Origin of the sequence: Streptomyces sp. NPDC102451 (assembly GCF_044765485.1) — a bacterium.
Classification (GTDB): domain Bacteria; phylum Actinomycetota; class Actinomycetes; order Streptomycetales; family Streptomycetaceae; genus Streptomyces.
Genome location: NZ_JBIWKD010000005.1, coordinates 439,545 through 493,443, shown reverse-complemented (window position 1 = coordinate 493,443; position 53,899 = coordinate 439,545). Strand labels below are relative to the sequence as shown.

Annotated in this window: 44 protein-coding genes, 1 tRNA gene and 1 pseudogene (1 of these 46 running past the window's edge); 24 read left to right on the top strand and 22 right to left on the bottom strand. The window is 70.6% G+C overall.

Annotation, left to right across the window (positions count from 1 at the left end):
* Positions 1-96: 96 nt before the first annotated feature.
* The 4 genes from ACIRD8_RS15160 to ACIRD8_RS15145 all read left to right on the top strand — a co-directional run bounded on the left by ACIRD8_RS15160 (position 97) and on the right by ACIRD8_RS15145 (position 7,706).
* Entirely contained in the window at positions 97-501 is a 405-nt protein-coding gene (locus tag ACIRD8_RS15160; protein ID WP_403990510.1) for a globin, read from the top strand.
* Positions 502-650: 149 nt separating this feature from the next.
* Positions 651-3,980 (top strand): FtsX-like permease family protein, encoded by a 3,330-nt coding sequence (locus ACIRD8_RS15155; RefSeq protein ID WP_403990507.1) that lies wholly within the window; start codon positions 651-653, stop codon positions 3,978-3,980.
* A 1-nt stretch (position 3,981) separates the two neighbouring features.
* Entirely contained in the window at positions 3,982-6,753 is a 2,772-nt protein-coding gene (locus tag ACIRD8_RS15150) for an FtsX-like permease family protein (protein WP_403990504.1), read from the top strand.
* Positions 6,750-7,706: an ATP-binding cassette domain-containing protein gene (locus ACIRD8_RS15145; RefSeq protein WP_403990501.1), complete on the top strand. Its 957-nt coding sequence runs from the start codon at positions 6,750-6,752 to the stop codon at positions 7,704-7,706. The genes ACIRD8_RS15150 and ACIRD8_RS15145 overlap by 4 nt, the downstream gene beginning before the upstream one ends.
* A gap of 32 nt (positions 7,707-7,738) precedes the next feature.
* Here ACIRD8_RS15145 and ACIRD8_RS15140 read toward each other — a convergent pair whose 3' ends face one another.
* From ACIRD8_RS15140 to ACIRD8_RS15110, 7 genes are all read right to left on the bottom strand, one after another.
* Positions 7,739-8,461: a hypothetical protein gene (locus ACIRD8_RS15140; protein WP_403990498.1), complete on the bottom strand. Its 723-nt coding sequence runs from the start codon at positions 8,459-8,461 to the stop codon at positions 7,739-7,741.
* Complete coding sequence (locus ACIRD8_RS15135; RefSeq protein ID WP_403990495.1) at positions 8,458-8,880, bottom strand: acyl-CoA thioesterase; 423 nt, start codon at positions 8,878-8,880, stop codon at positions 8,458-8,460. Before ACIRD8_RS15135 ends, ACIRD8_RS15140 begins: the two co-directional genes overlap by 4 nt.
* Before the next feature lie 5 nt (positions 8,881-8,885).
* Positions 8,886-10,550: an energy-dependent translational throttle protein EttA gene (gene ettA / locus ACIRD8_RS15130; protein ID WP_403990493.1), complete on the bottom strand. Its 1,665-nt coding sequence runs from the start codon at positions 10,548-10,550 to the stop codon at positions 8,886-8,888.
* Between the two features lie 223 nt (positions 10,551-10,773).
* The gene (locus tag ACIRD8_RS15125) at positions 10,774-12,237 is read right to left on the bottom strand and encodes an LAETG motif-containing sortase-dependent surface protein (RefSeq protein ID WP_403990490.1); all 1,464 of its coding nucleotides are present in this window, start codon (positions 12,235-12,237) and stop codon (positions 10,774-10,776) included.
* Between the two features lie 197 nt (positions 12,238-12,434).
* On the bottom strand, positions 12,435-12,860 hold the full coding sequence (locus ACIRD8_RS15120; protein WP_403990487.1) for a single-stranded DNA-binding protein: 426 nt from the start codon (positions 12,858-12,860) through the stop codon (positions 12,435-12,437).
* Between the two features lie 109 nt (positions 12,861-12,969).
* Positions 12,970-14,946, bottom strand: coding sequence for a GTP-binding protein (locus tag ACIRD8_RS15115; protein ID WP_403990484.1), 1,977 nt, complete (start codon positions 14,944-14,946; stop codon positions 12,970-12,972).
* Positions 14,943-16,580: an ATP-binding protein gene (locus tag ACIRD8_RS15110; protein ID WP_403990481.1), complete on the bottom strand. Its 1,638-nt coding sequence runs from the start codon at positions 16,578-16,580 to the stop codon at positions 14,943-14,945. Before ACIRD8_RS15110 ends, ACIRD8_RS15115 begins: the two co-directional genes overlap by 4 nt.
* A gap of 318 nt (positions 16,581-16,898) precedes the next feature.
* On the opposite strand from ACIRD8_RS15110, the gene ACIRD8_RS15105 reads away from it, so the two are divergent.
* The 8 genes from ACIRD8_RS15105 to ACIRD8_RS15070 all read left to right on the top strand — a co-directional run bounded on the left by ACIRD8_RS15105 (position 16,899) and on the right by ACIRD8_RS15070 (position 22,544).
* Positions 16,899-16,971: transfer RNA gene (locus tag ACIRD8_RS15105), tRNA-Arg, on the top strand.
* 246 nt (positions 16,972-17,217) lie between these two features.
* A complete protein-coding gene (locus tag ACIRD8_RS15100; protein ID WP_403990478.1) occupies positions 17,218-18,141 on the top strand; it encodes a tyrosine-type recombinase/integrase in 924 nt (307 codons plus the stop codon).
* Between the two features lie 10 nt (positions 18,142-18,151).
* Positions 18,152-18,559: a hypothetical protein gene (locus tag ACIRD8_RS15095; protein WP_403990475.1), complete on the top strand. Its 408-nt coding sequence runs from the start codon at positions 18,152-18,154 to the stop codon at positions 18,557-18,559.
* A 192-nt stretch (positions 18,560-18,751) separates the two neighbouring features.
* Positions 18,752-19,342 (top strand): hypothetical protein, encoded by a 591-nt coding sequence (locus ACIRD8_RS15090; RefSeq protein WP_403990472.1) that lies wholly within the window; start codon positions 18,752-18,754, stop codon positions 19,340-19,342.
* Positions 19,343-19,813: 471 nt separating this feature from the next.
* Positions 19,814-20,143: a GIY-YIG nuclease family protein gene (locus ACIRD8_RS15085; RefSeq protein ID WP_403990469.1), complete on the top strand. Its 330-nt coding sequence runs from the start codon at positions 19,814-19,816 to the stop codon at positions 20,141-20,143.
* 532 nt (positions 20,144-20,675) lie between these two features.
* Positions 20,676-20,927 (top strand): helix-turn-helix domain-containing protein, encoded by a 252-nt coding sequence (locus ACIRD8_RS15080; RefSeq protein WP_403990466.1) that lies wholly within the window; start codon positions 20,676-20,678, stop codon positions 20,925-20,927.
* Positions 20,928-20,942: 15 nt separating this feature from the next.
* The gene (locus ACIRD8_RS15075) at positions 20,943-21,674 is read left to right on the top strand and encodes a hypothetical protein (RefSeq protein WP_403990463.1); all 732 of its coding nucleotides are present in this window, start codon (positions 20,943-20,945) and stop codon (positions 21,672-21,674) included.
* Between the two features lie 93 nt (positions 21,675-21,767).
* Positions 21,768-22,544 carry a hypothetical protein gene (locus ACIRD8_RS15070; protein ID WP_403990460.1) on the top strand — a complete coding sequence of 259 codons (777 nt, stop codon included), beginning with the start codon at positions 21,768-21,770 and terminating at the stop codon, positions 22,542-22,544.
* Between the two features lie 463 nt (positions 22,545-23,007).
* Here ACIRD8_RS15070 and ACIRD8_RS15065 read toward each other — a convergent pair whose 3' ends face one another.
* From ACIRD8_RS15065 to ACIRD8_RS15055, 3 genes are all read right to left on the bottom strand, one after another.
* Complete coding sequence (locus ACIRD8_RS15065) at positions 23,008-23,232, bottom strand: GntR family transcriptional regulator (RefSeq protein WP_403990457.1); 225 nt, start codon at positions 23,230-23,232, stop codon at positions 23,008-23,010.
* Positions 23,233-24,179: 947 nt separating this feature from the next.
* Complete coding sequence (locus ACIRD8_RS15060; RefSeq protein WP_403990454.1) at positions 24,180-24,749, bottom strand: hypothetical protein; 570 nt, start codon at positions 24,747-24,749, stop codon at positions 24,180-24,182.
* A gap of 356 nt (positions 24,750-25,105) precedes the next feature.
* On the bottom strand, positions 25,106-25,702 hold the full coding sequence (locus tag ACIRD8_RS15055) for an NADPH-dependent FMN reductase (RefSeq protein WP_403990451.1): 597 nt from the start codon (positions 25,700-25,702) through the stop codon (positions 25,106-25,108).
* A 112-nt stretch (positions 25,703-25,814) separates the two neighbouring features.
* Between ACIRD8_RS15055 and ACIRD8_RS15050 the strand changes: the two genes are divergently transcribed.
* The gene (locus tag ACIRD8_RS15050) at positions 25,815-26,654 is read left to right on the top strand and encodes a helix-turn-helix domain-containing protein (RefSeq protein WP_403990449.1); all 840 of its coding nucleotides are present in this window, start codon (positions 25,815-25,817) and stop codon (positions 26,652-26,654) included.
* 135 nt (positions 26,655-26,789) lie between these two features.
* Positions 26,790-28,634, top strand: coding sequence for a TerD family protein (locus ACIRD8_RS15045; protein ID WP_403990446.1), 1,845 nt, complete (start codon positions 26,790-26,792; stop codon positions 28,632-28,634).
* Positions 28,635-28,676: 42 nt separating this feature from the next.
* Here the strand turns inward: ACIRD8_RS15045 and ACIRD8_RS15040 are convergent, their stop codons facing one another.
* Positions 28,677-29,477 carry an HAD-IIA family hydrolase gene (locus ACIRD8_RS15040; protein WP_403990443.1) on the bottom strand — a complete coding sequence of 267 codons (801 nt, stop codon included), beginning with the start codon at positions 29,475-29,477 and terminating at the stop codon, positions 28,677-28,679.
* A 108-nt stretch (positions 29,478-29,585) separates the two neighbouring features.
* Between ACIRD8_RS15040 and ACIRD8_RS15035 the strand changes: the two genes are divergently transcribed.
* The 7 genes from ACIRD8_RS15035 to ACIRD8_RS15005 all read left to right on the top strand — a co-directional run bounded on the left by ACIRD8_RS15035 (position 29,586) and on the right by ACIRD8_RS15005 (position 36,873).
* A complete protein-coding gene (locus ACIRD8_RS15035) occupies positions 29,586-30,860 on the top strand; it encodes a phosphoribosyltransferase family protein (RefSeq protein ID WP_403990440.1) in 1,275 nt (424 codons plus the stop codon).
* A 119-nt stretch (positions 30,861-30,979) separates the two neighbouring features.
* Positions 30,980-31,531, top strand: a complete 552-nt coding sequence (locus tag ACIRD8_RS15030; RefSeq protein ID WP_403990437.1) for a GNAT family N-acetyltransferase — start codon at positions 30,980-30,982, stop codon at positions 31,529-31,531.
* 263 nt (positions 31,532-31,794) lie between these two features.
* Positions 31,795-33,318: a sugar ABC transporter ATP-binding protein gene (locus ACIRD8_RS15025; protein ID WP_403990434.1), complete on the top strand. Its 1,524-nt coding sequence runs from the start codon at positions 31,795-31,797 to the stop codon at positions 33,316-33,318.
* Positions 33,315-34,367, top strand: a complete 1,053-nt coding sequence (locus ACIRD8_RS15020) for an ABC transporter permease (RefSeq protein ID WP_403990431.1) — start codon at positions 33,315-33,317, stop codon at positions 34,365-34,367. Before ACIRD8_RS15025 ends, ACIRD8_RS15020 begins: the two co-directional genes overlap by 4 nt.
* Complete coding sequence (locus ACIRD8_RS15015) at positions 34,351-35,406, top strand: ABC transporter permease (RefSeq protein WP_403990428.1); 1,056 nt, start codon at positions 34,351-34,353, stop codon at positions 35,404-35,406. Before ACIRD8_RS15020 ends, ACIRD8_RS15015 begins: the two co-directional genes overlap by 17 nt.
* A gap of 34 nt (positions 35,407-35,440) precedes the next feature.
* Positions 35,441-36,526, top strand: a complete 1,086-nt coding sequence (gene rhaS / locus ACIRD8_RS15010; RefSeq protein WP_403990425.1) for a rhamnose ABC transporter substrate-binding protein — start codon at positions 35,441-35,443, stop codon at positions 36,524-36,526.
* Between the two features lie 32 nt (positions 36,527-36,558).
* Complete coding sequence (locus tag ACIRD8_RS15005; protein WP_099172653.1) at positions 36,559-36,873, top strand: L-rhamnose mutarotase; 315 nt, start codon at positions 36,559-36,561, stop codon at positions 36,871-36,873.
* A 37-nt stretch (positions 36,874-36,910) separates the two neighbouring features.
* Here the strand turns inward: ACIRD8_RS15005 and ACIRD8_RS15000 are convergent, their stop codons facing one another.
* From ACIRD8_RS15000 to ACIRD8_RS14990, 3 genes are all read right to left on the bottom strand, one after another.
* Positions 36,911-38,509, bottom strand: a complete 1,599-nt coding sequence (locus tag ACIRD8_RS15000) for a von Willebrand factor type A domain-containing protein (protein ID WP_403990422.1) — start codon at positions 38,507-38,509, stop codon at positions 36,911-36,913.
* Between the two features lie 126 nt (positions 38,510-38,635).
* Positions 38,636-39,526 carry an ABC transporter permease gene (locus tag ACIRD8_RS14995; RefSeq protein WP_403990419.1) on the bottom strand — a complete coding sequence of 297 codons (891 nt, stop codon included), beginning with the start codon at positions 39,524-39,526 and terminating at the stop codon, positions 38,636-38,638.
* Entirely contained in the window at positions 39,523-42,252 is a 2,730-nt protein-coding gene (locus ACIRD8_RS14990) for an alpha/beta fold hydrolase (RefSeq protein ID WP_403990416.1), read from the bottom strand. Before ACIRD8_RS14990 ends, ACIRD8_RS14995 begins: the two co-directional genes overlap by 4 nt.
* A 344-nt stretch (positions 42,253-42,596) precedes the next feature.
* Between ACIRD8_RS14990 and ACIRD8_RS14985 the strand changes: the two are divergent.
* Positions 42,597-43,229: pseudogene (locus tag ACIRD8_RS14985) on the top strand (phosphatase PAP2 family protein); the annotation flags it as partial.
* Between the two features lie 33 nt (positions 43,230-43,262).
* Here the strand turns inward: ACIRD8_RS14985 and ACIRD8_RS14980 are convergent.
* Together ACIRD8_RS14980 and ACIRD8_RS14975 are read right to left on the bottom strand one after the other, a co-directional pair.
* Complete coding sequence (locus ACIRD8_RS14980; protein ID WP_403990413.1) at positions 43,263-43,946, bottom strand: response regulator; 684 nt, start codon at positions 43,944-43,946, stop codon at positions 43,263-43,265.
* A gap of 7 nt (positions 43,947-43,953) precedes the next feature.
* On the bottom strand, positions 43,954-45,393 hold the full coding sequence (locus tag ACIRD8_RS14975; protein ID WP_403990411.1) for a sensor histidine kinase: 1,440 nt from the start codon (positions 45,391-45,393) through the stop codon (positions 43,954-43,956).
* Between the two features lie 111 nt (positions 45,394-45,504).
* On the opposite strand from ACIRD8_RS14975, the gene ACIRD8_RS14970 reads away from it, so the two are divergent.
* Positions 45,505-46,059, top strand: a complete 555-nt coding sequence (locus ACIRD8_RS14970; RefSeq protein ID WP_403990408.1) for a hypothetical protein — start codon at positions 45,505-45,507, stop codon at positions 46,057-46,059.
* Here the strand turns inward: ACIRD8_RS14970 and ACIRD8_RS14965 are convergent.
* Positions 46,025-46,630, bottom strand: coding sequence for a DUF4291 domain-containing protein (locus ACIRD8_RS14965; RefSeq protein WP_403990405.1), 606 nt, complete (start codon positions 46,628-46,630; stop codon positions 46,025-46,027). The genes ACIRD8_RS14970 and ACIRD8_RS14965 overlap by 35 nt on opposite strands.
* A 121-nt stretch (positions 46,631-46,751) precedes the next feature.
* On the bottom strand, positions 46,752-47,849 hold the full coding sequence (locus tag ACIRD8_RS14960; protein ID WP_403990403.1) for a peptidoglycan-binding protein: 1,098 nt from the start codon (positions 47,847-47,849) through the stop codon (positions 46,752-46,754).
* Positions 47,850-48,109: 260 nt separating this feature from the next.
* Here ACIRD8_RS14960 and ACIRD8_RS14955 point away from each other — a divergent pair, with 260 nt between their 5' ends.
* Positions 48,110-49,198 carry a hypothetical protein gene (locus ACIRD8_RS14955; protein WP_403990400.1) on the top strand — a complete coding sequence of 363 codons (1,089 nt, stop codon included), beginning with the start codon at positions 48,110-48,112 and terminating at the stop codon, positions 49,196-49,198.
* 26 nt (positions 49,199-49,224) lie between these two features.
* Here the strand turns inward: ACIRD8_RS14955 and ACIRD8_RS14950 are convergent, their stop codons facing one another.
* The 4 genes in view from ACIRD8_RS14950 to iolB are tightly spaced (at most 40 nt apart) and all read right to left on the bottom strand, a layout consistent with a single transcriptional unit that may run on beyond the window.
* Positions 49,225-50,268: an aminoglycoside phosphotransferase family protein gene (locus ACIRD8_RS14950; protein ID WP_403990397.1), complete on the bottom strand. Its 1,044-nt coding sequence runs from the start codon at positions 50,266-50,268 to the stop codon at positions 49,225-49,227.
* 40 nt (positions 50,269-50,308) lie between these two features.
* Positions 50,309-51,808 carry a CoA-acylating methylmalonate-semialdehyde dehydrogenase gene (locus tag ACIRD8_RS14945; protein ID WP_403990394.1) on the bottom strand — a complete coding sequence of 500 codons (1,500 nt, stop codon included), beginning with the start codon at positions 51,806-51,808 and terminating at the stop codon, positions 50,309-50,311.
* Positions 51,809-51,821: 13 nt separating this feature from the next.
* Complete coding sequence (gene iolD / locus ACIRD8_RS14940) at positions 51,822-53,738, bottom strand: 3D-(3,5/4)-trihydroxycyclohexane-1,2-dione acylhydrolase (decyclizing) (RefSeq protein WP_403990392.1); 1,917 nt, start codon at positions 53,736-53,738, stop codon at positions 51,822-51,824.
* On the bottom strand, positions 53,735-53,899 hold the final stretch of the coding sequence (gene iolB / locus ACIRD8_RS14935; protein WP_403990390.1) for a 5-deoxy-glucuronate isomerase. 720 nt of this gene lie beyond the right edge of the window; 165 of the gene's 885 nt are visible here — the last part of the coding sequence; the start codon falls outside the window, past its right edge; it ends in the stop codon at positions 53,735-53,737. The genes iolD and iolB overlap by 4 nt, the downstream gene beginning before the upstream one ends.

The window sequence follows — 53,899 nt, the reverse complement described above, 5'->3', positions numbered from 1 at the left end:
GCTCGCCGGCCCCCCGCCCCTCACCCCCCGCCGGGGGGGGGGGCGGGGGCCCCGCCCCCCCCCCCCCCCGGCCGGTGTGTCTGCGACCATGGACGGGTGACAGAGATTCCGCGCGACACGCTTCAGGAGCAGACCTTCTACGAGCAGGTCGGCGGCGAGGAGACCTTCCGGCGCCTGGTCCACCGCTTCTACCAGGGCGTCGCGGACGACCCGCTGCTGCGGCCGATGTACCCGGAGGCGGATCTGGGTCCCGCCGAGGAACGGTTCGCGCTGTTCCTCATGCAGTACTGGGGCGGGCCCCGCACCTACAGCGACCAGCGGGGGCACCCCCGGCTGCGGATGCGGCACGCCCCGTTCCAGGTGGACCGGGCGGCGCACGACGCCTGGCTCGGACACATGCGGGTGGCCCTCGACGAGCTCGGCCTTCCGACCGAGCAGGAGCGGCAGTTGTGGGACTACCTCACCTACGCGGCCGCCTCGATGGTCAACACGGAGGGATGAGCCGGTGTGCGGAATGCGGTGCTCCGCTGCCGCATAACGGTCACGATCCCATCAAGGTGCGCCCACAAGCGGTTTCCAGGAGCCTGTGCACTCTGAAAGCATCCGGTACACGCCGGGGGGCGTGCGGCTGCTGAGGCTCGGGGGATCAGGTGACGGGGTTCGTCCTTCTGCGGGTGCGCGCGCACCGGCTCCTCCTAGCCGCCGCCGTCCTGGCCGTGCTGCTCACCACCTGTGTGCTGGCCGCGCTCACCGCGTTCTCGGGTTCCATGGGCGACGCCGCTCTGCGGCACACCCTCACCCACCGCTCCGCCGCGCAGGCCTCCCTCCTCGTCTCCGCCGATGTGGACCGCGAGCAGCGCGCCGAGGCGGACGCCGCCGTACGCCGGGCGGCCCGCGACACGTTCGACGGGCTGCCGGTGACCGTACGGAAGCTGGAGAGCTCGGGATCGTACGCACTCCCGCCCGGCTCCCGGGCGCCGGCCGCGGGGCGTGACGAGCCGGATCTGACGCATCTCGCCTCGCTCGACCGCAGCCGGATCCGTCTCACCGCGGGGCGCCTGCCGGACGCCGGGGCGGGGGCTGCGGGGGGACGGGTGCAGGTGGCTCTGCCGCGCGCCGCCGCCGAGGCGCTGAAGCTGAAGCCGGGCTCCCGCCTCACCCTCACCGACCGGCTGGCGGAGACACCGCTGCCGGTCGAGATCACCGGTCTGTACGAGGCCTCCGACCTGGAGGACCCGTACTGGCAGCTGGATCCGCTGGGCGGGCGCGGTGTCCGCAAGGTCGCCTTCACCACGTACGGCCCGCTGCTGGCCGACCCGGCCGTGCTCGCCTCCTCCCGGGTCAGCGCCGGGCCGGTGTCCTGGCTGGCGGCCGCCGATTTCCGAGCCGTGACGACCGGCAGGACCGAGGCGCTGCACCGGGCGTCGACGGACGGGCCGAAGGCGCTGTCCGCGTCCCCGCTCTTCGGGGACGGGGCGACGGTGCGGACCTCGCTGCCGACCGTCATCGACCAGGTCGAGCGGGCGCTGCTGGTGTCCCGCTCCACGATCATGATCGTCGCAGTGCAGCTGGTCCTGCTCGCCGGGTACGCTCTGCTGCTGGTGGCCAGGCTGCTGAGCAGCGAGCGCGGCGGCGAGACCGAACTGCTGCGGGCCCGTGGCGGTTCACGGGGCCGGATCGCCTCGCTGGCCGCGGTCGAGGCGCTGCTGCTCGCGGTGCCCGCCGCCGTCGTCGCGCCGCTGCTCGCCGGTCCGCTGACCCGGCTGCTCGCCGCCCGGAGCGAGCTGGGCCGGATCGGGCTGCGGCTCGACGGCGGTGCGGACGGCACGGTCTGGCTGGTGGCGGGCGCCGTCGCGCTGGTGTGCGCCCTCGCCGTGGTCGCACCGGCCCTCGCAGAGGGCGCGGGAGGCCGCCGGGGCGCCCGGTCCGCGGCGCTGCCCACGCCGGTGCGCGCGGGTGCCGACATCGGGCTGCTGCTGATCGCCGGGGTGGCGTACTGGCAGCTGGACCGGCAGACCGGTGCATCCGGCAGCGGTGCGCTCAGCGGTGACCGGTCGGGTGAGCTGGGCATCGATCCGCTGCTGGTCGCCGCCCCCGCGCTGGCGCTGCTGGCGGGCACCGTCCTGACCCTGCGTCTGCTGCCGCCGGCCGCCCGGCTCGCGGAGCGCCGTGCGGCGGGCGGCCGGGGGCTGTCCGCGGCCCTGGCGGGCTGGCAGTTCAGCCGTCGGCCGCTGCGGGGCGCGGGGCCGGTGCTGCTGCTGGTCCTGTCGGTGGCGATGGGCATGCTGGCCATCGGCCAGAGCGCGTCCTGGGACCGTTCGCAGAGCGACCAGGCGGACTTCAGGTCGGGCGCGTCGGTGCGGATGGTGGGCACGCTGTCGGGCGACCCGGCGAAGGCAGCCCCGTACACGGATCTTCCGGGCGTACGGGAGGCGGCCCCGGCCTTCCGTACGACCGCCGACCTCTCCGGCGGCCGGACGGCCGAGGTGCTCGCCCTGGACACCGCGCACGCGGACGAGGGGATGCTGATGCGGGAGGACCTCTCCGGGGCGTCCTCGCGGGAGCTCTTCGACGCGATCGCCCCGCCGAGCACGGCACGGGCCGGGGTGGTCCTGCCGAAGGGCGGCGAGCGAGTGCTGTTCGACGTGCGGATCCGTGACACCTCGGCATCCGGCGGGAAGTCACCGTCCGGTTCGACAGTGCTGGTCAGCGTGTTGCTGGAGGACCGTTACGGCATCGGGTACCGGATCGGGGCGGGCAGGGTGCCGGTCGACGGCGGTACGCACCGCCTGTCCTTCCCCGTGTCCGCCGCCGGCGAGCTGGCGGTGACCGGCTTCGAGCTGGACGGTGAGGTGCCCGCCGTAGGCGCCGAGAAGCGTCTGGTCTCCGTGACGGGGCTCCGGTCCCTCGCCGGGGACGGGAGCGAGCAGCGGGCACCGGCCGCCGACGGCGTCCGCTGGCAGGCCGCGGCGACCCTGTCCGACGGGGGCGAGAGCCGCCCCGGCGGGAAGGTTCAGGAGGTGACCGGCTCGGGCGCCTCCCCGTCCTTCCGGTACGACAGCGACGCACTCCCGCCGGACGACTCGTTCTGGGGCAGCGGCGCCTCGGTCGGCACCCTCCGGATCACCGCCGCCCGGCCCGCCGCCCCCGCGCTGAAGGCGGTGGCCACCGACGCGTATCTGGCGTACGCCGGGGCGGAGCCGGGGCAGGAGATCGACCTCACGCTGGCGGGCAACACGGTCCGGGTGAAGCTGGTGAAGTCGGTGCGGCAGCTCCCGACGACCGGTCCCGGAGCGGCCGCCGGTTCCGAGGGGGTCACGGAGGAGTCGTCCACGAAGCCGGGCGGCAGTCTGTTGCTGGATCTGAGGGCGGTGTCGGAGGTGCTCGCCCACCGGACGGGCGCCACCCTCGCGCCCACCGAGTGGTGGCTGAGCGCCGCGCCCGGCGACGGCCCGGAGGTGGCGGCGGAGCTGCGCCGGCTGCCCGGCACCGACCCGGCGCAGGTGCGGGTGCGGGACGAGGTGGCGCGGGAGCTGGCGGACGACCCGCTGGGTGCGGGGCCGCAGTCCGCGCTGCTGGCCGTCGCCGTGGTGGCCGCCGCCCTTGCGGCGGTCGGGTTCGCCGTCGGCCTGGTGGGCTCGCAGCGCGAGCGGGCCGCCGAGTTCGCCGTGCTGCGTGCGCTGGGGGCTCCCCGCCGCAGGCTGGCCCGGACGGCGGCCGCCGAGCAGGGCGTCCTGATCACCCTGGCCCTGCTGATCGGGCTCGCCCTCGGGGCGGTGCTCACCAGGGCCGTCGTGCCGCTCGTCGTGCTGACCGGACAGGCCACCAGGCCGGTGCCGGACGTGCTGGTCCTGCTGCCGGGCGGACAGGTCGCGGTCCTGCTCGCCTCGGTCGCCGCACTGCCGCTCCTGTTCGTCGCCGCGGTCACACTGCGCCGCGCCGATCCTGCGGTGTCGCTGCGCCACCAGGGGGACAACTGACATGAACGCCGCCAAGATCCCGGCCGCCTGCGCCCCCTGGGTGCGTACGCGGCTGCGCAACGCCCCCGGAATCTCGGCCGCCCTCGCGGTCCTGGTGTTCCTGACCGCCTTCCTCGCCGCCGCGTTCCCGCGTTCCGTGGACGCGTACGAGACGAGGGCGCTGCGCCATGACGTGACCACCGCTGCCCCGGGACAGAGCGTGCTCGAAGTGGCCACGCCCCCGCCCTCGCTCGCGGTGCCGCGTCCGAAGCGTGAGCAGGTCCTGCGGGAGGAGTCGCTGGCCGGGATCGACCGCGCGCTGGTGAAGGCGCTCCCCGAGCCCGTACGGGCCGATCTGCCGCGCTCCTCCTACGGGGTGCACACCACGAAGCCGATCGTCGCGGAGGAGGCCTGGCTGCCCCGCCCCAACGCGATGCCGCCCCAGCTGCACTACGCCGTCCCGTCCGCGCTCGACGAGCACAGCAGGCTGGCCGCCGGCCGCTGGCCCGCGGCGCACGGCGAGGTGACGGCTTCGACCGCCGAGGTGGAGGCGGCCGTCACCGAGGAGACCGCGGCGGAGCTGAAGATGAAGCCGGGCTCCACGATCACGGTGCCCACCCAGGGCGGGAAGCCGCTGACCGTGCGCATCACGGGCCTGGTGACCCCGCTGCACCCGAAGAGCGGCTACTGGTCGGTGGATCCCCTCTACCGCGCCCCGTCCCTGATGCAGGACCCGGGTTCGCCGACGCCGGTCCTCTACTGGACGGCGACGCTGCTCCTGGCCTCCGGCACCGGACCGGCGCTGCTGGACACGACGGGCGAGCCCGAGCTGTACTGGCGCCTCGCCCCGGACCCGTCCGGCCTCACCGCGTCCGACGTACCCGCCCTGCGGGACGCCGTGGCCTCGCTGGAGAACGGCCCCGAGCTCCTGAAGCTGCGCGCCGCGGTCGGCCCCAACACGGCGCTCACCACGGACCTGGACGCGATCCTCGACGCGTACACGGCGATGCGTGCCGCCATCGGCCCGGTGGTCACGGTCGCCGCCGTGGGGATCTGCGCGGTGGCCGCCGTCGTCCTGCTGATGACGGGTGGTCTGATCGGCGCCCGCCGCCACCACGAGCTGGCCCTGCTGCGCTCCCGCGGCGCTTCGCTGCGGGGTATCGGCGGGCGGCTGCTGGCCGAGACCGCGGTGGCCGTGCTGCCCGCGGCGGCACTCGGGCTGCTGCTGGCCGTCCTGCTCGTCGGCGAGGCACGGTTCCTGCCCGCTCTGATGGGCGCGGCCGCCGTCGGGGCGCTCGTCTGCCTGGTGCTGCCCCTCCGTACGGCCCTGAGCCACCGCAGGCCGCTGCTGCACGGCGCCCGCGAGGACATGGTGGACGCCAGGCCCTCCCGGCGCCGTACGGTGGCCGAACTGACCCTGCTGGTCCTGGCCGTCGGCGCGGTCGCGGCGCTGCGCCGCCGCGGTACGTCGACGGGCTCGGACGCCGATCTGCTGGTGAGTGCCGCGCCCGTCCTGGTGGGGCTGATCGCCGCGCTGGTCCTCGTACGCCTGTATCCGCTGCCGCTGCGGCTGGCGGCCCGGCCGGTGGCGCGGCTGCGCGGGGCGGTCGGCTTCCTGTCGCTGGCCCGCGCGGGACGGGCCTCGTCCAGCGGCACACTTCCCCTGTTGGCCCTGCTGATCGCGCTGACCACCGCGGCGTTCGGCGGCTCGGTGCTCGCGGGGGTCGCGGACGCCCGGGACGAGGCGGCGCTGCGGGCCGTCGGCGCGGACGCCCGGATCAGCGCGGAGGGCGGGCTCTCCCCGCTCTCCGACGTGTTCGTCCGTCAGGTGCGGTCGGTGGGCGGCGTCGAGGACGTCACGGCCGTACGCATCGAGTACGGGACCCCGCTCGCCGCCGCCACGGACGTCAGGTCGGACACGAAGCGCGCGACCCTCATGGGCGTCGACCCCGCGTCGTACGCCCGGCTGGCGCGCGGCACCGGGCTGCCGGCCTTCCCCACCGCCACGCTGGAGAAGGGTGCGGGGAAGGACGAGGCGCTTCCCGCGATCGTCTCCCCCGCGATCGCCGAGCGGCTCGGGAAGCAGCCGCACACCGTCCGGTCGCAGGCGGGCGACATCCAGGTACGGGTCGCCGGGGTGCTCGCGCGTACCTCCGCGGTGAGCGGCTCGGAGTTCCTGATCGTCGACGCGAAGCGACTCGCCCAGCCGGGTCCCACGACACTGCTGGTCACCGGTTCCTCCCTAGACGGGCGGCAGTTGACGGCCGCCGCGCGCGCGGCGGGGCCGCAGTCCGAGGTGCGGCTGCGGTCGGCGGAGCGCGAGCGGTTCGTGGACACCCCGATGCAGTCGGGCGCCGAACGGATCTACGGGGCGGCGGTCGTGGCAGGTGCCGGTTACGCGCTGCTCGCCGTGCTCCTCTCCCTGCTGCAGACGGCCCCGGAGCGCACCACGCTCCTGGCCCGGCTGCGCACCATGGGGCTCACGACGCGGCAGGGGCGGCGGCTGCTGGCGTCCGAGGCGATGCCCCAGGCACTGCTCGCCGCGTTCGGCGGGCTCCTCGTCGGCTGGGCGACCATCGCCCTGCTGGCACCGGGAGTCGATCTGGGCGCGCTGGCACTGGCCGGCGGCGACCCCTCGACTCCGTACACCGTTTCGCTGCGTGCCGACCTCCGGTCGCTGGTGCTCCCCGCGGCCGGGGTGGTCGTCCTGGCCGCCGCCGTGGCGGGAGTGCAGGCGTGGTGGGCGAGCCGTCGTGGATCGATCAAGGAACTCAGGGCAGGAGACACCCGGTGACATCGTCGACAGAGACCACCCTGGCGGAACTGGAACGGCGGGCCGCGGCCCGCCGTGACCGGCCCTCGTACGGGCATGACGCCCTGATCGCCTGCGACCGGCTGGTGCGCATCTTCTCCACCGACGGTGTGGAGGTGCAGGCGCTCCAGGGCCTCGATCTGCTGGTCACCGAGGGCGAGTTGATGGCACTGGTCGGCGCCTCGGGCAGCGGGAAGTCGACGCTGATGAACATCCTGGCGGGCCTGGACGTGCCCACGGCCGGGTCGGCGAAGGTGGCGGGCTGCGACCTGCTGGCGATGGGGCAGAAGGAGCGGCTGCGCTACCGCCGTGACGTCGTCGGCTTCGTCTGGCAGCAGACCTCCCGCAATCTGCTGTCGTACCTCACCGCCGTACAGAACATCACGCTCCCCATGCAGCTGCGCGGCGGCGGCCGCAACCGTGAACGGGCCGCGCGCGCCGAGTCGTTGCTGGAGATGCTGGAGGTCGCGGACTGCCGTGACCGGCGCCCCGCGCAGATGTCCGGCGGGCAGCAGCAGCGGGTGGCGATCGCGGTGGCCCTGGCCAACAACCCGTCGGTGCTGCTGGCCGACGAGCCGACCGGTGAGCTGGACTCGGCGACCGGCGAGCAGGTGTTCGCCGCGTTCCGCCGGGCCAACGAGGAGCTCGGCACGACGATCGTCATCGTCACCCATGACCAGGCGGTGGCGAGCGAGGTGCGCCGCACGGTCGCGATCCGCGACGGCCGTACGTCCTCCGAGGTGCTGCGCACCACCGAGGTGGACGAGGCGACGGGGCAGGAGTCCCAGGTGGCCCGGGAGTACGCGATGCTCGACCGGGCGGGCCGGCTGCAGCTGCCCGCCGACTACACGGAGGCGCTGGGGATGGAGCACCGGGTGATGCTGGAGCTGGAGCAGGACCACATCGGGGTGTGGCCGGACGCGCCGAAGGAGTAGCTTCTCCCGGCCAGTAGCTCCTCCGGCTCAGGTCAGGCGGTCCCGACCGTCACGGCGAGCGTGCCGAGCCCGCCGGAGCCCGCGCCGCGCAGGGCGATCGAGCCGAACGGGGTACGCAGCCGCAGCCAGGCACCCGCGGCGAGCAGCGCGACGGGGAAGTCGGGTGCCGGGCGCAGGAAGCCGAGGGACTGGGCGGCATGGACGGCGCGCAGGGGGAGCTCGGTGTCCCCGACCGTCCTGGACCAGATGTCACGGCCGATCAGGTCGCGCTCCGCTCGCGTACGCCGCTCCTCGGGCAACGCCGCGTCACGGGCCCGGAATTCGGCCACGGCGTCGGCGAGCCGGTGACGCAGGTCGACGGGGTCCGGCAGCCCGGGGCGCTCCTGCCAGCCGCCGCGCGGTGGCAGCATCCCGGCCCACGGCGGTCCGGTGACGGGCGCCGGCAGGGCGCTGACACCGGCCGCTTCATCGGACCCGCCCGTGTCGGGCGCCTCGGCCCCGTCCGTGTCGAGCGCTTCGAGGAGTTCACCGGCGGAGACCGTGACGTCGAAGTCGTGGACCCCGGAGAGCCGGACCGTGCGCACGGCGAGCACCTCGAACGACGGCGGCCTGCCGAAGACGGCCAGCGCGCCGCCGCCCGCCTGGAGGCGGACGGCGGCGGCCCGGTCGTAGTGCAGCAGCCGGCCGAGGAAGGCGGCGAGATCCGCCGCCTCCCTCGCGTCGGCGAACCGCAGCGACCGCACGGGCACTGTCATGCGACGGCAGGCTCCTGGTCGAAATACTCCTGGAGGAAGAGCTTCTCCTCGGCGGTGATCCGCCGGGGCCGCTCCGCCGCCAGGTCGTAGGGCACGACGACCGTCGAGGCCCGTACGTACACCTGCTCGGGGTCCTTGACCTCGTAGGCGATCGTCAGCGACGCCGCGGTGATCTTCGTGACCCAGGACTCGATGGTCACCGGCGCGTGCCGGTGGACCAGCGGGCGCACGTAGTCGATCTCGTGCCGGGCCACGACGGACCCGCCCGCGAAGGACGGCGAACCGTCCCCCGGCGCCAGCCGGAACATGAAGTCGATGCGCGCCTCCTCCAGGTAGCGGAGGAAGACCACGTTGTTCACGTGGCCGAAGGCATCCATGTCCGACCAGCGCAGCGGGCAGCTGTAGATATGACGGGCCAAGTCGATCAGCCTCGCGTGAGCTTCTTGTAGGTGGCACGGTGCGGGCGGGCCGCGTCCGCGCCGAGACGCTCGACCTTGTTCTTCTCGTACGACTCGAAGTTGCCCTCGAACCAGTACCACGTGGAGTCGCCCTCGTACGCCAGGATGTGCGTGGCGACGCGGTCCAGGAACCAGCGGTCGTGGGAGATGACCACCGCGGCACCCGGGAACTCCAGCAGCGCGTTCTCGAGCGAGGACAGGGTCTCGACGTCGAGGTCGTTGGTGGGCTCGTCGAGGAGCAGCAGGTTGCCGCCCTCCTTGAGCGTCAGCGCCAGGTTGAGGCGGTTGCGCTCACCACCGGAGAGGACACCGGCCGGCTTCTGCTGGTCCGGGCCCTTGAAGCCGAACGCGGAGACGTACGCCCGCGAGGGCATCTCGACCTGGCCGACGTTGATGTAGTCCAGCTCGTCCGACACGACGGCCCAGAGGGTCTTCTTCGGGTCGATGTTGGCGCGGGACTGGTCGACGTAGGAGATCCTGACCGTGTCGCCGACCTTGATGGCGCCCGAGTCGGGGGTCTCCAGGCCCTGGATCATCTTGAACAGCGTGGTCTTGCCCGCGCCGTTCGGACCGATGATGCCGACGATGCCGTTGCGCGGGAGCGTGAACGACAGGTCGTCGATGAGGACCTTGTCGCCGAAGGCCTTGGAGAGGTTCTCGACCTCGACGACGATGGAACCGAGTCGCGGGCCCGGCGGGATCTGGATCTCCTCGAAGTCCAGCTTCCGCATCTTGTCCGCCTCGGCCGCCATCTCCTCGTAACGGGCGAGACGTGCCTTGGACTTGGTCTGGCGGCCCTTGGCGTTGGAGCGGACCCACTCAAGCTCTTCCTTGAGCCGCTTCTGGCGCTTCTCGTCCTTGCGGCCCTCGACCTTGAGGCGGGTGGCCTTCTTCTCCAGGTACGTGGAGTAGTTGCCCTCGTAGGGCAGCGCGCGGCCGCGGTCGAGCTCGAGGATCCACTCGGCGACGTTGTTCAGGAAGTACCGGTCGTGGGTGACGGCGACAACAGCGCCCGCGTACTTCGAGAGGTGCTGCTCCAGCCAGTTCACCGACTCGGCGTCCAGGTGGTTGGTGGGCTCGTCGAGGAGGAGCAGGTCCGGGGCCTCGATGAGCAGCTTGCAGAGCGCCACACGGCGCTTCTCGCCGCCGGAGAGGTTGTTGACCGGCCAGTCGCCGGGCGGGCAGCCCAGGGCGTCCATGGCCTGCTCCAGCTGGGCGTCGAGGTCCCAGGCGTTGGCGTGGTCCAGGTCCTCCTGGAGCTTGCCCATCTCGTCCATGAGCGCGTCGGAGTAGTCGGTCGCCATGAGCTCGGCGACCTCGTTGAAGCGCTTGAGCTTGCCCATGATCTCGGCGGCGCCGTCCTGGACGTTCTCCAGGACGGTCTTCGACTCGTCGAGCTTCGGCTCCTGCATGAGGATGCCGACGCTGAATCCGGGCGACAGGAAGGCGTCACCGTTGGACGGCTGCTCCAGGCCCGCCATGATCTTCAGCACCGTGGACTTACCGGCGCCGTTGGGCCCCACGACACCGATCTTCGCGCCGGGCAGGAAGTTCAGGGTGACGTCGTCGAGAATCACCTTGTCGCCGTGCGCCTTGCGCGTCTTGCGCATGGTGTAGATGAACTCAGCCAAGAGAAACCGTCCGGCAGCAATAGAGGTGTGGGCAGATACACCCATCTTGCCTGACGTCCGCACCCGGACGGAAACCAGTCCGGTCCCCGGTACGGGCCCGGCACCCCGGGCCGGGCCGCGCGGAGCGGCCCCGGGAACGCGAACGGCCCGGTACGGGGGTCCGTACCGGGCCGCTCACCGGCGCATTCCCGCTGCGCCTGTGCTCAGTCACTCACCTGCTCGGTCACTCACCGCCGGTCTGCGGCTTCTTCCGGCGGAGCAGGAAGACCGCGCCGCCGCCGAGGACGACGAGGGCGATCGCGACACCCGCGATGATCGGGGTGGCGCTGGAGCCGCCGGTTTCGGCGAGGTCGCCCTCCGGAGCGGGGGAGCTCGCGGCGGGCGTGGGCTCGGAACCGGTCTGGGTGGTGACGTCGTCACCCGGGGCGGGGGTGCCGGCGGTCTCGCAGTCCAGGACGCCCTTGAAGTTCTTGCTGAAGCCGTCGGGGCCGGTGATCGTGAAGTCGTAGGCCTCGTCCTCGCCGACCGGGACGGTCACCGTGCGGGTCTCACCGGCCGGGACGGTGTGCTCGGTACCGGCGAGCTCGAAGGTGAACTCCTCGTCGCCCGTGTTGCTCGCGGTGATGTCCACGCCGCCCTTGGCGCAGTTCTTCTCCGCGGTCACCGCGGGAACGGCACCCTTCTCGGCCCAGGTGGCGGTGGCCGTCGCGGAGACGGTGGACTCGCTGGAGCCGGCGAGGATCATTGTCTGGCTCTTGATCAGCCCGGCGAAGACCCGGCCCACGGGCACGGAGGTCGAAGCCTGGACGGAGAACGAGGAGGAGCCGTCGGCGGCGTCCTGGGGGACGGAGAAGTACAGGTCGGTGCCGTCGGCGGCCTCGGTGACGGCCTTGCCGACCTTGTCGGTGACCTGGACCCCGCTGGCGGCGGCGTCGGCGGGCGGAGCCACCGAGACCTGACCGGCGTCGGTGTGGACGGTGACCGGACCCAGCTTCTCACCGGCCTTGCCGGAGACCGCGGCCGGAGACAGCGCCACGGACGCCTTGGGCTCCGCCACGTTCTTGGCGTTCGCCTCCAGCCAGTCGGCGAGCTTCTCGGCGTTCGCGTCCTTGGCCGTCACGTCGGCCTTGTCCGAGAAGCGCCAGATGGCGACCTGGGTGCCGGCGGCGGCGGTCTTCTCGTCGAGCTGGCCGGTGCCGGCCAGCTCGGCGAGCGCCGCGAAGTCGTTGACCTGCGGGTAGGAGTGCTGCAGGATCCAGCGCACCTTGCCGGCGTCCTGGTTGGTGCCGAGCGAAGACTGGTCCCAGGGGGTCTCCAGGTACTTCGCGCCGTCCTTGGTGGGCGTGTGGAAGTCGATGCAGTACGTCTGGATCGTGCCGCCGCCGTCGACCTTCATCTCGAACAGGCCGGCGGGCAGCTCCTGGGGCTTCTCGCCCTTACCGGTGTTGAGCTGGGCGGTACCGTAGGTCTTCAGACCGTCCAGTACGGCGACCGCCCCACCCTGGTGCTGCCCCGTCTCGTCCGCCGGCGCGGCCGTGGCCGCCGTCGCCCCGACGAGGGTGCCCGCCGCGACCAGCCCGGTGACCAGCGTCGCGGCCGCCGCCCTGATGAGGCCACAGCCCTTGCCCCGGCTCCCTATGGAGCCCTCCGCCGCCGCCGTCGACGACGAAGTGGATGCTGAAGACACAGAAAACACAGAATTCCCCTCCGGGCGAGACCTTCACGCTTGGGGCGCGTGTGGGAGGTGTCTCGCCAGCAAACTCAAGTGCCGCATGAGTACGGGGGAATCGTATGGAGCGAGCGAAGGGGAATCCCCCGTCATGCCATCAGATAAGCATTCCGACTCGTAATCGTTACAGCCCTGTTCGGCGCGCCCCCTCCTCTTCAGGACACCGATGCCATGTCCGTGGCCGGTTTCTGACGATGCGTAGGCGCGGTCAGTGCGGGGTCGGCTCTGACCACCCGCCGGAACGCCGCCGTTCCCCTGGTCAGGTCGTGTCCCACCGCCAGGGCCTCGATGTCCACGGAGGTCTTCCACACCCCGTCGCGCTCCTCCTCGCGCACCTTCAGACGGCCGTGCACGACGAGCGGCTCCCCGACCGAGACCGAACCGGACAGATTCATCGCGAGCGTCCGCCGTGCCCACACCGTGTAGAAACTGGTGCGGCCGTCCACCCAGATCTGCTGCTCCCTGTCCCACCGCCGGGGCGTCACCGCCAGACGGAATCGCGCCGTCGGTCCTGTCGGCGCCTCCCGGAAGTCCACCGCGGTCGCGGCGTTTCCCACCAGCGTCACCAAGGTCTCGTTCATTTTTTCGTCCCCCGATTCCTGCGTCTGTCCGTACGTCCGGCTGTGCGTCCTTCTGATCCGCTGCACACCATGCTGGACCGGATCCGGGAATCCCGTGGGGGCCTGTGGATTACCTGCCGGTTGTGGACAACTCCGTCACCGCCACGTACCGCTCCCGCACCTCCCGGTAGCGCGCCAGCTCCGCAGCGACGGGGTCGAGGACCCTGACCCTGCCGCACCCCGCGGCGGCCTCGCGGAGCCGCCGTTCCGCCTCCTGCCCGTACCGGCGTGCGGGTCCCCGCGCCGCGGCCGCGCAGGACCACTCGACGAGCGGACCGCCGACCACGCCGGCGAGCATGAGCAGGGCTGGGGTGAGCAGGCCGGGTTCGAGTACGCCGATGATCTGGCCGAGCAGCCACAGCCCGCCGAAGATCTGGAGCAGCGTCATCGAGGCCTGCGCGAGCACCGCCGCGGGCCACCACGCGGGGCGCGGCGGCCTGGAACCACGACCGCCCTGGACCCCGGCGACGGGCGCTGCGCTCCTGCCCGAGGACCCGGAGGAACCCGAGGAACCCGAGGAACCGGAGTTACGCCGACCCGGACCCCGTACGCCCGTGCCCTCGGCCCCCGTACCGACCGGAGCGGATCCGGTGTCCCCGCTGCCCCCGCGCCCCCGGCCACCGGCTCCCGCCTGCGCGTTCCGCGACAGCTCGTCCAGCGCCTCCGGCAGCCCCTTCGCCCCGTTCACCGCCGTCTCACGCACCGCCTGCGCCCACGGCGCGGGCAGCCCGTCCACCGCGTCGTCCGCCAGCTTCCGTACGGCCTGTTCGACCCGCTGCCGGGCGGTGAGCTCCTCCTCCGGCGGTGCGAGCACCTGCGCCATCAGGTCCAGGCCGCCCAGCTGCCGGGTGGACTCGTACCAGCGCCACAGCCGCAGCCAGGGCGTCCCGCAGGCCCGCCCGGCGTTCCTGCGCCACTCGCGCTCCGCCGCCTGTCCGGCCGCCGCCGCTCCGACGGCTTCCGCGAGCCGGTCGGTGAACTGCTCGCGGGCCCGCTCACCGAGCCCGGGCCGCCCCTCGGCGACGTACACCGGACGGAGCCGCGCGGCGGCTGCGTCCACGTCGGCGGAGAGCCTGCGCGCCGCCGCCGTACGGTCCTGCACGAACTTGCCGAGCACCTCACGCAGGTCGCCCACCCCGGCCCCGGTGAGCGCGGACAGGGGCATGACGGTGGCGCCGGGCTCGCCGTGCTCCCCCACCGCCATGCCGTCCTCGTCGAGCAGCCGGCGCAGATCGTCCAGGACCAGGTCGGCGGCCTCACCGGAGAGCCGGTCGATCTGGTTGAGCACGACGAAGGAGATCTCGGCATGCCCGGCGAGCGGCCGCAGATAGCGTTCGTGCAGGGCGGCGTCGGCGTACTTCTCCGGGTCGACGACCCAGATCACCGCGTCGACCAGCGCCAGCACCCGGTCCACCTGCGCACGGTGGCCGGTCGCCGCCGAGTCGTGGTCGGGCAGGTCCACCAGGACGAGCCCCTGCAGCGCCTCGTCGGTCGACGCGCCGCTCTGTACGGGCCGGCGGCGGAGGCGGCCCGGGATGGCCAGCCGGTCGAGCAGTCCCGCGGCGCCGTCGGTCCAGCTGCAGGCGATCGGGGCCGAGGTCGTCGGCCTGCGCAGCCCGGTCTCGGAGATCTGGATGCCCGCGAGCGCGTTGAAGAGGGTGGACTTCCCGCTTCCGGTGGCCCCCGCGATGGCGACGACCGTGTGCCGGGAGGAGAGCCGCTGGCGGGCCGAGGCCTCGTCGAGCACCCGGCCTGCCTCGGCGAGGGTGTCCCCGTCGAGCCGGGCGCGGGAGAGCCCGACCAGTTCACGCAGCGCGTCCAGCCGTGGCCGCAGGGGGCTGCCGGGCAGTCCGTACGCCTCGACCTGGGGCCCCGGTTCTTCGTCCTGGGGAGCGCGCCCGGCCTCCGCGCTCTCCTGCGCGGCCTCGGCGGCACGGCGCGCGATGAGCCCGTCGTCCCAGCGCCGTTCGCCGTCCCCCGGGGTGTCCTTCGGGTCCTCGGGCTCTTCCTGCCCGTGGTTCCGGCCCTGGTCAGTGACGGCAGTCATCGCTGCCACCTCTCCTTCTGCAGTACGGAAAGCGCGGCAATGAGTTCGGCCTGCGGCTCGGGTGCGACGTCGAGCGCGTCCAGCGGGGCGAGCCGCCGGTCCCGCTCGCCCTGCATGACCTGGTCCAGGCAGTCGGTGAGCAGTGCCCCGCCCTTGTCGCGGAGGCGCAGCGCCCCCTGGGCGCCGATGCGTTCGGCGAGCTGTTCCCCGGCGCCCCTGGCGCGGCGTCCCCCGAGGAGGGCGGCGGCCAGCAGCGCCGCGACCGTCTCGGCGTCGGGCGCGGCATTGCGTTCGAGCAGCCGGGCCTCCTCCTCGGCCAGCTCCTCCAGGACCCGCCGCCAGCGCCGTACGGCCATGCCGATGCGGCCCTGGATGTCCTCGGCGGGCCCCCAGCCGCCGGCCTCCCGGCCGGCGTCCTCGAACCGGAAGTTCCCGGCGGCGGGCTCGCGCTGCCAGGTCGTACGGATCTGCTCGTCGGAGGCCGCCACGGCGCACTGGAGCAGGGCCACCAGGCTCTCCACGAGTGCGTCCAGCAGCTCTCCGGCGGTGCTGTAGAGCGGGTAGCCGCGCCACCGGGTGCGGGCGCCTCCGGCGAGCACCGCGCCGTCCCGGAGCCGCCGCCGTACGCGCGCCAGTTCCTTCCCGTACGCCTCCTCGACCACGCCGGTCAGCCGCACGGCCGCGGCGTACTGCGCCGCGACGGCGCCGGCGAGCTCGGGCATCCGTACCTTGAGCGAGTCGATGACCCCGGACGCCGTACGCCCCACCGCCTGCTGACGGGCCGCCGGGTCCTGCGCCCGGTGGGTGAGCCAGGCGCGCAGGGGTGCGACGGCGGTGGTGGGCAGCAGCCCGCTGCCGCCGCCCGCGGACTCGGGCAGCTCCGGGATGGTGAAGCGGGGCACCTCGCCCAGGCCGGCCCGGGTGAGCAGGGCGGCGTACTGCCGGGACACCTCGGCGATCACCTGGTGGGGCACCCGGTCCAGGACGGTGACCAGGGAGGCGTCGTACTCCTTGGCGGTGCGCAGCAGATGCCACGGCACGGCGTCGGCGTACCGGGACGCGGTGGTCACCATGACCCATACGTCGGCGGCGCAGATGAGTTCGGCGGCCAGGACCCGGTTCCGTACGACGAGGGAGTCGATGTCGGGGGCGTCCAGGAGCGCGAGGCCTCTGGGCAGGGTCGCCGCGGTCTCCACTCGCAGGACGGTGTCGTCCCCCTCGGCCCCGAGGTGGTCGAGCCCGTCCGGGTCGGGGACCTGCCCCGGCGGCAGCCACACCCGGGTCAGCTGGGGCAGCACCCGCACCCCGGCGAACCAGTGGTGGTCGTCCGGGTGGCAGACGAGCACGGGGGTACGCGTCGTCGGGCGCAGCACACCGGCCTCACTGACCCGGCACCCCACCAGGGAGTTGACCAGCGTCGACTTGCCCGCACCGGTGGACCCCCCGATCACCGCGAGCAGCGGCGCCTCGGGATCCTTGAGGCGGGGTACGAGGTAGTCGTCGAGCTGGGCGAGCAGTTCGGTCCGCGTCTGCCGGGCGCGTGGAGCCCCCGGCAGCGGGAGTGGAAGACGCACGGCAGCGACACGGTCGCGCAGGGCGGAGAGTGCGTCGATGAGCTGGGGCCGTACATCCATGGTTACCACATGTGAAGAATGCCCAATTTTGACGCCTTTTTGAAGCGTATAGGCCCCTCTGCGCGGCGAATCCATCCCCGGGGACAGAGGGGACGAGTGGGGCGCAGGCATAACGAGTGCACAACACCCGGGGCGTGAGGCGTCAAAAGCGGTGCATGAATCGCACCTACCTGCGATTATCGGTTCGCTTCACCGAACCTCCACATCGTGCCACGCAGGTGAAGCAACCGGGACGAGGCGATCTGAGCCCTATCCTTGTCCCCGCAAGGTCACGGATGGCTTGAACCAGCGCCTTCCGGGGCACCAGGCCGACACCCGGCCCCCGTAGCTCAGTGGATAGAGCAGGCGCCTTCTAAGCGCTTGGCCGCAGGTTCGAGTCCTGCCGGGGGCGCACAAAAGGCACTTGACCAGCAAGAACAGGTCAGCCAAGCCACTGAACACAGCGTGACTCACCTAACAGAAGGTGTTAGGCAAGGCGCTCAGAGAACCGAGTCTTGCTTAGCACCCCTATCCAGGGGAGTCAGACATGCCGGCCAGCAAGACCAGGGGAGCGCGGTCTCCTCTGCGAGGCACCGTGAGCACCAGGGCCGTATCAGCCTCGCTCTCCACCAACCACGGACCTGATGAACGGTCCGCCATGCTCTCCGAGTACGCCACGCACCTCCGGACCGTGAACAACAAGCACGGCAGGCCGTACCAGGAGAAGACAGTCAACGCCTACACCAAGGCCGTCAGGGCCCTGGCACAGTGGATGGACAGAGAAGGGCTGTCAGGCGACTTCTCCACTCTCGACACGGACACCCTGAACCTCTTCTTCAGGGCGTACCACGACAGTCACGACCGAGGCGGCACGAACACGGTTCAGAGGAACCTGCGTCCCTTCTTCAACTGGCTGGAAGATGAGTTCGACGTAGCCAACCCCTATCGGGACAAGCGGCTACAGAAGTACGCCGCTCCTGTCGGTGCCACTCCCAAGACACTGTCATCAGAGTTCGTCATCGACCTGTTGAAGGTGACAGGGAATGGTCATCCCAGGATCCGAGAGTTCGAGAAGGTCCGCGACCACGCCATGATCCGTGTCCTGACAGAAGGTCTCAGGGCGGAAGAGCTGCTGTCACTCCGTCTCGACTACTTGCACCTCAGTCAGGGCCTGTTGCAGGTAGTGCCGTTGAAGGATGCCAGGGCAGCAGGAGAAGGCCGCATCATTCCTCTGCAACCGAAGACTGTCATCGCACTGACCCGGTACCTTCGTGCCAGAGAACACCACAAGCTGAGTGGCAGTGAATGGCTCTGGCTTGGCAGCAGGAACAGGAGCAGGCTCACCTACTCCGGTCTCTACCGCATGGTGAATCGACGCGCCAAGGATGCTGGCTACGCCTCGGTGTCTCCTCATCAGTTCCGACACACCTTTGCCAATGACCTCCTGTCAGCAGGGGTGGCAGAAGGCGACGTGATGCAGGTGGCCGGCTGGAAAGACCCATCCATGCTTCGCAGGTACGCCGCGGACATGGCCACTACCAGAGCAGTCACGGCAGTACGCCGCATGGGTGACCGGTACTAGCAGAGTGACAGTGAGCCAGACCACACCAGTAGACGAACCGTCAAGGAATAACCAGGGCGCACATGTTGTTGTGCGTAATGAGGGGGACAACATGCTGGACATGCTTACGCCGAATGGCGGGGACCACTCCAAGGCACTGGAGATGATCAACACTGGCACCATCGAGACCACTCGCACATGGGTGGAGACATCTGCCCTGATAGTGACGGAGTGCCTCGGTGCTCCATTCGGGAAGTACTACGTCGTAGTGGTCACGGACGATGCAGGAGACGACGACACTAAAGAGCTGCACCGACTGTCAGCTGAGTTGGGTAAGCCTCTTGGAGACTGCATCATCGAGAAGGAGCACCACGACAAGCCGCACCGTTGGTTCCCCGGTAGTCAGAGTTTCGACCTGCTGACTGTGTACGCCGGCTAGCCGCCTAACCGAATAACAGAAGTTCTAGAAGGACCCCTGTCACCGGCAGGGGTCTTTTTCATGTCCGAGAGAAGGAGTCCACAGAATCGATTGCAAGAGCCTCTGAGGGACCAGGGGAGACAACGATACACAGAACCAACGCTAGGCCCCCAGTAAGCCGCTGGGGGCCCTTTTTGATGCCTAGGAGTGCGCATGACTAAGTACAAGGAAGTGAAGTTGATTTGCGGTGGTCCAGGGTGCAGTGAGGGGTGGACTCACAAACGCCCGGTCGGGAAGAGGGGGCCTAACCCACGGACCAACCCCGCCCATTCCCGATGTGATGTGAAGCGTCAGAACAAGAACCGAAAAATGTCCCGGGTACGTAAGGAGACCGGGGCAGAGACGTTCTACTGGAATATCAGGAAGGTTTCCGACGTGCCCTTTGGTGACATGACTAAGGAAGAGCAGACTCTCTACATTGACGCAATGAACCGCCCTTGGTGGCCTATCGGGACCGTTCAGGATCTTCCCGAGGAAGGGTGGGAGGTTCGGCAGATTGTTCCCGAGTCAGCACAGCCGGCATGGAAGTGCTCCGACAAGGGTGACACCGAGAAGGTGCAGCGGTGGCTACACGAGAGCGGGGCCAAGGTTGCCTCTGGTTGTGAGGTGGGGCGCACCACTGAGAAGGCGAGGGTTGTAATCGGAAGTGCAGAGCCCTGGAACACCATTCACACGCACCGGGACGTGTCCATGGGCGCTATGGAGCCCATGACCACTCTGGAACCCTTCACCCTGATTCTGTAAACACCCTGGTCAGGAGATGGATGTCCGATAATTTAAATAGGTGAGGGAGGTTCTCCCTTGGAGTCAAGGTCACTTTGGTCGGTGCCCCTCTGACGTGGTGGAGACACCAGGCCCTTCTACCAGACCAGTGCCTACGGGCCGAACGGTGGCTATACGGACACCTCAGGTGATACCCGAATAGTCAAGGGGTCCTCTACCTCTGTTGAAATTAACGGGGGTAGGGGGCCCTTTGACTATTCCGTTTCCTTGGTGAGTATATTACTTCTAAGTAAGTTACTTGGTGTTGAAGGAGAACAGATTGAAGTAAGCCCCTCCCCGCAGGAAGAGGAGGGGCCTTGTTTAGGAGAATGATGATGCATGGAATGTTGTTGGACTACCAAGGAGACTGTATGCGGTAGAAAGGCAGGCATCTACTACTGCCTGCCATTGTGTGTTGAGCATTACTTTGTTCATCTGGACGGCCGAGGCCACGTGCTGAGGCAGGCTGCTGGTGTTCATGGCGCCGAGGCATTCCCCGGCCTCTGTTACATCCTGTTGTTTGATGATGAGTCAGTGAAGATTGGATACAGCAACACCGAAGTTCTCCTACAGAGAAGGTTCAAGGACCTTTCCAGGGATGCCAAGAAGGCCGGCGAGAGTTTCGAAGTGATGGCTGTGATGGCAGGTGGTTGCGCCCTGGAAGCTGTCTTACATCACCGGTTCAGAGACGACCGACGCCAAGGCAAGGGAGAGCGGTTCAGGCTGTCAGAGAACATCCTCGACTACTTGGCTACTGCACCGCGGCTAGCCTTCCCTACTTAAAGGCTCTGTACGCCCCCGTGAGGCCCTCTCCGCTACTCCCTGACCCTTTGGGCATCCTGGGCTAGCGGCGCACCGCAGGTGTGCTCAGCGCCTCTCTCAGAGCCTCTGACAGGCTCTCAGGTTTCACGGTCCGGAAGGCCGTAAAGGGTTTCGGGCCAAGGTGAACATTTACTTCAACTGCATGTCCGGCCAGGTGGCAACCTCGGCATTCTGTAGCGGATCGCTACAGTTACCCTGACCTGCATGTTTGTAGACGTTGCAAATCCGTTACCTAAATCCTGTCCGGAACCGAGGGTCTGTGACCTCTACATCATAGATAGAGAAGGAAACTGAGGGGTTCTTAGCCAGACCCCTCATCCTCTCATCCGGGTATCTGAGCAGCCTTGGTCTGGCCAGGTGCAACATGTTGTGTTGCATCGCTCCATGGTTGGGTTTCGCCCGGTGAACAGGTCCGGTCCCTTGTGTCATGCCAGGGGGCCGGGCCTTTTCTTATGCCCTCTCATCCCCCTTCTTCCTACATAGGAGTGACACCATGGCCGATTTCGATATCTGGGACGTTAAGACATGGGACGCCATTAGGCGTGCCCGTGGCGTTACCTACGGAGATATCGCCTCTGAATGTGGCATCACCTACAAGGCGGTCTCCAAGTGGTTCTACTCGGAGCGAACTCCGAGCCTGAAGCACCAAATCCTCATGGCCCGGGCCCTGAACATTCCAATCTCCCAGGCTCTCAAGAACATCACTGACCCTGAAGTCCGCTCCGCTATCCGCTCCATCCTCTGACGTTAGGAACCCAGCATGACAATGAACACTCCCCTTTACGCTAAGGCCGCTGCCGTTGCAGGGCGACCTATTGTGCTAATCGCATCTCTCATCATGGCTGCACCGGCAGAAGTGAGCCTTGCTCGTACAGCTGGATTCCATGGAGGGTATGAGCTACTGGCCCCCTTCCTGCTGTCGCTGTATGCCATCTGCGCATCCGCAATTGCCACTGCCCGACAGAAGGGGGACAGAGGTCGCCTGAGTGCCATCCTGGGTGCCGTTGCTGCCACGGGCTTTGTCCTCTCGGCTCAGGTGGTGGCGCACCTCCTGGCAGGGGGATACATGGTTTCTGGTCCCTGGCTTGTGGCTGCTGTCAGTTCCGCACCCGCTATCTGTGCGGCACACCTCCTTCACCTGGGGGCAATGCCCCGACCAAAGCACCTGTCAGAAAACCCTACAGTCGGTGTCACAAACCAGGATTCCGGACATGACACCACAGATTCCTCTGAGAATGAGGATGACAAGGGGGTGGATACCGCCCACCCCCCTACCCATGAAACGGGTACTTCGGAGAGTGAGGTTTCCCTGGAATCGCAGGAAAACCCTGCTAAGACCATTGGTCGCCCTAAGCCTTCTCTCCAGAAGATCCGTGAAGTGGCTGACACCCTCGATAAGACAGGACAGAAGGTGACGGCTGCAACCCTGGCAGCTAGCTTCGGGGTCAGTGACCGTACCGGGGCCCGTTACAAGGGAATGTTGGTGGCCTGATGGACATCATCACGGAGCTTACCGAATTGCTTACACGCATCGATAACACGATTTCTCGGATTGAGAAAATCCAGAACGAGACGGAGAACAACCATGACCACTAACTTTGTAGAACCGCCTACCGGCCTGCCCCTCTCCCCCGCCGTCAAGGGTCTCAGGAAGAAGTACGAAGAGGCCAGGGATAAGCTGGCCTCTTACCAGCGGGAAAACGCTCGCTACAGGACCCGGGATGTCTCCCGAGAGTGGGAAACTGGCCCCCGGCATTCCTGCCCTGCCTTGGAGGATGCTAAGGCAGAGCTTAAGAAGCTTGAACTCAATGCCGTCGCAGAGGGCAAGACACTTCCGAATAAGGAAGTCTTCCTCGGCACTGTACATGTGAAGATTGATGACTATAACCGGACCGTAGCCGCCCTGAATACCCTGGCTGGCCAGGCTTACCGCGCCTACACCGACGCTGTATCCGCGGACCTGGTCCCCATGGGCCGAAAGGCTGCAAAGGCTGCACAGAAGTGCCTAGACGCATGGAAGCATGCTGAGGCCGCCGCTATTGCTTCCAGAGCCGATCTGGAGCGGAATGCAGGCCTGTTCGTGTACTGCGCCACGGGCGGCGGTATCGAGGGTCTTCCCCTGGATGGAGCCTCTGCCGGCAACAATGCAGAGTACTGGGATACCACAGAGGATGGAATGCTGACCACTGAGTCTGCTATCGCCCTCGGATTCCAGGGTGTTCCACTGGTAGAGGGTTTGGTGGTAATGCCTGAACCGGTAATTGATGAGGCTGCGGTCGCTGAGGCCAAGTATTGGGAGACCTTTAGGCCTCAGATTCACAATGCCAAGGCCGAAGGATATTCGAGTAACTGGGATCACTGACAACTTCAGGGCCCCTCATCTCCGGGTGAGGGGCCATTCTTTCATTTGTTTAGACAGGATCAAGTCAGTATCCAGGGATAGCGACTTCTTTCTTTCATTGACACCGGCGCAGTAGGTGTCACTTATTGAAAACCGTCACCAAATGCACCTAGATTCATCCCGAAGTCACCAGAATGCAGGTGCTTTCAATCCTTGACAGACGTCATTTTAGGCACTTCATGGAGTGCATGAGTCCGATTTTGAACCAACTACTCAACTTTGATTACTCGTACACGATCGAAGGATGGCAACCCCGGCGGGTCTTGTAAGCATGAATGCATGCATTACCCCGGGTGCATAGAGCACGTAGATATCCCGGGGATAAAGACCTCTCGCTCCCCCGCTCGATACCTGAGAATGAATGAAAGAAGTCGGACCCGTTCTTTCTTTCATGCATGACGCCGACGATGGAGCGGACGGGGCATCAGACGACGAACGAACCAATCCCATTCTCTGTCCGGATCAAGCCCCGGTCCCGTAGGTCCGCCAGAGCCTTTCTTGCTGTCACCTGAGCCACGTTGAACTCACCGCACAGAGCGAGGATGCCGGGCAGCTTGGAGCCAGGGGCGTAGGTCCCATCGTTGATGCGGGACTCAACCACGGCCACCATCTGCACCCACTTGGCACGGGTGGGATCAAGCTCAGTCATAGCTCAACGGTGCGTGCTGCGGTGATCTACGGCGAGGGATAGCGAGCTATAGCAAGGTGGCGTAGCCTCTGAGTCCAGACGTACTGAGAGGAGACAGGTCAGTGCAGCTACAGAGGATGCCGGCGGACGGGTCAGGCAAGACAGCCTTCTACCAACCGGGGGGAGCCATGGCAGACAGGGCCATGGCCATAGAGAGCAAGATCCTTGAAGTAGCCCGAGAGGATGTGTCTCGGGCCCGGGTGGTGGCAGCAGACCCCGACGTCACCAGGGCAGAGCTGATCAGTGCTCTCCTCTTCCTCTGTCATTCCGCTTTGCGGGTGGTGGATGTCTCGGAGTGTCGTGGCGAGCGAGTGGCAGTGTGTGGAGACGACCCCGGTGTACCGGCTGAGTCATGGAGGGAAGGCCCCTGCAACCTCCCTGTGGAACATGAGAGCAGCCACATCAACGATGCCTGTCATACCTGGTCTTCGTGACTGGCCCTGCCCCTGGCGCTGCTGCCAGGGGCTTTCTCATGTCTTGCCCTGGAAGCATCTTCAGTAGGGGATCCATGGCAAGTTGCCTAGATTCATTGGCAGTTGTTGCGCTCTGTCATCGTTCCTGTATATGGTCATCTCAGTCACGCAGTAGCTCAGTGGATAGAGCAGGCGCCTTCTAAGCGCTTGGCCGCAGGTTCGAGTCCTGCCGGGGGCGCACAACTCGCGCAGCGTGAGGCCCTCCTCCGGGAGGGCCCTTTTTTGCGGGTCAGCACGTGGGGCAGCACGCGGGTCGACATGCGGGTCACCGCACCGTAACGAGGGCGGCGTAGCGAACGCGTAAGCGCCGGGCCGGCCTCGCTCGGCTGCGAGGGCGGTCCGGCACGGTCCGGTCTTCCGAGTGCCGGGGGCGCGCGGCGTGATTCCGTCCGCCGGCAGACCCCGGGACTCCTTGCTCCTGGGACGATCAGCGATTCACTTCTTCACGGGCGGGCAGGTGCCCGTGTCCTCGCCGATGGAGTTGATCTCGGCGTTGGAGCGGGAGTCCTCCGCGTAGTTGATCTGGTCCGTGCACTTGGTGTCCGGGTCCTTCGGCGTACCCGACACCTCGCCGGCCTTCTGCACCGGCGGACAGGTGCCCGTGTCCTCACCGATGGAATTGATCTCGGCGTTGGAGCGGGAGTCGCCCGCGTAGTTGACCTGGTCCGTGCACTTCGTGTCCGGGTCCTTCGGCGTACCCGACGCCTCACCGGCCTTCTGCACCGGCGGGCACGTCCCCGTGTCCTCACCGATGGAATTGATCTCGGCGTTCGACCGGGAGTCGCCCGCGTAGTCGATCTGGTCCGTGCACTTCGTGTCGGACGTGGCGGGTGTGTCGGACGACTTGCCCTCCACCGTGCCGGACTGCGGGGTGCTCGAGGTCGTCGCCGATGAGCTGCTCGCAGAGGAGGACGCGTTGTCGCCACCGTCGTTGTTGCATGCCGTGAGCGCCAGGCCGAGGACCACTGCGGTCATGGTCAGTACCGAGATCTTCCGAGTGCGCATGCTGGTCTTTCCTCTGCGTGGGGGAACGGGCGACTGGGCCGGGCGATCGTTCGCCCGTGTTGCTTTCTGCTTCCCCAGACGGCCGGTGCGGTTGCCCGAGTTGCCTCTTGATCGTCTTCAAGACACGTTCGTGACATGACAGTGGTCGCGTCGTGAAGTCCGCATCGGGCATCGACGCAGGTGAGCGCATCGCTCAGTCCGCAGGTTCGGGTCCTGCCCCCGGGCGCAGAACTCGCCCCGGGGCGAGCGGGCCACCGCACCGCGACGAGGGCGACGCAGCGCACGCGTGAGCGCCGGACCCGCCCCCGGTCGTGAAGGGGTAGGTCCGGCGCCGCCCGGCGGTCACCGGGTTCCCGTCACGCGGGGTAGGGGTTCGCCTCCCGCGCCGTCCGGAGGGCGCCGGCCCACCAGGCCAGCTGTTCCAGCAGCGTCTTGGCGTACCCGGGGGCCTCGGGGTCGGTGGGGCGCCCCTCCTCCCACGCCGTGTAGTAGTTCGGGAAGGCGAGGCCGTCGCGGATCGTCACGGCGTGCAGTTCGGTCAGTACGTTCTCCAGGTGCAGCACCGCGTGCCGGCCGCCCGCCGCCCCGCCGTAGCTCACGAACGCGACGGGCTTGGCCGTCCACTGGGTGAAGTGCCAGTCGATGGCGGCCTTCAGCGATGCGGGATAGCTGTGGTTGTACTCCGGCGAGACCACGACGAACGCGTCGGCGCCCTCCAGCGCGGACGTCAGCGCCGCCATCCCGGCCGGGCGGGGGTAGTCGTCCCCGGCGTACTTCGGCGACGACGCCGGGAGCTCCAACGGGATGTCGATATCGGCCAGATCGACGACATCCACCTCGAAGGCGCCGTGGCTGCCCGCCTGTTCGGCGACCCACTTGGCCACGACCGGGCCGAACCGGCCTTCGCGGACGCTTCCGACGAGGATCACCAGCTTGTGCCTGTTGTTGTCCATGCCCCTCACGATCGGACCACGCCGCGGCTCCAGCCAGACCGGGCTCAGGCTGGCCCCCGCAGGGCCACCCTGAGCCCTCCGCGATCCACCCGCCGCGCCATATCCTCGAAGCATGGGGACGCCGTTGGGAGATTTCATCCGGGCCAAGCGTGACAGCATCCAGCCGCAGTCGCTGGGACTGCCGGACCACGGCCGCCGCAGGGCACCCGGGCTCCGGCGCTCGGACCTCGCCGGGCGGGCCGGTATCAGCGTGGAGTACCTGACCCGCCTGGAGCAGGGCCGTGACCGCAACCCCTCGGTCGCCGTGGTGAACGCGGTCGCGGACGCGCTCAGTCTCAGCCCCTCCGAGCGCGAGCACCTGCGCTACCTCTCGAAGATCACCGGCGGCGAGTGCACCGCCCACGCCCGGCCCGGACCACCGCTCCGCGAGGTGCGTCCGCCGGTCCTGGAGACGCTCCGCCTCCTCGAACCGGGCATCGCCGTGGTGACCAACCGGCTGGGCGACGTCCTCGCCCGTACCAGTGCGTACGAGGCGCTGACCAGCGGGAGCGGGCTGCTCGACGCCGAGGCCCCGAACCTCACGCGCTACGTCTTCACCGATCCGCGCGCCCGGACGTTCTTCGCCGACTGGGACGACATCGCGGACGAGCAGGCCTTCGACCTGTGGCTCGCACCGTCCGTCGAGAACTCCGAGTGGCTCACGTCGGAACTCGCCCCCGCCGCCGGCCCCGACTTCACCCGCCGCCTGCACGGTCATGTGGTTCCGCAGCGGGGCGTCCTGCGTCTCGACCACCCCTCGGAGGGCGAACTCCGGCTGCTCCGCGAGACGCTCGACCTCGCCTCGGACGCGCAGCAGCTGGTCGTCCTCCTCCCGGCGGACGAGAGGACGACCCAGGCGGTGGCCCGCCTCCGCGGCCTGGGCCCGCACGGCGGGCTCCGGGCCATCTCGTAACGGCACTGCCCGAAGCGCTCTTTCTGCAGTCCAAGACGGCCACTGCCGCCGGTTCCCACGCACTCGGCAGGACATTTATGGATGAATGGCAATCCGGGTTGAAGGACAGGCCTATATCGGATCATCCTTACCGCCATGTCTCTCGCTTCCCCTGCACTCGATACGTCCGGTGTGCGTGAATACGCCTTCGACTGGGCCGTGGTGGATGTCGAGACCTCCGGGTTGGTGGCGCGCAGGGACAGGGTGCTCTCGGTCGCCGTGGTGACTCTCGGCCCGGACGGCGTGCAGACCGGCGAGTTCTCCACGCTGCTCAACCCCGGCTGCGACCCCGGGCCGGTGCATGTGCACGGGCTCACGGCTGACCGGCTGCAGGGCGCCCCCGCCTTCGGGCAGGTCGCCGACCGGATCGCCGCGATGCTTCAGGGCCGTGTGCTGGTCGCGCACAACGCCCAGTTCGACTACGACTTCCTCGCCCATGAGTTCGCCAGGGCAGGGCTGCGGCTGCCGGTGTCCCAGCGGCTGTGCACGCTGGCGCTGAACCGGCGTGTGGATCCGCCGACCGATGACCTGCGGCTGGGCACTCTCGCCACGCACTACGGCGTCACCCAGGTGAGGGCGCACGATGCCCTCGACGACAGCCGCGTGCTGGCCGGTGTGCTGCGCGGAACGCTGCGGGACGCCGCACAGCTCGATCTGCCGCTGCCTCTGGTCGCCTGTCCTCCCCGCCAGGACCCGAAGTTCGCACCCCGGCCGCCCAAGGCCTCGTGCGACTTCCGCAATCCGGGTCGGCTCGTCGCCGACGGACCGCTGGTCCAAGGCATGAAGGTCGCCATCACCGGCGAGACGGCGACCTCCCGCTCCGAACTGATCCACCGATCCGTCACCGCCGGACTGAACGCGATGTCCTCCGTAAGCCGTCACACCAGCGTCCTGGTCACCAACGACAGCGCGTCGGGGTCCGCGAAGGCAAGGCGCGCGCTCGCGGAAGGCATCCCCGTCATCGACGAGCAGACGTTCCTGCGCCTGCTCGTCGACGTACGCCCCGGAGCCCGGCACGAGGGGACGGCCGGCCCGGCACCGGCTCCCGTGCCCGCGCAGGCGGCGGCGCCACCCGCTCCACCCTCCCCCGCCCCGGCGAACCCACCGGCACGCGCACCGCAGGACACAGTCGCACCGGCGGGCAAGCCCCTGGCCGGGCGGCGGGTTCTCGTCCTCGGCGGCACGCACCCCGAGGCGGTGGCCGCCCGCACCCGCATCGTCGAACTCGGCGGATCCGCCGCGATCAACCTCTCCGCGAGCGTCACCGACGTCGTGCTCCTCGCCGACGGCGCGGCCGACCGGCGCATGCGCCGGATCACCTCGCTCGAATTCCCCACGCACCAGGCCGCCTGGATCGAGGCGCCGACCGCTGAGCCGCACCACGATCGGACCGGCCGGGAGCGGGCCCGGCATGTGCTGCCGCGGGGTGGCGTCGTGGATCTGCCCCAGGGCCAGGCCTCGACGGTCCCGTGGACCATCACGGCCACCTGGGCGCAGCAGACGGACTGCGAGATCGATATCGTCGCGTTCGTCGTCGACGAGGACGAACAGGTCTCCTTCGACGAGGACTTCGTGTTCTACGGCGCCCCGGAGAACCCGGCCGGCACGGTGCGCATCCTCGGTGACGGGCCCACCGAGCAGACCGTCAGCGTCCATCTCGGCGCACTCGCGCCCTCCGTCCGTCGCGTCGTCGTCGCGGCGGCCGTCGACGGTGCGCTCACCTTCGGCGATGTCGGCGCGATCCAGATCACCGCCGCTCCCGGCACCAGCGCGGCACCCCTCGCTCAGTCCACCCTCGACGCCGCGACAACGGAACGCACCATGCTGCTCGCCGAGTTGTACCGTCGCGGGCCGCTGTGGCGGCTGCGTACGGTCGGGCAGGGGTACGACCACGGCCTCGGCACCCTCGCCCGCGGTTACGGAGTCGATGTGGCGGACTGACGGCACCGCCGAGCGGTTCGGCCACCCGGCAGCAGCCCCGCCTCAGCGCCCGAGCCGCTCCAGCAGGGCGGGCACGTCCGCGAAGGAGTCCAGTACGTGGTCGGGGGTTCCGGTCGCCGACGCGTGCGTCTCCGGCCGGTACTTGCCCGTCCGCACCAGCGCCCCCGTGATGCCCTGCCGCTGGGCCGCCAGCACGTCCGTCTCGATGTCGTCGCCCACCATCAGCGTCCCGCCCGGGCCGGTGCCGAGGTGGGCCAGGGCGGCGGCGAAGAAGGCGCCGGACGGCTTGCCGGTGATGACGGCCTCGGTGCTCGTGGCGCGCTCCAGGCCGAGGAGGAAGGCCCCGGTGTCCAGGTCGAGGCCGTCGGCGGTGCGCCAGTACAGGTTCCGGTGCATGGCGACCAGGGCCGCGCCCTGCTGGACGAGGCGGAAGGCGCGGTTGAGCGCCGCGTAGGTGAAGGCGCCGCCCGCGCCGCCGAGTACGACGACGTCGGGCACGGCCCCCTCGGTGTCCTCCTCCTCGACGAGGGTCACGCCGGACAGGTCGCCCCGTACGTCACCGGTGTTGATCAGCAGGCAGCGGGCTTCGGGGTGGTGCGTGCGGAGGTGGTCGGCGGTGACGGCGGGCGCGGTGAGGACGTCGTCGGGGCCGACGGGAAAGCCGGAGTCCGCGAGCCGCTCGGCGATCCGGGCGCGCGTCCGCGATGTGGTGTTGGTGACCAGCGCCAGCGGCACGTCCGCGGCGCGCAGTCGTTCCATGGCCTCCACCGCGCCGGGCAGCGGCTCCCAGGACACCGTGAGTACGCCGTCGATGTCGATCAGGACCGCGCCGGTTCGCTCCATACGACCGACCGTCCCCGACTTGCCCGACCGGCGCAAATGCGGTTGCTTCGAAGGTGGGGGTCACGCGTGTGTGTTCCGCTCTTCCCCCTCGGTTGGAGGTGAACCACCGTGCTGTTCACCGACCGCACGGATGCCGGGCGGCAGCTCGCCGCGGCGCTGCACCACCTGGAGCAGCGCGATCCCGTCGTCCTGGGACTGCCGCGCGGCGGGGTCCCGGTGGCGTACGAGGTGGCGCGGGCCCTCGGCGCCCCGCTCGATGTGATCGTGGTCCGCAAACTGGGGGTGCCCTACCACCCGGAGCTGGGGTTCGGCGCCATCGGTGAGGGCGGGGCGCGGGTCATCAGCGACGAGATCGTCCGTCACACCGGGGTCCGGGAGAAGGACCTGGAGTCCGTGGAGCGCGCCGAGGGGGCGGAGCTCCTGCGGCGGGCTCAGACGTACCGGGAGGGCCGGCCGCGCCTGTCCCTGGAGGGGCGCACGGTGGTCGTGGTGGACGACGGGGTCGCCACCGGGGCGACCGCGAGGGCGGCCTGCCAGGTGGCGCGGGCGCAGGGTGCCGCCCATGTCGTACTGGCCGTGCCGGTCGCGTCACCGGATGTCGCGGCCAGGCTGCGCGAGGACGTCGACGAGGTCGTCTGCCTCTCCACGCCGCAGCTCTTCTCCGCCGTGGGCGAGTGGTACCGGGACTTCTCCCAGACCTCCGACGAGGAGGTCGTCTCGCTGCTGGCCCGGGCCTCCGGAGGGGGCGCCACCGCCGAGGAGGTCGAGGTGGACGCGGGCGGGGTCCCGCTCCCCGGGGACCTCACGCTGCCCGGGGACGCCGGAGGGGTCGTGGTGTTCGCCCACGGCTCGGGCAGCAGCCGTGACAGCCCGCGCAACCGCGCCGTGGCCGGGGTGCTGAACCGCGCCGGTCTGGGCACCCTCCTCTTCGACCTGCTCACGCCCGGGGAGGAGGTCTACCGCGCCAACGTCTTCGACATCGGCCTGCTGGCCGGGCGGCTGGCGGACACCACCGCCTGGCTGCGGCGCCGGGTGCCCCTCCCGGTCGGTTCCTTCGGGGCGAGCACGGGCGCGGCGGCGGCGCTGCGGGCCGCCGCCGCGACGGACTCGGGTGTCGGCGCCGTGGTCTCCCGCGGCGGGCGCCCCGATCTGGCCGGGGCCGATCTGTCCGCGGTGCGTGCGCCCACCCTGCTGATCGTGGGCGGGGCCGACACCACGGTGATCGACCTCAACCGGCAGGCGCAGGCGGCGCTGCACTGCGAGAACCGGCTGGAGATCGTCCCCGGCGCCACGCACCTGTTCGAGGAGCCGGGCGCGCTGGACCGGGTCGCGGACCTGGCCCGGGACTGGTTCATCACGCATCTGGTGCGGCCGGCCGGCTGAGCCCGCGCCAGAGCCGCTCCCGGCCGGCGGCCGGGGTGCGTCCCGGCGTCCGGCCACGCTCCCGTATCCGCGCGTCCTATCCTTTCCGGAACGGTCCAGGGGCGGGGAGTGGTGCGGTCATGCGGGTCCGGCTGGTCGAGGGCACGAGCCTTCCCGCGTACGCCGACGGGATCCGCCAGGTGTACGCCGATGTGTTCTCGGCGCCGCCGTGGAACGAGGACCCCTCGGCGGGTGCGCAGTACGTCGAGCGGCTCGCCGCCGACGCCGTACGCCCCGGGTTCACCGCCGCGCTGGCCCTCGACGAGGGCACCGTGAGCGGCTTCGCCACCGCCTGGACCACACCCGGCGCCTTCCCCACCGGCCGCAGTTACGGGCACGTCGCCGAGGCGCTCGGCCCCGACCGTGTCGAGGGCTGGCTGTGCGGGGCCCTGGAGGTCGACGAGCTGGCCGTCGCCCCGGACGCACGCGGCGCCGGGCTGGGCGCGGCCCTGCTGTCGGCGGTCACCGGGGCCGCCCCGGACGGGCGGTGCTGGCTGCTCACGTCCGTACACGCGGAGGCGACGCTGCGCTTCTACCGGCGCGCGGGGTGGCATCAGGTCCCGGTGCCGGTACCCGGCCGGGCCGGGCTCGTCGTGCTCCTCGGGCCGGGCCATCCCGCAGGGCGTGTGTGAGTGGAGCGATGCACGACCGTTACGCGGATCGACACCAACCGATGTGAATCGATTCAAGCAGCGGGAAGATAGTGGCCCACCCCGAGGACTGTCAAGGGTGCCCACCCGTTCCCCCCATTCAGCCCGTACAGCGCATCTGTTCCTGGAACTTCTCGCCATCAACCCATTGACGGCGCCCACAATCCCCGTTTAGCTTCCGAGCAACCTCATTGAAACCTTTCACGGCGGACGGAGCGGAACGGTCCCTCCGCTGAGGAGCTCCCATGAACCAGTCCGCCCCGGACCCGGTCCCGGTCCTGGCGCTGAAGGGCGTGAGCAAGTCCTTCGGTGCCGTACGGGCCCTGCGGGACGTGTCCCTGCAGTTGTTCCCCGGCGAGGCCCACGCACTCGCGGGTGAGAACGGTGCGGGCAAGTCGACGCTGATCAAGGCCCTGGCCGGGGTGCACCGCCCGGACGGCGGCGAGGTGCTCCTCGACGGCGAGCCCGTCGTCTTCCACGGCCCGGCGGACGCCCGCGACGCCGGCATCGCCGTCATCTACCAGGAGCCGACGCTCTTCCCCGACCTGTCCGTCGCCGAGAACATCTTCATGGGCCGTCAGCCCCGACGGTCCCTGGGCCGCATCGACCGCAAGGCCGTGCACGCGACCACCGCCGCGCTGATGCGGAGACTCGGGGTCGATCTGGCGCCCGACCGCCCCGCCCGCGGGCTGTCGATCGCCGACCAGCAGATCGTCGAGATCGCCAAGGCGCTCTCCTTCGACGCCCGCGTCCTGATCATGGACGAGCCGACGGCCGCCCTGACCGGCAGCGAGACCGCCAGGCTGTTCTCCGTCGTCCGTGCGCTGCGCTCCGAGGGCGCGGCGGTGCTGTTCATCTCGCACCGCCTGGACGAGATCTTCGAACTGTGCCAGCGGGTCACGACCCTGCGCGACGGCCGGTGGATCTCCTCCGAGCCGCTGGAGGGGCTCACCGAGGACGATCTGGTGCGCAGGATGGTCGGCCGTGACCTCGGCGACCTCTACCCCAAGCAGGACGCCGAGGTCGGCGAGGTCGCCCTGTCGGTACACCGGCTGACCCGCGAGGGTGTCTTCCGCGATGTGTCCTTCGACGTCCGCCGGGGCGAGATCGTCGCGCTCGCCGGGCTCGTCGGCGCCGGGCGCACCGAGGTCGCCCAGGCGGTCTTCGGGGTCGACCGCGCCGACGCGGGCGAGGTGAGGGTGGCCGGCACGGTGCTGCGCCCCGGTTCGCCGACCGCCGCGATGGACGCCGGGCTCGCGCTCGTACCGGAGGACCGGCGTCAGCGGGGGCTGGTCATGGATATGTCGATCGAGCGGAACATCGGCCTCACCGGCCTGGCCGAGGTCCGCAAGCGCGGGCTCGTCAGCCGGGCCCTGGAGCACGACCGGGCCGCCGACTGGGCGGTGCGCCTCCAGCTCAAGTACAGCCGGCTGGCCGACACCGTGGGCGTGCTGTCCGGCGGCAACCAGCAGAAGGTCGTGCTGGCCAAGTGGCTGGCGACCGGCCCGGCCGTGCTGATCGTCGACGAGCCGACCCGCGGGATCGACGTGGGCACCAAGGCGGAGGTCCACCGGCTGCTCTCCGTGCTCGCCGCCGACGGCCTCGCCGTCCTGATGATCTCCTCCGACCTCCCCGAGGTCATCGGCATGGCGGACCGGGTGCTCGTGATGCACGAGGGCCGGCTCGTCGCGGAGATCCCGCACGCGGCCGCCACCGAGGAGTCGGTCATGGCCGCGGCGACCGGACGCAACGAGAGGGCGGCGGCATGACCACCACCATCGAGAGCCCCCCGGACACCGCGAAGGCGCCCGAGCGGAGTGCCTCCTCGCTCGTGGACGCGGTCTTCCGGGCGCGGGAGATCTCCATCGCGGGGGCGCTGGCCCTGCTGATCCTCGGCACCTACCTGGCCAACCCGCGTTTCCTGTCCGACCAGGGCATCAAGGACCTGCTGCTCAACGCGTCGATCCTGGTACTGCTCGCGGTGGGCCAGTCCGCCGTCGTGATCACCCGCAACATCGATCTGTCCGTCGGCTCCGTCGTCGGCCTGTCCGCCTTCGCCTGCGGGAAGTTCGTGGCGGGCAGCGACCACGGTGTGCTGACCGTGATGGTGCTCGGCATCGCCATCGGCGTCGTCTGCGGCCTGGTCTCCGGCGCCCTCGTCAGCTTCGGCAGGGTCCCGGCGCTCGTCGTGACCCTGGGCATGCTCTACATCATCCAGGGCGTCGACTACTGGTGGGCGCAGGGCGAGCAGATCAGCGCCTCCGACGTGCCGGACGCGGTCCTGGGCCTCGGCAGCGGCAGCGCGCTGGGCATCCCGTACCTTCCGCTGATCGCGCTCGTCCTGCTCGCGGCGACGGCGTACTTCCTGCGCGCGTACCGCTCGGGGCGTGAGCTGTACGCCATCGGGTCGAGCCCCGAGGCCGCCCGGCTCGCCGGCATCCCGATCCGCCGCCGGATCCTCGCCGCGTACGCCTTCTCCGGGGCCGTGGCCGGTTTCGCGGGGGCCCTGTGGCTGGCCCGCTTCGGCACGGTCGTCGCGGACAACGCGCACGGCTGGGAGCTGACCGTCGTCAGCGCCGTGGTCGTCGGCGGGGTCGCGATCACCGGCGGCACCGGCACCGTCTGGGGCGCCGCGCTCGGCGCCCTGCTGCTCACCACCATCGGCAGCGTCCTGGTCGTGCTGAAGGTGGACTCGTTCTGGCAGGGCGCCATCACCGGTGCGCTCCTCCTGCTGGCCATCAGCGTCGACCGGATCGTGAACCTGCGGATGACCGCCGCACTGAGGAGGAGGAACGCCCGTCATGACCACGGCGCCTGACACGAAGACGGCCCCCGCAGCGCGGGCCGCGACGAAGCGCTCGCCCGTGCGTGACCTGGCGTTGCGCTGGGACACCGCGGTCGGTGTCCTGCTGGTGGCGGTCCTCGTCGTCGGGCTGGGGACCACGGAGGGCTTCGGTTCGGGCGAGAACCTCGCGTTCGCCTTCAACGACATCGCCGAAGTCGCCCTGATCGCCCTGCCGATGACCCTCCTGGTCGTCGCCGGGCAGGTCGACCTGTCGGTGGCCTCCATGCTGGGCCTGGGCAGCGCGCTGACCGGTGCGCTGTGGGAGGCGGGCTGGGCGTTCGAGATGATCGTGCCGGTGGTGCTGCTGGTGGGCGTCGCCGGAGGTCTCCTCAACGGCTGGCTGGTCACCAGGGTGGGGCTGCCGTCCCTGGCCGTCACCATCGGCACCCTGGCGCTCTACCGGGGTCTGGCCTCGGTGGCGCTCGGCAGCGACGCGGTGACGGACTTCCCGCAGGTCTACGCGGACTGGGCCGTCGACACCACGACCGTCCCCGGCACCTTCCTCACCTATCCGGTGCTGCTCTTTCTCGTCCTGGCCGTGGTCACCGCGGTGGTGCTGCACGCCACCGGGCTCGGCCGCTCGCTCTTCGCGATCGGCGCGCAGGAGGAGGCCGCGTACTTCGCCGGCATCCGGGTCAAGCGGATCAAGCTGCTGCTCTTCGTCGTGACCGGGCTGTTCTCCGCCTTCGCCGGTGTCGTCTTCACCCTCCGGTACGGAAGTGCCCGCGCGGACAACGGACTCGGCTTCGAGATGCTCGTCATCGCGTCCGTCCTGCTCGGCGGCATCGACTTCGACGGCGGGAAGGGCACGCTCTTCGGCGCGGTCACCGGTGTCCTGCTGATCGGTCTGCTGAAGAACCTGCTCACGCTCAACGACATCGCCAACGAGGTGCAGGTCATCGTGACCGGGCTGCTGCTCGTGGCATCCGTCCTGACCCCCCGGGTCATCGCCACCGTCGTCGAACGCCGGCACAGGAGGGCCGCGAACACTCACTCGCCCCAGTCGTCCTGAACGCCCCGTACCCCTTCGAAAGGCACACGCCGCCATGATGCTCCGCAATGTCGCAGGGCGCCGCGCCGTCGCGACCGCAGCCACCACCGTATCGCTCGCCCTCGCCCTCACCGCCTGTTCCGGCACCACGAAGGACAGCAAGGAGAGCGGGAGCGCGAAGGCCGGCAGCTCCGCGAAGGCCGATCCGGACGCACCGCTGAAGAAGGGCCTGAAGCTGGCCTTCCTGCCGAAGCAGATCAACAACCCGTACGAGAAGATCGTCGACGAGGCGGGCATCGCGGCGGCGAAGGAGTACGGCGGCACGGGCAAGGAGGTCGGCCCGTCCGACGCGAGCGCGTCCTCGCAGGTCTCCTACATCAACACCCTGATCCAGCAGCGCCAGGACGCCATCCTCGTGGCGGCGAACGACCCCAACGCGGTGTGCGGCCCGCTGAAGCAGGCCATGAAGAAGGACATCAAGGTCGTGGCGTACGACTCGGACACGGCGAAGGACTGCCGCCAGCTCTTCATCAACCAGGCCGGCTCGGAGGAGATCGGCCGCAGTCTGGTCCAGCACCTCGGCGAGCAGATCGGCTACAAGGGCAAGGTCGCGATCCTGTCGGCCACCCAGAACGCGACAAACCAGAACACCTGGATCGAGTACATGAAGCAGGAGCTGAAGCTCCCGAAGTACAAGGACATGGAGCTGGTCAAGGTCGCGTACGGCGATGACGCGGACCAGAAGTCCTTCCAGCAGACGCAGGGCCTCATGCAGGCCTACCCGGACCTCAAGGGCATCATCTCCCCCACGACGGTCGGCATCGCCGCGGCGGCGCGCTACCTGAGCGACTCCTCGTACAAGGGCAAGGTCGTCCTCAACGGGCTCGGCACCCCGAACCAGATGCGCACGTACGTCAAGGACGGCACCGTCGAGCAGTTCTCGCTCTGGAACCCGGAGGAGCTCGGCTATCTCGGCTCGTACGCGGCCGCCGCGCTGGCGTCGGGGCAGATCACCGGGGCGGAGGGCGAGAAGTTCAAGGCGGGCAAGCTCGGTGAGTACACCGTCGGCAAGGACGGCGAGGTCATCCTCGGTGAGCCGACCGTCTTCGACGCGAAGAACATCGACTCGTTCGACTTCTGACCGACCGACACCTGACCGGAGGGGCCGGCTCCATGCAGCGCGTCTGCTTTCTGTTGAAGGTCCGCGAGGACCGCAAGGACGAGTACCGCGAGCGCCATGCGGCGGTGTGGCCGGACATGCTGGCCGCGCTGTCGGAGGCGGGCTGGCACAACTACTCGCTGTTCCTGCGCGAGGACGGCCTGCTGGTCGGCTATCTGGAGACGGAGGACTTCGACGCGGCCCGGGAGGCGATGGCGGCGACGGAGGTCAACGCCCGGTGGCAGCGGGAGATGGGCGAGTTCTTCGAGCAGCCGGAGGCCGCCGACGAGGCCATGGTCCCGCTGACCGAGGTGTTCCACCTGGCGTGACCGGCCCCGGCTGTCACGGACAGCCGGGGCGGTCGTGTCAGCCGAGTTCGCCCTCGCCCTCGTCACCCGGCGGTTCGTCGCCACCGCCGTTCCTGATCCGGTCGGCCTGCTCGATCGCCGTGGCGAGCTTGTCCACCGAGCTGTCCTCGGTGGAGGAGGCCAGCTTCCGTGCCCGGGTGGCGAGTTGACCGAGCGCCGGGGTGCCCGGCAGGTCGCCGCCGCGCAGCGTGTCCGCGAAGTAGGCGGCCACCGCGGTCACCTGGAGGCGTGCGCCGGCGGTGCCCCACAGCTTCCCGTCGATCGCAGCGGTCCCGACCGTCCCGGTCTCCTCGTGTGCCTTCCGTGTCTTCGGGTCCAGCCAGCGCACGGTCGCCGTGGCCACCCGGCCGGAGGCGCCCTCACGGAGCCGTACGGCGTAGAGCGCGGTCACCGTGTGGCCGGGGCCCACCTCGCCGCCGTCGACGCTGTCGTCCCGGAAGTCCTCGTCGGCGACCTTTCGGTTCTCGTAACCGATGAGCTTGAACTGCTGGACGGTCCTGCGGTCGAACGCGACCTGGGCCTTGGCGTCACGGGCCCGGAGTTCGACGTGGGCGGGCAGCTGGTCGACGAAGACCTTCCTGGCCTGGGCCTCGTCGGCGATATACGTGGTGTTCCCGTCCCCCTTGTTGGTGAGGTGCTCCATCAGCTCGTCGCCGTAGTCGCTGCCGACCCCGACGCCGAACAGGGTGATGCCGTACTCCTTGCGGGCGTCGGCGATGCGTTCCAGGATCGTGTCGGCATCCGTCGCACCGGTGTTGGCGAGTGCGTCGGAGAGCAGGACGACCCGGTTGGTGGCGCCCTCGCGGTGGCCCTCGACCGCTTCCCGGTAGCCCACCTCGACGCCGGCCGCCACATTGGTGGAGTCGGCGGGTTCCATCTCCTCGATGGCGTCCCGGATCCTGGTGCGGTTGCCCTGGAGCCGGGTCATCGGGAGCCGGGTCTCGGCCTGGCCGCTGAAGGTGACCAGGGAGACGGAGTCGTCGTCGCGCAGTTCGTCGGCGAGGATGCCCAGCGAGGTCTTCGCCAGGTCGAGGCGGCCGGTTTCGGACATCGATCCGGAGATGTCGACGACGAAGGTCAGTGCGGCGGGCGGGCGTTCCCCCGTGTCCGATGCGGCCCTGGTGGCCAGCCCGACCCGTACGAGCGACCAGTCGGCGGCGTCGGGCCGGGCGCCGTCGACGCTCACCGAGAAGCCGTTGCCCTTGGGCTGCTCGTAACCCTGGCGGAAGCTGTTGACGAACTCCTCCGGGCGCACCGTGGCGGCGTCCGGCAGCTGCCCGTCGCCCAGGGTGCGGCGGGCGTATCCGTAGCTGGCGGTGTCCACGTCCAGGGCGAAGGTCGACAGGTAGTCGGGCGCGACGCTCTCGCGGTCCGCGCCGTCCTCCGCCTCGCTCGCCCCGTCCTCCTGCTGTCCCGGGGCGGCGGACGGAGCGGTGGGGGCCCTCTTGCCCCCGGCCGGCCCGCCGCTGCCCGGGACACTGCGGTCGACGGTGGCGGAGTCGTTGCTCGTGCCCGAACCGCTGCAGCCGGTGACCAGGATCCCGCCCGCCAGGAGGAGCGCGAGTGCTCCCCGATGCGTCCATGCCTTGCGTTCCATACGTACCCCCCACGTCGTGGACATCTGTGAATGTGACGTACGAGGTGGCCGGGCGGAGTCGTCGGAAGCGTTGCGGAACCGTCTCGATGGCGCAACAACAGGCGCCGGCGGGGCGGAACGTCAAGGTCAGGACACGATGTCCTTACGACTGAACCCCCGGAAGGCGAGCGCGAACAGAATCAGGGCATAGGTCACCGATACGGCCGCGCCCTTCACCATCCCGCCCCATTCGAGGTCGGGCTGGAGCGCGTCGGCCCACGCGAACTGCCAGTGCGCGGGCAGGAATTCACGCCAGGTACCGAGCGCGGTGACGGCGTCCAGGACATTGCCGACGATGGTCAGTCCGACCGCGCCGCCCACCGCGCCGAGCGGTGCGTCCGTCTTCGTCGACAGCCAGAACGCCAGCCCGGCGGTGACCAGCTGGGAGAGGAAGACGAAGGCGACGACGAGAGCGAGGCGCGGCACGGTGTCGGAGGTGGCGAGGGCGCCCCCGGTGGGCAGCTTCAGCGGCCCCCAGCCGTACGCCACCGCTCCCGCGGCCAGCGCGACGAGCGGCAGCATCAGCATCGCGGCGAGGCTGAAGCCGAGCGCCACGACGAGCTTGCTCCAGAGCAGCCTGGCCCGGGGCACGGGCGCGGCGAGCAGGTAGCGCAGCGAGGACCAGCTGGCCTCGGAGGCGACGGTGTCCCCGCAGAACAGTGCGACCGGCACCACCAGCAGGAAGCCGGCGGAGACGAAGAGGCAGGTCGCCGCGAAGTTCGCGGCGGACTCCGTCGCCACGTCCATGAGGTTGATCCGCGAACCGCCTCCGCCGCCGCCCCCTTCACCGCCGCCGGGGGTGCCGCCGACCGCGAAGGCGATGATCAGGATGAACGGCAGGGCCGCCAGCACCCCGAACATCAGCAGGGTGCGGCGCCTGCGCAGCTGCCTCATCGCCTCCACGCGCAGCGGCAGGGTGCGGCGCGGGCGGTAGCCGGGGGCTTCGGGCAGTGCCTGGATCTCTGGTGCGGAGCTCATGCGGATCCTTGGGAGATGAGGGTGAGGAACGCGTCCTCCAGGCGGCGGTGCGGCCCGACGCCCGTCACCGGCACGTCGAGACGGACCAGTTCGGCGACCAGCTGTGACGCGGTGGCGCCGTCGAGGCGGACCAGCAGGCCGTGACCGTCGTCGAGGGGGACGGCGGAGCCGATGCCCGGGAGCGCGGCCACCTTGTCCACGAGCGGTTCGGCCACCTCGGCGCCGGTGGTGACGAGCAGCATGTCGCCGGAGCCGGTGATCTCGGCGACCGGACCGGCCTGGACGAGCTGTCCCCGGTCCATGACCACCAGGTGGGTGCAGGACTGTTCGACCTCGGAGAGGAGGTGGCTGGAGACGATCACGGTCCGGCCGCCGGCCGCGTACCGGATCATGACGTCCCGCATCTCGCGGATCTGGGGCGGGTCGAGCCCGTTGGTCGGTTCGTCGAGGATGAGGAGGTCCGGCATGCCGAGCATGGCCTGGGCGATGGCGAGCCGCTGCCGCATGCCCTGGGAGTAGGTGCGTACGGCGCGGGCCAGGGCGTCGCCGAGTCCGGCGATCTCCAGGGCCTCGTCGATGTGGGCGTCCTCGGCGGGGCGCCCGGTGGCCTGCCAGTACAGCTCCAGGTTGGAGCGGCCCGACAGGTGCGGGAGGAAGCCGGCGCCCTCGACGAAGGAGCCCACCCGGGACAGCACGGGCGCCCCGGGGCGGATCGCGTGCCCGAAGACGCGGATCTCACCGGCGTCGGGGGTGATGAGACCCATCAGCATGCGCAGGGTGGTGGTCTTGCCCGCGCCGTTCGGTCCGAGGAGGCCGAGGACCTGCCCCTTCTCGACACGGAAGCCCAGGTCGCGCACGGCGTACCGGTCGGCGGACCCGGAGTACTTCTTGGAGAGCCCGGTGATCTGCAGCGGGACTCCGGCCAGCTCCGGGTCGGGGGCGGGGGTGGCGGTGCGCCGGCGTGCGGTGAGCAGGAGGGCGGCGGCGATGACGAGCCCGGCCGCCGGGAGTCCCCAGGTCCACCAGGGCATGGTGGCCGCGGCGGTCTTCACGGCGGGTGCCGTGGGGACGGTCAGCGGTCCGTCGAGGGAGACGGTGTACGTCGCGGGCTCGGCCGGTGAGGCGTAGGCGAGGTCGGTCGCGGAGAGGACGACGCGGAGGCTGTGCCCGGCCTCGACCTCGTGGTCGACGGCGGGCAGGGTCAGCTCGACCGGCTTGCCCTGTTCCTCGGGGGTGATGCGGTACGGCGCGACGAGTTGGGAGGGCAACACCTGCTGCTTCCCGTCCGGCGAGACGTCGTAGACCTTGCCGAACAGCACGGCGTCGCCCTGGTCCGCCTTCACGTTCACGCGGACCGTGGGCGATCCGGTGACATGGACGGCGCCGTCCAGCGGGGCGGAGTCGAAGCGGGCGTACTGCCCGGGGAAGTCGAGGGAGAGCCCGACGCCGAGCGAGGACAGCTGGGAGAGCCCGCCCCCGATGCCGGGGAGGGCGGAGACGGAGGGCGGGCTGGCCCCGGCGGGGTTGCGGAAGGTCTGCGTCAGGTTCCCGGCGGGGGCGCTCTGTCCGCCGCCGGTCCCGGGCCGGTCCATCGCGCCGCCCGTCCCGGGCTGCTGCCCGGCGCCGGTGAGGGGGATCTTCCGTCGGCCGCTGGTCAGGCCGGGGTAGGAGGCGCTGCTCGCGCCGCGCTTGAGGGCTGCGCCGTCGGTGGAGTCGACGCCTCCGGTCCGGGTCACGCGGAAGCCGGGCCCGGTGTCGGCGCCCTTGTCCTGCTTCAGGTACCGGTCGAACCAGTCGCCGACCCGGCCCTGGACGCGGTCGCCCTCGTCGTCCCCTCCGTCGTGTCCGCCGGCGATCCAGTCGACGGAGACGGGCGCGCCGTTGGCCTTGATGGCCTTGGCCATGGCGTCGGCCTGGCCGAGCGGGAACAGCGAGTCGCTCTGGCCCTGGAGGATGAGCGCGGGCACGTCGATCCGGTCGGCCACGGCCTCGGGGGAACGTTCCGCCAGAAGCTTCCGTGCGGCCGCGTCCGGGGTGCCGCTGACGGCGACCCGTTCGTACATCTCGCACAGCTGCTTCTGGAACCTCTCGCAGCCGCCGCCGGAGGAGACGAAGATCCCGGCCCAGAGCTTCTTGAACACCCCGTCCGGGAAGAGCGCGTCGGCGAGGTTCCAGTAGCTGATCACGGGGGCGATGGCGTCGACCCGCTCGTCGTACCCGGCGGCCAGCAGCGACACGGCACCACCGTACGAAGCGCCGGTGACCCCGATGCGCGGGTCGCCCTTCGCGTCGAGCTGGACCTCGGGGCGGCCGGCCAGCCAGTCGATGAGGCCGGAGACGTCCTTGACCTCGCCGTCGGGGGCGTTGAGCGTGATCTCCCCGGTCGTCCTCCCGAATCCACGGGCGGACCAGGTCATGACGGCGTACCCGTCGGCGGCCAGCTTCTCGGCCTGGGCGCGCACATCGTTCTTGCTGCCGCCGAAACCGTGCCCGATGAGGACGGCCGGCCGGGGCTTCGTGCCGCCGGACGTGAAGTACGACGTGTCGACCGACACCCCGTTCATCTTCATCATCCGGTCCTGCCGGTGCACGGTCGGGGCGCTGTCGTCGGCGACGGCGTTCCAGGTCCCGGCGCCCACGAGCACGGCGAGGGCGGCGACCACCGCGGCCCACCGGCCTGGGGTACGGGGCAGCCGGTGCCGCCACCGGGAAGTCGGTTTCTCCATGACTCGACCCTAAACGGAGCGCACGGTGCACCAGGATGCCGCCAGGGGGAGCTCCCCGGCCTCCCTGAGAGGTACGGCACGGCCCACCCGTACTCCGCCTGCGGTACACCGACCTCGCGAAAGGCCCATACGTGCACATCCGCCCCGCCACCACCACGGCCGAGCTCCTCGCCGCCCACCGCTCGGCGGGAGCGGCCGACGACGGGGTGTTCTCGATGCTGACCTGGGAGTTCTGACCGTCCGACGCCGAGGAGCGGCAGGTCGCGACCCCTGACGAACGTCCCGTACGGACCCTGCCGTTCGGCCCGGGTGCCCGCCCGGCCGCCGCTCCTACGTTCGTCGGCATGACGAACCCACACTCCCGGGCCGCCCGCCTGCTCCGCGCGGCAGCCCTTCTGGCGTCGGCCGGCGGTGCCGTCGCGCTCCTGTCACCGGGTGGGCTCGGCCGGGCCGAGCCCACCGAGGTCACCCGGGGCGTCTCCGTGTCCGTGTACCGGTCGCTGACGGCGGCGGTCGCGGACACGCCCGGGGCGGCCCGCCTCCTGGAGCCGCTCACCGAGATCACACTGATCGCCCTGGGCCTGCTGCTGCTCCTGCTGGGCTGGACGGCGGTGCGCCGCGGGGACCCACGCCTGGCCGCCGGTTCCCTCCTGACCGGCACCGGGACCGTGATGGCGTACGCCGTCAGCGAGGCACTGAAACTGGTGGTCGACGAGGAACGCCCCTGCCGGGCCGTGCCCGGTGCCGAGGCGGTGGCCGGGTGCCCGGAGGCCGGGGACTGGTCGTTCCCCAGCAACCACGCCACCCTGGCCGCCGCACTGGCGACGGGGCTCGCGCTCCGACGGCCCCGTCTGGCCGCGGTGACAGTGCCGCTGGCCGTGGCGGCGGCACTGCTGCGCGTCCTGGCAGGGGTCCACTACCCGCACGACGTGCTGGCCGGCGCGCTGCTCGGTGCGGCCGTGGTGGCGGCGGTCCTGATCGTCGCCCAGCGGCCGGTGGAGCGCGCCGTCTCAGCCGTTCTCGGCCGTCCGGGCGGGCGTGACACCCGCTTCGTGGGCCACGACGGCGGCGGCGGCCCGGTTCTCCACACCGAGGCGGGACAGGACGGAGCTGACATGCGCCTTGACGGTCCCCTCCACCACATGGAGCCGCCGGGCGATCTGCCCGTTGGTCAGCCCGCCGCCGAGCAGCGACAGCACCTCGCGTTCCCTGGGGGTCAGCCCGGCGACCTTCTCCCGGGCGGCGGCCCGGCGCCCGGCCCGGTCACCGGCCCCGCCGGACGCGAGGTGCGCGACCACACGGGCAGTGACCTTCGGTGAGAGATAGGCGGCGCCGCCGGCCACCGCGCGTACCCCCGCGACGAGTTCCTCGGGCTCGCCCGACTTGATGAGGAAACCGGCGGCCCCGCAGCCGAGCGCCCGCAGGATGTAGTCGTCCTCGCCGAAGGTCGTGAGCATGATGACGCCGGTGGCGGGGGCGATCCGGCCGATCTCCGCCGCGGCTTCGATGCCGTTGGTCCTCGGCATCCGTACGTCGAGCACGGCCACGTCGGGGCGGTGGAGCCGCACCAGTTCCACCGCCTCGTGTCCGTCGGCGGCCTCGGCGACGATCTCGATGTCCGGGTCGGTGGAGAGCACGGCCCGCACACCGGCCCGGATCATCGGCTCGTCGTCGGCGATCAGCACCCGGGTCATCGCGCGCTCACCCGGCCAGGGCGTCGAGGGAGATCAGCGTGTCGTCGCGGAAGCAGAGCCGGTAGGCGTCCCCGGACCGGCTGTCGAAGCGGTCGGCCGTCATCGCGTAGTACTCGCACGTCACTCCTCGTCCCTCGGGCCGCTCACCACCCGTCGGCCGGTGGACCGACTGGCGGTCCGGCAGCACCCGCCGCACCTCTGCACGATCCTGCCCCACCCGGAGCCGGGCGTAGTCCCCCGGATCGAGGGTCGAGCGTGCCGCCGCCACCATGTCCCACCCGGTCACCGCGGCGCCCAGCACCGCGCCGGCGCCCAGCGGGACCAGCAGCGCGACGGCGAGGGCGCGGCCCGTACGCCGCCGCGCGCTGCGGAACTCCGACGGCGCCCCGGCCCCCGACGGTCCGGCCGTGCCCGGTGCGGGGCGGTCCGGCAGCCGTGCCGGGAGGTGGTGCGGCAACCGCGCCGACACGGCGTAACCGCCGTCCCGGGGCCCGTGCTCGAAGGTGCCCCCGGCGAGCCTGACCCGCTCGTCGAGCCCGATGAGCCCGCGGCCCCCCTGCCCCGGCGGCGGCCCGGCCGGGGCCTTCGCGGCACCGTTGACGACGGCCACCTCGGTCTCCGTCTCCGAGTGCCTGACCTGGACGGTCGTCGTCGCGCGGGGCGCGTGCCTGGCCACGTTGGTCAGCGCTTCCTGCACGACCCGGTGCACGGCCCGCCCGACGACGGGAGGAAGCCCGTCCTCCTCGCCGTCCACCCTCAGTTCGACCCGCAGCCCGGACCCGGCCGCGTCACCGACCAGTTCGGTGAGCTCCTGCCCCTGCGGCCGCAGCGGGGGCCTGGCCGTGTCCTCGCTCAGGACGCCGATGACCTCGCCCAGGCGCTCGACCGCCGTGGCGGCCCGCGCCCTGATGTCCTGGGCGGTCCGCCGGTGCTGGTCGTCGAGGCCGGGTGCCAGCTTGAGGGCCCCCGCCGAGAGGGCGATCAGACTCAGGTCGTGGCCGAGCACGTCGTGCATGTCCTGTGCGATGCGGGCCCGTTCGGCCAGCCGGGCCTGCTCCGCGACCAACCGCCTTTCGCGTTCCAGCTGTTCGGCCCTCTCCCAGCCGGCCCGGACCAGCTCCTGGTACTGCCGCCAGAACCGCCCGGCGAACCAGGGCAGCAGGACGCCCAGGACCAGCACCCCGACGAACCGGGTACCGAGCGCCAGCAGGGGCGGCACCAGCGAGGCGGCCACCACTCCCGCGGCGAGCACGGCGGCCAGCGAACCGACCACGGCTCCCGTACGTCCGGGGCCCCGGCCGGCCAGGAACGCGGCCACCACGGTCGCCGCCGCCCACCACGGGTCCACCAGGGCCAGCCCGCCGGACACGGCCACCGCCGCGGGCACCAGGACAGCCGCCACACGTTCCCCGCCCATGTCCCGGCGCGGCATCAGGTTCAGGTTCACCGGCCCGACGGTACGGAATCGGGGGCCTGCCCGGCACTGCCGAAAGTCAGGGTCGTATCCAGCCAGGAAATTCGATGGCAGCGGTGCCGCGCCCGCTGTCAGGCTCCCGCCATGAACGCGAAGCGTCCCGAGGTGCTCCTCATCGGCGGCCGGGCCGGCGTCGGCAAGACGACGGTGGGCTGGGAGGTCTCCGACCGGCTGCGGGAGGCGGGGGTCGCCCACGCGATCGTCGAGGGCGACTACCTCGGCCAGGTCCACCCGCCCCCGGCTGACGACCCGCACTGCGCGGCGATCACCGAGGCCAACCTGGCCGCCGTGTGGCGGAATTACGCCGCACTCGGCCACCACCGGCTGATCTACACCAACACGGTGAGCGTGCTGCCCGGTTCGGCCGCCATGTTCGAGCGGGCGATGGGCCCCGGTGTACGGATCGTCCGCGCGCTGCTCACCGCGTCGGACGCCACGGCGCTGGCCCGGCTCTCGGCCCGGGAGATCGGCTCCGCCCTGGACCGCGAGGTCGCGGGCAGTGCACGCAAGGCCAGGCTCCTGGACGAGAACGCCCCGCCGGACACGGCGCGGGTGGCCACGGACGGCCGGACGGTGGTGGAGATCGCCGCGGACCTGCTGGAACTCACGGGGTGGCGGGGACCGGACGGGGAGCGCTGAGATCCAGCGGTGTCTCCACGGGCAGCAGGGCGGTGGCCCGGTCCCGCTCCCCCGCGCGGACCGCCGCGTGCACCTCGCGGGCCAGGGGTGTGACATCGCGGACGGACACGGTCCACTCGTCGGCGTACCGCCGGGAGGCCTCCCCGGAGAGCCCGAGCTGGAGCGAGCGGTACGGCAGCGGGTTCAGGGCGAGATCGCGCTCGGGGTCCCACTGGACGCGCGCGGGCGCGGACCGCAGCGCCCGCTTCCAGGCGCCCTGGTCCTCGTGCACCTTCCGTACGTAGTGCGAGAGTTCGGCATGCTCCAGCGCCCAGGCGAAGCCGTCACGGGTGATCTCGACGGCGAGCACGGTCTCCTGGCCCTCCTTCATACCCCAGCCGCAGCGGTACATCATCCACAGGAAGCTCGGCTTGATCCACGTCATCCGGTCGCGCTTCCAGGCGGGTGGGAAGCGCCCGTCACGGGCGGCGGGCAGCCCGATGGCCGGTGAGTAGGCCTGGTACACGGTGACGGTGGTGTCGGTGTGCTGCGCGCGGATCTCGTAACGCGGCGGGTCGGTACGGTCGTTCATGCGCCCAGGATGCGGGACCCCGGCGTGTCGCGGCATCTGGTTTTCGCCTCGGCCGGCCACGCACGGAGGCGGCTCCCCCGCACCGCGCCGCGGTGGGGAGGAGCCGCCGGTACCGCTCGTGTCAGCGGGATCCGAGCAGGGTGCGCCAGGTGTTCGGGCCGATCACGCCGTCGACCTGCAGCTTGTGGTTCTTCTGGAAGGCGACCGTCGCCGACTTCGTCTTCGTGCCGAAGCCGCCGTCGACCGAGAGACCGTAGCCGTAGACGTTCAGCTGCGTCTGCGCCGCCTTCACCGCCGCGCCGGACGAGCCGGACTTCACCACCTTGATCAGCTTGGACCAGGTGTTCGGACCGATGACCCCGTCGGCTGCGAGGCCCCGGGCCTTCTGGAACTTGACCACCGCGGCGCGGGTGTTCGGGCCGAAGCTGCTGTCGGCCGCGATCGAGTAGCCCTGGGCGGCCAGCAGCTGCTGGGCGGACTTCACGTCCGCGCCCTTGGACCCGCTCTTGAGGACCGGCCAGGAGACGCTCGGGGCCGGAACCTGCCCGCCGCCGCCACCGCCACTGCCGCCGCCCAGCTTGACCGGACGGAAGGGGTCGTAGTTGTCGCTGCCGATCCCGTACTTGAGCTGCCGGTGGGTCGTGCCGTACGTACCGCGCTGTTCGTACGCCCAGTAGGCGCTGTGCGCCGTGTTGGCCCACTTCTCGAAGATCACCACGTGGCGGAAGTCGCCGTCGTCGGTCCTGTAGTCGATCAGCAGGTCACCCTTCTTCAGCTGACTCACGCTGCTGAGGCGCTTGGTGACGCCGCTTCGCGAGTCGGCCAGCCCGACGGTGTTCAGGCCGGGCTTCCCCAGCCCGAGCGCCATGGAGACGAAGCCGGAGCAGTCCTGACGGTAGCCGTCCTTCCAGTTGCGCTCCATGCTGTACGGCACCGGGCCACCGTTGTTGGCCGTGAGCCAGACGCGGGCCCGGTTGATCATCGTGTCGGGCGAGAGCGTGGACGTGGCCATGGTCGACAGCTCGCCGACCTGCGTGACGAGCTTGCTGTCGGCCTCGGGCTCCGGCCCGTAGTCGGCCTGGGCGGCGACGGCCGCCGGCTCCGAGGAGCCGCTGTCGGCGAGCGACGGTACGACGACGATTGCTGCAGCAACACCTCCGGCGGCGATGCCGATGAGAGCGATCCGGGTGCGGCGCGTGAACCGGCTGCGAAGTGACATGATTTCTGATCCCCCGTGTCCCTTGGATTGTGGCGCGACGACCCGAATGGGCCGACCACGTGCGGAGCTCCTGCCGTTCACCGGGGGACTGACTGCGCTCCCCGACGAGTCATTACGATGGCAAAGTTTGCTTCCCACGCCCAGCGCTGTACGGAAGCCGCATCAGTCAGTGACGCGACCCCGACAATGTTCGGGATGTGTGACCGTCGCCGGAACCGGCGTACAGGCCTGCCGACCTGTCGTACCTGAAGGGCTTTCCCATGACCCGCACCACCCCGCCACGTCCCCTCGACGTGGAGGCGGCCTTCCCCTCCCTCGCGGCCCACCGGCGCACAGCCACCCGGCTGCACCCACGTCATGGCACTCCCGGCGTACAGGAGAGCTCGGTGGCGGGCCCGCTGCTGTGGCCGGCCGACGAACCGTGGCCGGTGTGCACGGCCGTACACCCGAAGGGCACGGGCCACCTCCTCTCCGACCTGCGGCTGCGCCGCCGGATCCAGGAGGACGCACGGGGGCGGGGATACACCGAGGACGAACAGCGCCTGCTCGCCGCACCGGCCCGGGGGCACCATGTCCCGGACCTCCACGACGGCGACCCGGTGCCGCTGCTGGCCGTCGCCCAGTTGTACGCACGCGAGGTCCCGGATCTCGTGGGACCGCAGGGGCACGATCTGCTGCAGGTCCTCTGGTGCCCCTTCGAGGTGCACGGGGACGCCCGCACGATCGACGTCGTGCTGACGTGGCGGCGCTCGGCCGAGGTCGGCGCCGTACTCGCCCCGCAGCCCGAGCCCTTGGTCGCTGGTCGCGCCGAATGCGTGCCGGTCATGTGCGTCGTGCACCCGGAACAGGTCGTGGAGCACGAGTACCTCGGGCTGCTGGACCAAGAACTCCAGGAGGAGATCGACGCGTGGGAGGAAGGGCTCCGCGACGAGGCGGACGACGCGGAGGAGGACGACGACTGCTCCTCCCCACCACGGAGTTACGCGACGTACGAGGAGTACGAGGCGGCCATGGCCTCGGACCGGGCCGAGGAACCGGAGGAGGTCGACTACATGAGCGACCTGTCGATCGCGCCCGGCTGGAAGGTCGGAGGCTTCGCCTCCTGGCATCTGACCGATCCCGCCCCGGTCGACTGCGGGGTGTGCGGAGCGGCGATGCCGCCCCTGCTCACCGTGGGCCAGCGGGAGTGCGACGGGGCGTCACGCAGCTGGCTGCCGGTCGAGGACCGGGACGCCTCCGACGACCCGCGCGTCATCGACCCCACCGGGGTCTACCTCGGCCGCGGCCTGATGCGCGTGCACACCTGCCCGGCCGATCCCGCCCACCCGCACCGGCTGAGCTTCCAGTAGGGGCCCGTGCGACAGGTTTTCGAGGGCTACGACGGGCGCCGCTCCGGCACCGGGCGCAGCCCCGGCCAGCGGTCCAGGACAGCGCGGCGCAGGTCCCCCGCGACGGTCCGGAGATGCCGCAGCTCCCCCTGCTCCTCGGCCATGTCGGCGACAACCCCGAGCCGGTGGGCGAGGCGTCGGCGGGCGGTCGCCGTGCCCCAGGTCCAGTCCTCGTCCGGGATGCGGGCGAGGTGGTCGGTGGTGGAGCGGTGGGCGCGCTGGACCAGGGCGTCGCCCCGGATAAGCCAGCCCGCGCAGGCGTCGGCGAGGCCGGTGTCCGGGAGTGCGGTGCCGGTCGCGGTGCGCCAGGCCGTGCGGTAGGCGGCCTCGGCCCGCTCCAGCAGGGGGCCGGACGCCCTCGTGACGCACCAGCAGGTGGGGAATCCGATGCGGAGGTAGGCGAGTTCCATCAGGCCGCTGCCCAGGGACGCCTGCTCGAAGTCGATGAACCTGACGCCGTCCGGGGTGTGCAGGTCGTTGCCGGGGCACGGGTCGCCGTGGAGGAGGGCGGTCCCTTCCGCGCGGCCGAGGCGCTCCACGAGGGCGTGGAGTTCGTCCCGTACGCCCGGTGGCCCGGAGATCCCGAGGGTCTCGGCCAGGGTGAGGAACGAGGTGACGTCGGCGCCGGTCGGGCCCTGCCAGCGGGGCAGCGCCCCGGCGTCGCCGGGGCGGGCGGTGGCGTGCAGCCTGGCGAGGGCGGCCGCGTAGCCGACGATCCAGTCGGCGGGCGGCCGCCGCTCGTCGAGGTGTTCGAGGACCAGGACCCGCTCGGCCGGGTCGGTGCCGAGGAGCGCGGGCACGACCGGGGTGCCGGGCGCCCGGCCTGCGATGCGCAGGCCGGCCACCTCGCGTGCGTACCGCTCGTCGGCCCCGGGGCCCGCCACCAGCTGCTTCAGCACCGCCGGACGGCCGGACAGCTCGATGCGCCAGACCTGTGAACGGGGGCTGCTCTCCAGGACGGAGGCCTGCCCGGGCGGGCCCAGACGGGCCCGCAGGGCCTCGCCGAACGGAAGCTGCGACCCCGGCACCATGCGGTCAGTCTTCCACCCGGCGGGGCCCCTGTCCGTCGTGTCAGTGATTGCGGGGGAAGCCGAGGTCCACGCCCGCCGGGGCGTCGGCCGGGTCGGGCCAGCGGGTGGTGACGACCTTGCCGCGGGTGTAGAAGTGCACGCCGTCGTTGCCGTAGATGTGGTGGTCGCCGAAGAGGGAGTCCTTCCAGCCACCGAAGGAGTGGTAGCCGACCGGCACCGGGATCGGGACGTTGACGCCGACCATGCCGGCCTCGATCTCCAGCTGGAAGCGGCGGGCCGCCCCGCCGTCGCGGGTGAAGATCGCGGTGCCGTTGCCGAAGGGCGAGGCGTTCATGAGGGCGACGCCGTCCTCGTACGTCTCGACGCGCAGGACGCTGAGGACGGGGCCGAAGATCTCGTCGCGGTAGGCGTCGGAGTCCGTGGAGACGTTGTCCAGGAGGGACAGGCCGATCCAGTGGCCGTCCTCGTAGCCCTCGACCGTGTGGCCGGTGCCGTCGAGGACGACGTCGGCGCCCTGTGCTGCGGCCCCGGTGACGTAGGTGGCGACCTTGTCGCGGTGGGCGGCGGTGATGAGCGGGCCCATCTCGGAGGCGGGGTCCGTGCCGGGGCCGATCGTGATCTTCTCGGCGCGCTCACGGATCTTCGCGACCAGCTCGTCCGCGATGGAGTTCACGGCGACGACGGCGGAGATGGCCATGCAGCGCTCACCGGCGGAGCCGTACGCGGCGGAGACTGCGGCGTCCGCCGCGGCGTCCAGGTCGGCATCCGGGAGGACCAGCATGTGGTTCTTCGCGCCGCCGAGCGCCTGGACGCGCTTGCCGTTGGCGGACGCGGTGGCGTGGATGTACCGGGCGATGGGGGTGGAGCCGACGAAGGAGACGGCGGCGACGTCGGGGTGGGCGAGGAGCCCGTCCACGGCGACCTTGTCACCGTGCAGGACGTTCAGCACACCGTCGGGCAGCCCCGCCTCGGCGGCGAGCTCGGCCAGCAGGTTGGCGGCCGACGGGTCCTTCTCGCTGGGCTTGAGGACGAAGGTGTTCCCGCACGCGATCGCCAGCGGGAACATCCACATCGGCACCATGGCGGGGAAGTTGAACGGGGTGATGCCCGCGACGACGCCGACCGGCTGCCGGATCGAGGAGACGTCGACCCGGCTGGAGACCTGGGTCGACAGCTCGCCCTTGAGCTGGGTGGTGATGCCGCAGGCCAGCTCGACGATCTCCAGGCCGCGGGCGACCTCGCCGAGCGCGTCGGAGTGCACCTTGCCGTGCTCGGCGGTGATCAGCGCGGCGATGTCGTCGCGGTGGGAGTCGAGCAGGGCGCGGTAGCGGAAGAGGACGGCGGTGCGCGCGGAGAGCGAGGAGGTGCCCCACGTCGCGTACGCGGTCTTCGCGGCGGATACCGCGGCGTCGACCTCCTCGGTGGAGGCCAGCGCCACCTGGGTCGTGACGGCGCCGGTCGCCGGGTCGGTGACCGGACCGTAGTTGCCCGACGTGCCCTCGACGGCCTTGCCACCGATCCAGTGGTTGACGGTCTTCATGACGGGGTCTCCTTCACAGGTGGCGGCGTCGGGCTGCGATCTGCCGGTCGTACTCTTTCCTGGCCTCGACCGCCGACGGGCGGGTCGCGGTTTCGGCTACCGGAACATCCCACCACGCCTGTGCCGGGGGCGGCCCCGACACTGTGTCTGGCGTTTCGGTCTCGACGTAGACACAAGTGGGGCGGTCCGCGGCGCGCGCCTCGGCGAGGGCCCGGCGCAGCTCCCCCACCGAGCCGGCGCGCAGGACGTGCATGCCCAGCGAGGCCGCGTTGGCGGCGAGGTCGACGGGGAGCGGGGCGCCGGTGAACGCCCCCTCGTCGGTGCGGTGGCGGTAGGCGGTGCCGAAGCGTTCGGCGCCGACGGACTCGGAGAGGCCGCCGATGGACGCGTATCCGTGGTTCTGGAGGATGACGAGCTTGACGGGCAGGCCCTCCTGCACGGCGGTGACGATCTCGGTGGGGTTCATCAGATACGTGCCGTCGCCGACCAGCGCCCAGACGGGCCGGCCCGGTGCCGCGAGCTGGACCCCGAGGGCGGCGGGGATCTCGTAGCCCATGCAGGAGTAGCCGTACTCGACGTGGTACTGCTGCGGGGAGCGGGCCCGCCACAGCTTGTGGAGGTCGCCGGGGAGGGAGCCCGCCGCGTTGATCAGGATGTCGTCCTCGGTGACCAGCTCGTCCAGCAGGCCCAGGACCTGGGCCTGGGTGGGGCGGGCGTCCGGGTCTCCGGTGGCGAGGGCCGCGTCGACGCGCTGCTCCCAGCGGTCCTTGGCGTCGGTGTACTCGCTCTCGTAGGCGGGGTCGACGCGGTGCCCGCATGCGCCGAGGGCCTCGCCGAGGGCTTCGATCGTGGTGCGGGCGTCACCGACGAGGGGCAGGGCCGCGAGCTTGTGGGCGTCGAAACCGGTGATGTTGAGGTTGAGGAAGCGAACGGCCGGATCGGCGAAGAGGGTGCCGGAGGCGGTCGTGAAGTCGGTGTAACGGGTGCCGATCCCGATGACGAGGTCGGCCTCGCGGGCGAGCGCGTCGGCCGTGGCGGTCCCCGTATGACCGATGCCGCCCACGTCGGCGGGGTGGTCGTGGCGCAGGGACCCCTTGCCGGCCTGGGTGGAGGCCACGGGGATGCGGGTGGCGGCGGCGAACGCGGCGAGCGTCTCCTCGGCCCCGCTGTGGTGGACCCCGCCGCCCGCGACGATCAGGGGACGGCGCGCGGCACGCACGGCCCGGACGGCCTGGTCGAGTTCGTACGGATCGGGGGCCGGCCTGCGTACGTTCCAGACGCGCGTCGCGAAGAACTCGGCCGGCCAGTCGTACGCCTCCGCCTGCACGTCCTGCGGCAGCGCGAGCGTGACGGCGCCCGTCTCCGCCGGGTCGGCGAGGGTGCGCATGGCCTGGAGGGCGGCCGGGATCAGCGCCTCGGGGCGGGTGACCCGGTCGAAGTAGCGGGAGACGGGGCGCAGGCAGTCGTTGACCGACACATCGCCCGCGTACGGCACTTCGAGCTGCTGGAGCACGGGGTCCGCGGGGCGGGCCGCGAAGGTGTCGCCGGGCAGGAGCAGCACGGGCAGGTGGTTGACGGTGGCGAGCGCGGCCCCGGTGACCAGGTTGGTGGCGCCCGGGCCGATGGAGGTGGTGACGGCGTGGGCGGAGAGACGGCCCGACTGGCGGGCGTATCCGACGGCGGCGTGCACCATGGCCTGCTCGCTGCGGCCCTGGAGGTACGGCATCGCGGGGCCTGCCTCGACGAGCGCCTGCCCGATGCCCGCGACGTTGCCGTGGCCGAAGATGCCCCAGGTCGCGTCGATCAGGCGGTGGCGGCGGCCGTCGCGCTCGGTGTACTGGCGGGCGAGGAAGGCGATGAGTGCCTGGGCGGTGGTGAGCCTGCGGGTGGGGCCGGGGGTGCCGCTGTGGGCGGTGCGGGGTGTGGTCACCGGGCGGCCTCCGTCCCGTGGAGCGGCAGCCGGGGGTCGACGGGCTGTCCGGGCCAGGTGTCGCGGATCCAGCGGTGGTCGGGGTGGTCGCGGATCAGCCACTCGCGCTGCTCACCGGGGCCCGCCATCACGTTCAGGTAGTACAGGGTGCGGCCGGGCGG

Excerpts from the sequence above, each read along its gene's own strand:
- ACIRD8_RS15000 (WP_403990422.1), bottom strand. The coding sequence starts at position 38,509 with ATGGAACGCAAGGCATGGACGCATCGGGGAGCACTCGCGCTCCTCCTG.
- ACIRD8_RS15050 (WP_403990449.1), top strand. The coding sequence starts at position 25,815 with ATGGGGACGCCGTTGGGAGATTTCATCCGGGCCAAGCGTGACAGCATC.
- ACIRD8_RS15075 (WP_403990463.1), top strand. The coding sequence starts at position 20,943 with ATGACAATGAACACTCCCCTTTACGCTAAGGCCGCTGCCGTTGCAGGG.
- ACIRD8_RS15025 (WP_403990434.1), top strand. The coding sequence starts at position 31,795 with ATGAACCAGTCCGCCCCGGACCCGGTCCCGGTCCTGGCGCTGAAGGGC.
- ACIRD8_RS15030 (WP_403990437.1), top strand. The coding sequence starts at position 30,980 with ATGCGGGTCCGGCTGGTCGAGGGCACGAGCCTTCCCGCGTACGCCGAC.
- ACIRD8_RS15100 (WP_403990478.1), top strand. The coding sequence starts at position 17,218 with ATGCTCTCCGAGTACGCCACGCACCTCCGGACCGTGAACAACAAGCAC.
- ACIRD8_RS15150 (WP_403990504.1), top strand. The coding sequence starts at position 3,982 with ATGAACGCCGCCAAGATCCCGGCCGCCTGCGCCCCCTGGGTGCGTACG.
- ACIRD8_RS15090 (WP_403990472.1), top strand. The coding sequence starts at position 18,752 with ATGACTAAGTACAAGGAAGTGAAGTTGATTTGCGGTGGTCCAGGGTGC.
- ACIRD8_RS15110 (WP_403990481.1), bottom strand. The coding sequence starts at position 16,580 with ATGGATGTACGGCCCCAGCTCATCGACGCACTCTCCGCCCTGCGCGAC.
- ACIRD8_RS14945 (WP_403990394.1), bottom strand. The coding sequence starts at position 51,808 with ATGAAGACCGTCAACCACTGGATCGGTGGCAAGGCCGTCGAGGGCACG.
- ACIRD8_RS15140 (WP_403990498.1), bottom strand. The coding sequence starts at position 8,461 with ATGACAGTGCCCGTGCGGTCGCTGCGGTTCGCCGACGCGAGGGAGGCG.
- rhaS (WP_403990425.1), top strand. The coding sequence starts at position 35,441 with ATGATGCTCCGCAATGTCGCAGGGCGCCGCGCCGTCGCGACCGCAGCC.
- ACIRD8_RS15020 (WP_403990431.1), top strand. The coding sequence starts at position 33,315 with ATGACCACCACCATCGAGAGCCCCCCGGACACCGCGAAGGCGCCCGAG.
- ACIRD8_RS15040 (WP_403990443.1), bottom strand. The coding sequence starts at position 29,477 with ATGGAGCGAACCGGCGCGGTCCTGATCGACATCGACGGCGTACTCACG.
- ACIRD8_RS14950 (WP_403990397.1), bottom strand. The coding sequence starts at position 50,268 with ATGGTGCCGGGGTCGCAGCTTCCGTTCGGCGAGGCCCTGCGGGCCCGT.
- ACIRD8_RS15045 (WP_403990446.1), top strand. The coding sequence starts at position 26,790 with ATGTCTCTCGCTTCCCCTGCACTCGATACGTCCGGTGTGCGTGAATAC.
- ACIRD8_RS15005 (WP_099172653.1), top strand. The coding sequence starts at position 36,559 with ATGCAGCGCGTCTGCTTTCTGTTGAAGGTCCGCGAGGACCGCAAGGAC.
- ACIRD8_RS14955 (WP_403990400.1), top strand. The coding sequence starts at position 48,110 with ATGACCCGCACCACCCCGCCACGTCCCCTCGACGTGGAGGCGGCCTTC.
- ACIRD8_RS14965 (WP_403990405.1), bottom strand. The coding sequence starts at position 46,630 with ATGAACGACCGTACCGACCCGCCGCGTTACGAGATCCGCGCGCAGCAC.
- ACIRD8_RS15055 (WP_403990451.1), bottom strand. The coding sequence starts at position 25,702 with ATGGACAACAACAGGCACAAGCTGGTGATCCTCGTCGGAAGCGTCCGC.
- ACIRD8_RS14990 (WP_403990416.1), bottom strand. The coding sequence starts at position 42,252 with ATGGAGAAACCGACTTCCCGGTGGCGGCACCGGCTGCCCCGTACCCCA.
- ACIRD8_RS14995 (WP_403990419.1), bottom strand. The coding sequence starts at position 39,526 with ATGAGCTCCGCACCAGAGATCCAGGCACTGCCCGAAGCCCCCGGCTAC.
- ACIRD8_RS14960 (WP_403990403.1), bottom strand. The coding sequence starts at position 47,849 with ATGTCACTTCGCAGCCGGTTCACGCGCCGCACCCGGATCGCTCTCATC.
- ACIRD8_RS15120 (WP_403990487.1), bottom strand. The coding sequence starts at position 12,860 with ATGAACGAGACCTTGGTGACGCTGGTGGGAAACGCCGCGACCGCGGTG.
- ACIRD8_RS15080 (WP_403990466.1), top strand. The coding sequence starts at position 20,676 with ATGGCCGATTTCGATATCTGGGACGTTAAGACATGGGACGCCATTAGG.
- ACIRD8_RS14980 (WP_403990413.1), bottom strand. The coding sequence starts at position 43,946 with ATGACCCGGGTGCTGATCGCCGACGACGAGCCGATGATCCGGGCCGGT.
- ACIRD8_RS15060 (WP_403990454.1), bottom strand. The coding sequence starts at position 24,749 with ATGCGCACTCGGAAGATCTCGGTACTGACCATGACCGCAGTGGTCCTC.
- ACIRD8_RS14970 (WP_403990408.1), top strand. The coding sequence starts at position 45,505 with ATGAACGCGAAGCGTCCCGAGGTGCTCCTCATCGGCGGCCGGGCCGGC.
- ACIRD8_RS15115 (WP_403990484.1), bottom strand. The coding sequence starts at position 14,946 with ATGACTGCCGTCACTGACCAGGGCCGGAACCACGGGCAGGAAGAGCCC.
- ACIRD8_RS15070 (WP_403990460.1), top strand. The coding sequence starts at position 21,768 with ATGACCACTAACTTTGTAGAACCGCCTACCGGCCTGCCCCTCTCCCCC.
- ACIRD8_RS15065 (WP_403990457.1), bottom strand. The coding sequence starts at position 23,232 with ATGACTGAGCTTGATCCCACCCGTGCCAAGTGGGTGCAGATGGTGGCC.
- ACIRD8_RS15015 (WP_403990428.1), top strand. The coding sequence starts at position 34,351 with ATGACCACGGCGCCTGACACGAAGACGGCCCCCGCAGCGCGGGCCGCG.